Here is a 56231-nt window from a genome sequence, read left to right on the forward strand (position 1 = left end):
CCTGAACATCTCAATTTTATGGGAATGGTCTTGTTGGTCAAACCCTAGATCCCTCCACCCGCATAGCGGGTGGTTTTTTGTTTCGCACGCTTCGCGTACTCAACTGGCTAAAGCCACTAACAAAAAAGTCGCTAAATTAGCGACTTTCTATGGAACTATGTTCTTGTCCCTCGACAGTTGATAAATTGGATGCGTTGCATTAGTTGATGCTTGAATGTGTCCGTTAATCCCACTCAAAGGCACCTGTGTACAATTGATAATAAATCCCTTTAGCCGCCAGCAGCTGCTCGTGATCCCCGCGTTCCTTGATTTGGCCTTTTTCAAGAACCATAATGGCATCGGAATTTCGTACGGTAGATAACCGGTGGGCGATCACAAACACGGTTCGGCCCTCCATCAGGTTATCCATCCCCTTCTGGACCAGCGCTTCTGTTCGTGTATCGATGGATGATGTTGCTTCATCCAGAATCATGACAGGCGGATTGGCAATCGCCGCTCTGGCAATCGCCAGCAATTGACTCTGTCCCTGTGACAGTCCATTGCCGTTGCCGTCAAGCCGGGTCTCATACCCGTCAGGCAAACGTTCAATAAAACTCGCCGCATATGACAGCTTCGCAGCCTGGATCACCTCATCGTCACTGGCCTCCAGCCTTCCGTATCGAATGTTCTCAGCTACCGTACCCGAGAACAGGTGGGTATCCTGCAGTACAATTCCCAGAGAACGCCGCAAATCTGCTTTTCGAATACGCTGAATATTAATGCCATCATAGATGATCTCGCCTTCTGTAATATCGTAAAAACGATTGAGCAGATTGGCTACGGTAGTCTTGCCCGCACCCGTTGCGCCTACGAACGCGAGTTTCTGTCCAGGCATGGCATATAACGTCATATTCTGAAGTACCTGTTTCTTTCCGTCATACGTAAAGCTGACGTCCTTAAACTCCACTTTGCCTTTCAGTACAACGCTTGTTCCGTCCTCCAGTTTCCAGACCCAACCGTCCTGATTCTGTTTTTTCTCCAAGGTCACACGGCCCTCATCTGCTTCAGGCTGTTCATCCATCAGGTTAAAGATCCGCTGAGCCCCTGCAAGTGCTACGACAAACATGCTGACTTGCGAGGAAATTTCGGCAATGGGCATTGTGAAATTACGGGATAAACTCAGAAAAGCAGCGATAATTCCCAGACTCAGACCGGCATTCCAGCCCGATAACGCCATAGCTCCGCCTGCAATGGCCACAAGCACGTAGATTAGTGTGGCCAGATTCGCATTGATTGGCATGAGGATATTCGAATATTTGTTAGCTGTCGCCGAGTCGTCAAATAATCTATCATTCAGGCGGGCGAATTGTTCCATCACTTTTTGCTCGCGACCGAACACCTGCACCACTTTTTGCCCATGAATAATCTCCTCGATATATCCATCCACCACACCGATCGATTCCTGCTGCCGGAAAAAGTGCTGGGTTGCCTTAGTACCCACGGTTTTTGTAATCCAGAGCATGGCAAGCGCACCAAGCACAACCACGATCGTTAACGGCACATCCAGATACAACATCGTACCGAGAACGACCAACACGGTCACCGCAGTGGACAACAGCTGGGACAATCCATCCGTCAGCATCATGTTCAGCGTGTCCACATCGTTCGTGTAATGACTCATAATATCCCCGTGGGCTTTACGGTCAAAATATTTAATCGGCAGCTTCTGCATGTGATCGAATAAGCGGTCACGAATCCTCTTCATAATCTGCTGCGAGATCGTAATCATCAGCCGTTTCGAGACAAACGTACTAATGACCCCAGCAGCGTAGATTACAGCCAGAATGATTAAAGCCTGTAACAAGGCGTCAAACACTGGATTCTGATTTCCGAGCAACGGTGTAATATAGTCGTCGATCAGCAATCGCAGAAAGGTCGCAGAAGCGACAGAGACGGCGGAACTAACCAGAACTAGGAACAGCGCCAATGCCGTTTTGAATTTGTAATATTTAAAGTAGGCCAGCAGACGTTTTATTGTCCGGCCGTAATTGATGTTATCCATCCAGTGCTTCACCGCCTTTCGTCTGTGTAAAATAAGCTTCTTGATAAATGGTATTTCTGCCCAGCAGTTCCTGGTGGGTTCCGATATCCACCATCTTGCCTTCATCCAGCACGACAATTTGATCCGCATCTTCAACCGATGCAATACGCTGGGCAATAATAATTTTGGTTGTATCCGGGATGCTTTCCTTGAAAACGCTGCGGATTAACGCGTCGGTCCGTGTATCTACAGCGCTGGTGGAATCATCCAGAATCAGAATCTTCGGTTTTTTGAGCAAAGCTCTGGCAATACACAGTCTCTGCTTCTGACCTCCCGAAACGTTCGTACCGCCTTGTGCCAAATGAGTGTCATATCCATCCGGAAACGTGGAAATAAACTCATGTGCCTGCGCCGCTTTGCACGCTTCAATCAACTCATCATCGGTGGCATTTTCATTGCCCCAACGCAGGTTCTCCTTAATCGTGCCTTCAAACAGGACGTTCTTTTGCAATACCATCGCGACCTGGCTGCGAAGCACATTTAAATCGTATTCCTTCACATTGACTCCACTGACAAGGACTTCACCCTCACTGGCATCATATAGACGTGGAATCAGTTGCACCAAGGTGGACTTTGCACTGCCCGCAGCTCCTATAATACCGATCGTCTGTCCCGAAGCAATTCGCAGATTGATACCTGAAAGAGCATCATTCTCGGCTTTATCGGAGTAACGGAAGGACACATTACGGAATTCAATCTCTCCACTGTGCAGCTCTGTAACTGGCGATTCCGGACTGGTAATGTCCGGCTGTTCACTTAACAGATCATGAATCCGGCCTGCCGAAGCGCGAGCAATGGCAACCATAACAACGACAATGCCCAGGGTCATCAAACTCATTAGAATTTGCATGGAATACGTGAATACACTCGTAAGCTCACCGGTAGTCATGCTTCCACCCACAACCAGTTTGGCTCCAATCCAGGAGATGATCAGCATCACGGCATACAGCACAATTTGCATCAGTGGAAGTTCGTACGACATAATGCGTTCTGCCTTAACCATCTGTGCAAATATCCGCTGAGATACGGCTTGAAACTTGGATACCTCACGCTCTTCTCGTACATAGGATTTCACGACCCGAATGCCGCGTACATTTTCCTGAACAACTTTATTCAGATCATCGTAACTGCCAAATGCACGCTCAAAAATCGGAAAAGAATACTTCATGATGATGATCATGCCAATAGCCAGGACAGGGATAACAACCATGAACCAAGCAGCAATGGACGGGCTGATGCGATACGTCATAATCGTCGCAAAAATCATCATCACCGGACTGTGAAAGGCAATCCTGATAATCATTAGAAATGCATTTTGCACATGCGTAATATCCGTAGTCAGCCTGGTGACGATACCTGAGGTTGAGAATTTATCCATATTGGAATACGACAGCCGCTGCACATGACGGAACAGGTCGTAACGCAAATTTTTTCCGAACCCCGACATGGCAATCGCAGAATGCTTACCCGCCAGCGCCCCAAAGACCAGAGACACAAGGGCAAACAACACCAGAATCAAGCCGTACTTCATCACCTGATTCATCTGCCCCCCCGTGATCCCCTGATCAATTAATTCGGCCATAAACAGCGGGATTATGGCTTCCATGGCCACTTCACCAAGTAAAAACAAAGGGGTCAGCCACGTATCTTTTTTATATTCCCGTACACTTTGCAGTAATTTCCTTACCATAAGCATTCTCCTCATCTAAAATAAACACACTGATCTGCGATCAAAAGTAGACTCACGATCAGAACAGATGCTATTATAAACTGTATAGTAACTATACAGTCAATCCGCTTTTATTTGACCGGGGGGTACTTATGCATCCAAATGAAATGCTGTCCATTAGTGCTTTTTCCAAGCTGTCCGAGGTTTCGCGCAAAACCCTCATTTACTACGACCGCATCGGTCTGTTCAAACCTGCCTTTGTGGCGGATAACGGTTATCGCTATTACAGCCACAGCCAGTTTGAAACGATCGGCGTTATTCATATTTTCAAAGAGCTGGGCATGTCCCTGGAGGAAATTCAGCAGCATCTCGGTGAGCGTTCTCCGAAAACCACCCTTCGATTGCTGCGTAAACAGGAGGAAAATCTGCAACTGCAGATCGCCAAGTTGACTCGGGCGAAACAAATGATTATACAGCGTGCGGAAAATATAGAGCAATCCATGCATCTGGACACCAGCCAAATGTATGTCATCTGGCAACCTAAAACCCCCTTGCTGCTGAGCCGCCGCATCTACTCATCCAAAAAGGAGTTCCCTGATGAGCTCTGGGAGGATTTTCGGGTCCGGCTGAACAAAGAGCATGCGCCACTAGGATACCCCAGTGGGGTCATCATTCCCAAAGAAGATCTGCTGAAGTCGGACGGCGACATGATCTCCCATATGTACAGCTTCATGACGACAAAGCATCACAAACAGGCCTATAGGCCGGAGGGATTCTATCTCGTGTCTTATGCCAGAGCAGATTATGGGGATACCGATAAGATCTATGCGCAAATCTTTAAATATATCAAGGAGAAACAGTACGTCATTATGGGCGATGCTTACGAGGATTACATGCAGGATGAGATTGTATTGCAACATGCAGAGGATTATCTGGTTCGGGTTATGGTGCACATTGAGGAACCGGCAGATGGTTATCATTTTGGAGAATAAGACGGATGCGCAGCGTCTGGATACCTTTGGAGGTGACCGGTACGGCGCTCTCGACGTACAACCACGCTTCCTGTCCAAATTTCGGAGTCTCAGCACAGGATAAGGCGCGAACACGAAAGTCGCTTGCGGATCTCCATCCTTAAGAGCAGCGTCCCATTCCTATAATTGCAAAATGATTAGGTATTTATCTAATCGGTAATCGGACTTTGTTCTTGACCCTTACGGCAATCGGTACAAGTTCTTGTCCTTGGCTCGGGACAAGAACTTGTACCGATAAAACAAAAAAGCCGCTATTTTAGCGACTTTCTATGGGAACATGATCTTGTCCCCCGACATTAGTGACATACAATTATATAGCTCTTTTTTTCGTTGATGAAATAATAAGTTCTACATAAAATTAAAAAACCACCATGGCTTGGCGGCTTCATCCTTCTAAAGTTATTGGTTACTCATATGTTCAATAAATGCATCTACCAGACAATGTGGACTTTCTTGAGTTGAATTCAATTGAGGAACAAACAACGTTCCGATAAAAAATTTATGTCCAGTTAATTCAACAATTCTTGGCCTTCCTTCAGCATCTGTTCCTACAATTTCTAATCCTGTTTCATTAATTGGTGCTTCAAATTCCGGGTTTAGGCCGTAACTACATCGGAATTGTTCGATTATAGTTGTTTCTCGGTAAATGTTGGAAACCAATGAAGGGCTCTTTATAAACACCTCACCTTTTTGACCGACCAATGAACAAGTAAGTTTACTGATAACTAGTTTAGAAGCATCGGGGTTTAATTCTTCGTGATCAGCTTCTTCAAGCATTAATTTATTTTTGGCATACTCCAGAATTATATTTTGAAATCCACCGCAAGTGCCTATTAATGGGACATTATGTTCGCGGGCATACCTAATAATTTGTAATACTCCACCTACAGAATCGGGAATACCTGGGGCTATCCAAAACCCTTTATAAGACTTTTTGATGGTTTCTAGTTGTTCAGGAATTGACGCTGTTGGAATCCATTCATAGACAATCTGAACCCCCAATTTTTTAATGGAATGGTTTATTGCATCATTCGTGGCTTGCTGCGAAAGGTAAATCGGATTAAAATCACCAATAACGCCAATCTTCAAATATATCCCCCCCTTAAACTAAAATAACCAAATGATAATAGCACGGCCAAAAATTTTTTCCAAGATATCCATACAAATTATTTGCTGCATAAATCAGTAACAAACTCATTATTTCCTGGATACCTACAAAGGAAACGAAATTAAAACTAACATAATTGTTGAACTGATCGGCAACTTGTGTGGAGAATTTCCCCATTTCGGGAGGTTACGCCATTTCAAAAGCAGTCTTAAAATCAAAATAACCCAAGCCCCTTACCAAACGTGAAACCGCCCTCAGGAAACCGGGCGGGGTCGATCATGAATAGATGCAAGATCCTCGGGATGTTCCAAGATGTATTCCTGATACAGCACGGGATCCAGTATTTTTCGCATAAGATGCATTACGCCGTCGCCGTTTTTGGGGTCGAAGTCCAGTATCGAAGCATAACCGTTGCGCCGATACATGTCAGCCAGCCAGGGATGCCGCGCGGCTGTCGCTAAAGTAACCGCAGGTGCTCGATGTTGTTCGAGAAGGACGGAGCGTTCGACCCAATCCATTAACTTCGACCCAAGTCCCCTCGCTTGGAGCAAGGGATCCACAGCAAACCATTTTATAAAAGGCAGGGCCGTCACGTCCCGGACCTCTCCTTCCAGCGAATAGGTGAGCGTCGCCGCGATTTCACCGTCCTGCTCCAAGACATAGCATTCATTGCGCTGGATATTGGACGCAACGAGTTCCGCCGTGGGGTTGGCGGCTGGCCATTTCAGTTCCAACTTCCGAATCGGTTCATAGGCACGGAAAAGGATATCCCTTACCGTCGCGGCATCTTCCGCAGCTGCCAACCGTATGGTACCGCTCATCGAATATGCCCCCTCTCCATTCTTTCATGATAAGATTTCGACAGGAGCGGCTTCCGGGCTTGCGTATTTGCCCTCCCACAAATGGCATCGTACGGCGTGACCTTCCCCTACGCCGGACCACCCCGGCATTTCAGACTCGCAGCGTTCGAAAGCATGCAGGCACCTTGACCGGAACGGGCACCCGCTGATATGAGCCGTTGGATCCGGCAAGTCTCCGCTAAGAATGATCTGCTCCCGCTTGGCACCGCCCCGTTCCGCCGGGATTGACGATACCAGCGCTTGCGCGTAAGGATGGAGCGGCCTGTCATACAGATCGTGCACATCCGCAATCTCGACAATGTACCCCAGATACATCACGGCGACCCGGTCACTAACATAATGAACCACATTCAGATCATGGGAAATAAACAGGTAGGTTAAGGACAGCTCATGCTGCAGGGATTTCAGCAGATTCAAAATTTGAGCCTGCACGGAAACGTCCAGGGCGGACACCGGCTCATCCAGCACAACAAATTCCGGATTCATCATGAGGGCTCGCGCAATGCCAACCCTCTGACGCTGGCCTCCGCTTAGTTCATGGGGATACCGGTTCCTATATGAGGCGTTCAGGCCAATCCGGTCCAGCATCTCCAGCACATCGCTCTTACGCTTCAAGCGGCTGCCCAGCCGATTGTATTTCAGCGGCTCCTCCAATAAGCGCCCAACGGTAAATCTCGGATTCAGCGAAGTGTACGGATCCTGAAACACATACTGGATTTCCTGACGCAGCTGTCGTAGTGTCCTTCCCCCCGCATCTGTGATATCACTTCCTTTATAGTGAAGCTCTCCGGCACTCGGCTCAAGAAGGCGTGCAGTCATCCGTCCAACGGTGGACTTGCCGCAGCCGCTCTCGCCGACAAGTCCAAGCGTCTCTCCCTTCCTGATGGACAGCGAGACTCCGCGAACCGCCCGGAACTTCTTGCTACCGGGCCAGGACTGCTGCGAGTAGGACTTCTCTATGTTTCTAAGCTCTAACAGCGGAGCTTCATACGACGGCATTAGCGTTCACCTCCTCGAGCAGGAAACAAGCAGCCGTATGCTGCTTCCCGACTTGGATAAGCGGAGGCTGCCCCTGCCGGCAGCGGTCGGCTGCGTATTCGCACCGGGAAGCGAACCGACAGCCGGCTCCCCTTTCATGGAGGGCCGGGACGGTGCCGGGTATGGAGTACAGTCGATTGCCCTTTTTCGCGGGAGTCGGAATGGAATTGAGCAGCCCGATCGTATACGGATGGCGGGGGTAATCAAAGATCTCCGATGCCGTTCCATGCTCCACCACTTTGCCGGCGTACATGACGATAATGCGATCGCACATATCGGCGATCATGCCGAGATCATGGGAAATGAGCAGAATCGCCGTACCGTCATCCTCGCGAATGCTGCGCATCAAGTCCAGAATCTGGGCCTGGATGGTAACATCCAGCGCTGTCGTCGGCTCATCCGCAATCAAGAGACCCGGGTTGCAGGAAATGGCGATCGCGATCATGACACGCTGCCGCATGCCACCCGACAGCTGATACGGATATTCGTGCAGCAGTTTCTCCGGCCGGGGAAGTCCCACCTTGCGAAACAGCATAACTGCGCGCTCCTGTGCCTCGCTCTTGGAACAGCCCAGATGGAGTCTCAAGCTCTCCGTCACCTGATAACCGACCGTCAAGCCATGGTTCAAGGAGCTCATCGGGTCCTGGAATACCATCGATATTTCCTTCCCTCGAACCCTTTGCAGCCTGCGGTTGTCATAAGCGTGAAGCGGCAGCTTATCCTTGTACCACAGTTCACCCCCGCTGATCCGCATAGCCGGAGGAAGTAAACCCAGCACGGAAAGCGACAGTATGCTTTTGCCGCAGCCCGATTCACCGACAACGCCCACGATCTCTCCTTTTCCGATCTGAAGGGACACGTCCTCCAGCACATTCACGGCCGTCCTGCGGGACGTTTGCAATTCGATCCTCAAATTGCGGATATCAAGAACCTGTTCGTCCTGTTTGGTTCCCAGTTCCATGCCAATCACCTCTATCCTCTCTTATCCCGGACATCGCGGACCCCGTCGCTTAGGAGATTAAATCCGAGCACGGTCAGCGTGATTACCAGCCCCGGTGCAAGGGTAAACCATGGGGCCTTGCCCAGAAAGCTCTGCGATTCGTTCAGCATTCTTCCCCAACTTGGGTCCGGCGGCTGCACGCCTAGTCCCAAATAACTGAGCGCGGCCTCCACCAGAATCGCGGTCGAGAAGCTTAAAGCTGCCGTAGTGACGATAGAGGACACTATATTGGGAAGAATCTGAATGAAAATAATGTTCATGTGACCTGCGCCGATGCCTCTTGCGGCTTTCACATATTCCGCCTCGCGATGCTGCAGCACTCCGCTGCGAATGACCCGCGCAAACGACGGAATGGATAATATTCCGATGGCCAGCATCGTCTGGAACAGGCTGGGCTCGTAAATCGTGACGAGTAGCAAAGCGATGAGTATGCCGGGGAATGCAAGCAATGCATCGGTCCCCCTCATGAGGAGCTCATCCAGCCATTTGCCCTCGTAGCCGGCCAAGGTTCCGATGATCAATCCTCCGGTCAACCCGATTCCGACGGATACGGCTCCAACCATAAACGCGGTCTGGGCTCCGACCATGACGCGGCTAAGCACGTCTCTTCCGAAGTTGTCGGTTCCCAGCCAATGATTCCAGCTCGGCCCTTGCAGCCGGTCCGCAATCTTCATGACGTTGACGGCGTGCGGGGTATAGAATAGGCTGATCAGCATGATCGCAAGCAGCAACGATACAAACGTCATCCCCAGCACCAAACTTAAGCTGTATTTTCTATTCATCATAGCTTAGCTCCTACTTTAATCGGATTTGCGGATCCAGCCAGCGGTAGGACAGATCAACCAAGAAATTAATCGTAATGACGGTAAAGGCAATGATCAGTACCAACCCTTGCACCAGCGGATAGTCGCGGTTTCCAATGGCCGTTATGAGCAGGCTGCCGAAGCCCGGGAGCGTAAATACCTGTTCAATGACCAGGCTGCCGGCGAGCAGCTCGCCAAAATGAATGCCGATAATCGTAATGACGGGCAGCAGCGAATTCTTCAGCACATGCCGGTAATGAACGTCTTTCTCAGGCAGCCCTTTGCTTCGAGCAGTCCTTACATAATCCAGGTTCAACTGCTCCAGCATCGTCGTCCGCAAGTACCGCACCACGATAGCAATCTGCGGAATCGCGAGCGCGATGGCGGGAAGCAGCAAGGATCGCAGGGCGAATAGCGGACTCTCCGACCATCCGACGTACGTGCTGACCGACACCCATTTGAGGGTAAGGCCGAAGACCAGTATGAGTATGATCCCCATCCAGAACGAAGGAACGGCTAGGCCGATCTGGGTACCTATCGATACAACCATATCCACGAGTTTGCCCTTGGTCCGGGCTGCCAGTATGCCCAGCGGTATGGCGACGCATACCGTGATAGCCATAGCCAGCACGGCCAGAGAGAAGGTAACCGGCAGACGGGTTGCGATCAAATCCAGGACCGGTTCGGAGAACCTTAAGGATTCCCCGAAGTCCAGAATCGCGATGCCCCGAATCCAATCGATAAACTGCTCGCCAAGCGGACGATCGGTGCCTAGCTTCGCCTCCAGCATCGCAATTTGCTCATCCGTGGCCTCTACGCCAAGAATGGTGAGCGCCGGATTGCCGGGAATGATGCGGAATACGGAGAAGGTCAGCACCACAATAAACAGCATCGTCAGCAGCAGTGTCAACGTTCGCCTTGCATAGTAGTTCATTCGGGCACCTCCAGCCCCCTATTCCGTAAAGTAGACGCTCGACAAGTCCTGAACGTAGAGCGGATACTGCTTGTAACCCGCAAGTTTCTTATTGAGCGCCACATTGGAGTTCGGGTCCATGATGTAAATCGCAGCAGCATCTTCGGCTAGAATTTGTTGGGCTTTCTTATACAGCTCCACCCGTTTCGCATCATCCACTTCGGTTACCGCCGAACTGAGGACAATATCGAATTCAGGGTTGTTATAATTAAAGAAATTGTTGGAGGCATCGGAAATATATTTGTTCAGAATCTGATACGGATCCAGTTTGCCGTCAAGGCCAATGATCGTCAGCTCATAATCGCGGCCCTTATAGATCCGTTCGAGCCATACGGCCCACTCCACCGGTTCGATTTTGACTTTCACGCCGATCTGCTCCAGCTGCGCAGCGACGACTTGGGCTGTATCCACATGGAACTGGTAATTGGAAGGCACGGAGAGCGTCGTCTCAAACCCGTTCGGATAACCCGCTTCGGCAAGCAAAGCCTTGGCTTTCTCCAGATCGGTGGCATATTGTTCTTCGAGACCTTCCTGATAATATTTTGCAAGCACGGGGCTCAGGTTCGAACCGATCTTCGTACCGTAACCGAGCGCAACCCCTTGAATGATTTCATCCTTGTTGATGGCATAATTCAAAGCCTGGCGCACTTTAATGTCACTGAACGGTTTCTTGGCGTTATTGAAGGCAACCAGCTGCACCAGATTTTGCGGCGCGCTCAGGGTGGTATAGTCGTTGGCTATCTCCTCCAGCCGCTCCGTCCCGATCCGCGGGAATACATCCACCTCTCCGGATTTCAAAGCCAGCAGTCCTGCTTCCGCATCCGTAATGATCCGGAATTCGACCTTGTCGAGGGAAGGCACATCCTTCACATAATAATCCGGAAACTTCTCGAGGACGAGACGCTGCCCTGGCAAGTATTCCTTAAACTTGAACGGTCCTGTGCCGATCGGGTTCTTATTGCTGTCCTCGTATCCCTTCGGAATGACCGCGGAGGTCAATGCCGTCAGAAAAGAGGAACTGTTCTGCTTCAATTGGATCTCGATCGTGGAAGCGTCTTTGGCTTCAACCGATTTAACGCCCTCAAAAGCAGACTGCAGCGGTTTTCCCGTATCCAATCCAGCAAGGCGGGAATAGGAATACGCCACATCCTCCGCGGTGACCGGGTTCCCATTATGGAATTTTACCCCGCTTCGCAGCTTGAACGTATAGACCAGACCGTCATCCGACACTTCGTAAGATTCCGCAATAGCCGGATTAAGCTCGCCTTCCTCGTTTGGCTTCAGCAGCCCCTCGAACACATTGAACAGCACTTCATTCGTACCGGCTGCCACCGCCAGGTGAGGGTCGAGGAAATCAAGATCCTGCAAAATAATAACGACAACATCGCCGCCCTGCACCTTGGCTCCGGCGGATTGCTCCGTCTTGATTTCCGGTGCCGGTCCAGAAGAAGTGTTGGCCACGCCGTCGCCGTCGCCGCCTCCATTGGTTCCCCCCTCTGGACTGCCGGTTGGAGCGGCAGCGTTGTTATTGCCGCAAGCGGCCGTAAACAGAATCAATAAAGCCATTGTTAAAATACCCATGCCATGAAGCAATCTGCGATTTTTTCTCATAGGTATGACCCCTCCCTTTCTGATTTAAGAGATGATTTTGGATGAAACGGATAATCGCTGTGGAAGCTCTTGTATCGATGAAATCAGCTGGACCGACTCCAGCTCCTCGATCCCCAGCGTACCGAACCGGTTGATCAGGTAACTCTGCATGCCCGCCCGCTCACTCCCGATGACGTCATCGTAATAGTTATCACCGACGTACAGGCTTTCCTCGGGGGATATCCCGGCGCGCTCCAGCGCTAACTGAAATATCGCCCGATCCGGCTTCTCGATTCCCACTTCCGAAGAGATCACGATCTCATCAAGGAGCGGCAGCAAGCCATTTCTCTCCAGTACATCCCTTGCGGTATGATCCCAATTGCTGATAAGGCCCACCCCGTAGGAGTGCTCTTTCAAGTTCTCCAGTACGGGGCGGGTAAATGGAAACGAACGCCAGCCGACGCACTCCAGCTCACGCTGAATCTCCAAAATCCGCCGGTATTGCTTCGTCAGATCAAAATGCAGGCCCAGCGAGTGATTGAGCACGCCCAAATACCATGGGAAAAAGGTATCGCGTTCCTTGGCCAGCACCCCCGGGTAATCCCTCATGAAATGTTTATCCGCCAGATGGTACGCCTCTTCGACCCGCTCCTGCGGAATATTCACCCCCTGCTCCGCCAGGTAACGGAGGTAAACCAGTTCCCTGTCCTGGTACACTAATGTGTATCCCAGATCAAACCAAATGAAGTTGATCGCCAAATTCCTTTACCTCCCTGTCTTATTCATGGATGATCGGCAGCCAAAGCTTCGATGGACGCAGCTCATCATGGTATATCATCTGAGTCGCCGTCACAAAGTCGGCCTCCGTCGCTTCCCCCGGATTCATCACCCGGTTCGGATTACGGTCAAAGGTCGGAAACAGCGAGCTTGTGACATGGAGGCGGATGCGGTGGCCTGGGTGGAACACGGCTGCCGTCGGCCCAAGCGATATTTCGTATCGGTGCACTTCACCCGGCACAACCGCCTCGGGAGCCGATAAACCATGGCGGTAGCTCGCTCTCACGATGCCCTCCGCGATATTATAGGAACGCCCGTCCGGGTACGCATCGACAAGCTTTGCGACAAAATCCGTATCCTCGGCCGAAGTGGATGCATACAGCTCAACCGTCACCTCCCCGCTAAGAACCAGCTCCTCCTGAAGAGGCTCCGTCGAATAGACCAGCACATCATTTCGAACTTCATTCGGTATCTGATTGCGAGGACCCATCGGCGTCAAATCGGGCACGGCGCCGGATCGGCCGCCGAGTGCGGGCACCGGGATCGAAGGATGGTACACATACGTGTCCGGATACTCCTCAACCGGCGCGCTCGTGGTCAGCGTTCCGTCACCATGGATCGAGTTCGCTCTCGACGCGCTGTGAAGATAATAAGCCGTATCCTGAGCTTCGGCTGGAGGCCACTGCTCCGCTTCGTGCCAGGTATTGCTTCCCATCCGAAAATAGGTGACCGGGGCCAGTTCATGAAGCGGCTCCTTCCCTTTCAGCCAACGGTCAAACCACCGGAGCTGCAGTTGATCTACCCGGTTGGCCGCTTCCGGTCCGAAATCCAGCTCCCCGACATATCTCGACCACGGCATGTGAAACCACGGCTCTATGTACAAATACTGATGTGCCTTTGCGTTCTCCGTGGCCCCCCGCTTACGGATCCCGGTGAAGTTCTCGATCGTCCCGTCAATAAAAATGTCGTACCACCCGCCGATATGAAGCGCAGGCACCTCGACCGATTCATACTTTTCCTTCAAGGAAGTAGCATGCCAATACTCGTCACGGGACGGATGCCTCAGCCATTCCAGATAGTAAGGCGCGAGCTCCTTAACCGACTCGGGCGGATCGTTCAGCGGCAATCGCTTGTAAAAGGAAAACACGTCCCCGTATAACGCCGACAGCTCGGCTGCCCAGTCCCCGCGTCCGCGGCGAAGCGCGGTGTCCTGGGCGGCGAACAACATCCACGATTGCTGCAAGGCCAGGCTCAGGGCACCGTTTCGGTAGGCTTTGCCCTGATAGGAGTCGGAGCCGATCATAGCAGGTGCGATGCAGGCCAGATGAGGCGGCCTGCTGGTGGCCGCCAGCCACTGCATGGCACCCGCGTACGAGAATCCGTACATGCCGACCTTCGGTATGGCGTACGGAAGCGAGGCTGCCCACTCAATAGTGTCATAGCCGTCCTCCGCCTCATGTAGGTATGGATGAAACGCTCCCTCCGAGGACCATCGGCCTCTGGCATCCTGCACGACCACTACATACCCGTGCCGGGCATACCAGCTCGGATGCGCGTAATTCATCGTCTGCGCATCCTCCCTGTTGTACGGAGTTCGCAGCAGCAGCACAGGATAAGACTTGTCATCATTGGGCCGGTAAACATCCGCATACAGCCGGACGCCGTCCCGCATCGGAACGGGAATGCCCCGTTCCGTTCGGATTGAATCTTGAATAAACATCGATATTTCACCTTTCCGACTGAAAATAAGGATAAAAAAAGAGATGCCGCGCTAATCTTCCGATTAGCAACAGACATCTCCAGTTGACTGGTAAATGACGTTATTCCGACAATTACAATTGGTTTTGTGTGATATCGTAACGCAGTTTGTACGTCTCGTCAATAACCTATTTTCGCTGGCGTATTTCCTCAAGTCAGCGATTCATATAATGAGCAAGTTACGGGTTGACAACGGCGGCATTGCTTATTAACATTCAGTTAAGCTTATATAGTCCATTATTCCGATCCTGATAATGCTATAATAAGTCTACCAGTCAACTGGAGACACTTTTCCCCGATCCTTTGGAGGAAAGTGTCTTTTTTTATTCATCCATAAGGAGTGAAGACCGTGACCCGGAAGAAAGAAATCAAATTATCGGCTTACCTTGTAGGCACCGGCATGCACGCCTCTTCTTGGCGGCGCGACGATGCTATGCCCGGGGCAAGCATCGACATCGATTATTACCGAACGCTTGCCCAAACTGCGGAACGTGGCAAATTCGACATGGTGTTTCTGGCCGACAGTCTGGCCATTAACGAAGAGTCCCATCCTAACATCCTGAACCGGTTCGAGCCTATCACACTAATCTCCGCCCTGGCGGGTGCGACCTCCCGCATCGGGCTGGTCGCCACGGCTTCCACCTCTTACGTGGAGCCCTTCAACCTGGCGCGCCAGCTGATGTCCGCTGACCATATCAGCAAGGGGCGGGTAGGCTGGAACATCGTCACGACCCGGGACTTATCCGGCAATACGGCACGGAACTTCGGCGCTGCCGAGCATTATGAGCTGGAGCATCGCTACCTTAGAGCTGCCGAGTTCGTTGATGTCGTTCGCGGCCTCTGGGATTCATGGGAGGATGATGCCTTTGTCTTCGACAAGTCTTCCGGACGCTTCTTCGAGCCGGATAAGCTTCATCGCCTTCAACATCGGGGCGAATTCTTCTCCGTGGAGGGGCCGCTTAACATCGCACGCTCCCCACAGGGGCAGCCGGTTCTGGTCCAAGCCGGCAATTCCGCTGCCGGTCAGCAGTTTGCCGCAAACGTGGGCGAAGTGATTTTTGCAATTAAATACAATTTCGAAGATGCGCGGGAATACTATCAAGCCTTCAAACAGAAGATTGCGGCTTCCGGCAGAAATCCGGACGACGTATCCATTATCCTCGGGATCTCGCCGGTCATCGGCGCGACAGAGGACGATGCGCTGCGCAAGCGCAAGCAGTTCGAGGAGCTGCTTACGGATGAGACGATTCTGGGTTTTCTGGAGGATTATTTTAAGGATGTCGATTTTACCGGCTTCACGCCTGAAACCACAGCAAAGGAAGCCGGCCTGGACATCCTGCAGGCGAGGAATCCGGACTATCCCAAACATCAGCCCGTCATCGCAAGGGAGAATCCTACGCTGCGCGAAGTCTATTCGCTCATCATCGGCTCCTTCAGCGGGGACCACTTGGTCGGTACGCCGGAGAAAATCGCGAATACCCTGGAACATTGGTTCAAGGAAGGCGCCGCGGATGGCTTCATGCTCATGGCTCCCGGCCTTCCCGATGGGCTCGAGGATTTTGTGGACGGGGTTGTCCCGCTCCTCCAGGAACGGGGACTGTTCCGGCGGGAATATACCGGAACCACGTTGCGGGAGCATTTCGGTCTGACGATCCCTCCCAACCGCTTCCGTTCAGCGTCTGAGGCGCAGGCTGCCACGCCTTAAGCACTAGAGTTGATTGATAGGACGATGGGACCGACAGATAACCTCCATGCCTCGATCGTTGGAGGATTCATCGCCCAGCACGCTAAAGCGCCCACCCGCAGTGAAACGGGGGGCGCTTCTTTATTACTCCATTAGAATAGCCGGACTACACCGGCCCCTCTAACGGTCCAATTTCATCTTCGTGAAAAAGAAGCCGGTCTGCTTATGGACTGGCTCGATCCGCTTCTTATGATTGCAGCGTTCCTGCCGGTTTCCCGGCTAAACTTCCGGCCTTCTGCAAGGCCTGCTCCAAATCGTCAATAAGATCCAGCGGATCCTCGATGCCGACGGACAACCGGATCAGATCCGGCGTTATGCCGCCGGAGAGCTGCTGCTCCGGCGACAGCTGGGCATGGGTCGTACTGGCAGGGTGAATGACCAACGACTTGGCATCCGCGACATTGGCCAGATGGGAGAACAGCTCCAGGCTGTCAATAAATCGATTGGCTGCCTCAAACCCGCCTTTTAAACCGAAGGTAAAGATAGAACCTGCGCCTTTCGGGAAGTAGGTTTGACCCAGTTCATAGTAAGGGCTTGAGGCAAGTCCCGGGTAATTGACCCAGGCCACTTCGGGATGCTCGTTCAGATACTGCACGATGCGAGTCGTATTGGACAAATGTTTCTCCAGCCGCAGCGACAGCGTCTCGAGTCCTTGCAGCAGCAAGAAGGAGTTGAACGGGCTGATGGCTGCCCCGATGTCACGCAAAAATTGAACGCGCAGCTTCGTAATATAAGCGGTCTCGCCGAATTTTTCCAGGTACCGGATACCGTTATAGCTTGGATCAGGCTCCGTAAGCCCCGGGAATTTGCCGCTCTCCCAATCAAACCTGCCGCCGTCCACAATCAGGCCGCCGATGGTGGTGCCATGGCCCCCGATATATTTGGTCGCCGAATGGACAACGATATCGGCGCCATGCTCAATCGGTCTGATCAGATACGGCGTTCCGAAGGTGTTGTCTACGATTAACGGGATTCCATGTTCATGGGCTATATCCGCAATGCGCCTGAGGTCCGGTACGTTGAGCCCCGGATTTCCAATCGATTCAATGAAAAGGGCTTTCGTATGCTCGTTGATGGCGCGCCGGAAATTCTCGGGATCATCTGGGCTGACAAACGTCGTCCGGATACCAAGCTTGGGGAGCGTGACGGCAAGCAAGTTGTAGGTTCCGCCATAAAGGGTGTTCGCGGCTACAATCTCATCGCCGGTCCCTGCAATATTAAATATGGAATACGTGACGGCCGTCGAGCCCGAGGCCACAGCGAGCGCGCCAGAGCCACCCTCCAAGGCAGCTATTCGCTGCTCCAGTACCTCATTCGTCGGATTGCTGATTCGGGTATAGGTGTTCCCCGGCTCTTCAAAATTCAGCACAGCACGAGCGTGCTCCGTATTCTTGAATACAAAGGAAGAGCTTTGGTAAATCGGTACCGCTCTTGCGCCCGTCACCGGATCCGCCTCTTGCCCGGCGTGCACTTGCAACGTATCGAATCTCCATTTTTTTGAACGGTTCTGCTGATCTGTCATTAAGTTTCATCTCCTTTTTCCCTATACAAATTAAAAGGAGACCGAAGGCATGGTCCCCTAGGGAACCCCTTCAGTCTCCAGTATTTCTGGTCAACTCCGTATGCAGCACTCATATCCAATTATTCCTACTTGTATAGTAGTTATATTGTACTCCCAACCGTACAACGTGTCAATGTGATGCGGTCAGCGGATCCTTAATCGATAATCATGACATTCTTAGTATGATCCTTATCCCTTGACCGCTCCTAAGAAAGCGCTCTTCACAAAATACTTCTGTCAAAGTACGCACTTTTGGGTATGTCAATTTCAATGAAGTGACTTAGTTTCATGAAGGAAACCTTAGTTAACATTAGGATAGAAGCTACCCATAAATCAGGTTGCACGGGTTTGTACCGATAAAACAAAAAAGCCGCTAAAATAGCGACTTTCATGTTCAAGTTCCGATTTAAACGATGCAAGAATAGCACCCGTTGCTTACTTACCAAGTGCCTTTATCTGAGCAGGACACGTTGCGGTATTATTTCTTCACTTTACGTTTGGGTTTCGTCAGGTCAAAACTATGTTTTACCATATCGTGAAGATCATCCTCCGGAAGGTTTCCATCTAAGATAATTGTATTCCAATGTTCTTTACTCATATGATATCCGGGTTTAACTTCTTCGAATGCGTTTCGAAGGAAATCGGATCGATCGGGATCACACTTCAAGTTAACGCAAAGATGACCATCTTTTTCAAATATCAACGCAAAAATCTTCTCGTTTCCTTTGTGGCGTATGGCTGTCCAACCTTCTCCAAAGGGATGATCCTCATATGAGGCTGGATAAGATAAACAGTATTCCACGATATCTTCTAATTTCATTTTGGTATTCTCCTATCTGTAAAGCCTATTCATGATTGGTGTTTTTCTTGTGCCATGCTGCAATTTCTTCCATCCTTTGTTTAATTTTAGATTCAGATCCCTGTGTTGTCGGATGGTAATATTCGCGTCCGATCAGGGAATCTGGCATAGTCTGCATCGTTGTTAGCTTTTCTTCTGTGTCATGGGCGTACTGATACCCTTTACCATAGTTCAGCTCTTTCATAAGCTTCGTTGGAGCGTTCCGAAGTTGCAAGGGAACAGGTTCGCTCATGGAATGTAGAGCATCTTTTTTCGCATAGCGGTAAGCCAAGTAAGCGGAATTCGATTTCGGAGCCAGGGTCAGATAGATAACGGCTTGTGTTAGATGCACATCGCACTCTGGCATTCCAATGAATTGACATGCTTGAAACACCGAAACAGCGATTTCCAAAGCCCTATTGTCCGCCAGACCCACGTCCTCACTCGCAAACCTAACGAGCCTACGGGCAATAAATAAAGGATCTTCACCAGATTCCAACATTCGAGACAACCAATAAATAGATGCATTTACATCGCTATTTCGCATCGATTTATGCAGTGCGGAAATGATATTATAGTGTTCTTCCCCATCTTTATCATACAAAAGTGATTTTCGATGAATAATTTTTAGCAGCCCTTCTTTGCTGATTTCAATAGATTCCCCTTGTTTCTCTCCGTTAAGCACAGCCATTTCTAAGGTGTTTAATGCCACCCTGGCATCTCCATTTGAATATTCTGCGATCGCAGAAAGTACACCCTCTTCTAAATCTATCTTTTGATCTCCAAATCCTTTAGGATTCAAAATCGCTTTTTTTAATAATTCAACAATATCTTCACTGCTTAGTTGGTGGAGGACAAAAACTTTGCTGCGAGATAACAAGGCTGAGTTGACTTCAAACGATGGATTTTCGGTTGTCGCACCGATGAGAATAATGCTCCCTTTTTCCACATACGGAAGAAAAGCATCCTGTTGTGCCTTATTAAAGCGATGAATTTCATCGATGAATAGAAGGGTTTTCTCCCCTAATTGCCTGTTTCCCTCAGCTTCCTTCATTACATTCCGGATATCTTTAATACCGCTGGTTACAGCACTAAAATCAATAAATTTAGACTTGGTTTGATTGGCAATGATTTTAGCTAGTGTTGTTTTGCCAACCCCTGGAGGACCCCAAAATATCATAGATGACACTTGATCATTTTTGATCATATCATGCAGAACTTTTCCAGGCCCAAGTAAATGTTTTTGGCCTATAAAGTCTTCCAACGATTGAGGACGCACACGGCTAGCCAAAGGTCGATCATGTTCATTATCAAATAATGTTCCTTGTATCACAGTATCACTCCCTTTAAAGGTTCTGCTTTCGGAATTCGACAGGCGTATAGCCAGTTTCACGTTTAAAAAATTTACTAAAGTGAGTAGTTTCTTGAAAGTTAAGCATTTCCGCAATGTCGCTAATCAAGTAATCTGTATGCATTAATAAACGTTTAGCTTCGAGACAAATTCGAGCGGATATGAAAGCTTTAGCACTTATTCCAACAGCTGCGACCGTAACCCTTGTTAATGTTTTTTCTGTGCAATTTAAAAGGGCGGCATAGTCACTAACATGATTTAACTTGGCATAATTTTTCTCCACTAATTCTTGAAATTTTAAAAACTTTGGTGAGACCTGAGAAGTAGTAGGGATATTTTTTTGTTTATGGATAATGTTGAGCCAAGCTACGAATGCATAAAGCTGATAGCGTAACAACATATGAACATCCTCTTTGGCTACTTGAATTAAAGAATCTTGAACCATTTGCTCGATTAAAGTGATTGCCCGATGCAGCTCTGTATTATTCAAAGTCAAACTATTAGGCGCTCTTCCAATATCAAACGTTAAATTCAGTTCACTCAACGAAAGTGAAGCAGGAAGAAGGAATTCTTTACGGAATAGAATGACCCACCCGTCCCAGTTTTCATCGTGTCCAAAATTATGGACTTGTCCTGGTGTTACTACTATCAGTGTTCCTTCCTTACAAGGGATGAGTTCAAAATCGACCCATTGAGTACACCTTCCTTCCGTGACACAAATGAGCATATAAAATTCATAACGATAAGTAATTTTCATACGTTCCTCTGGTGTTCGCTCTTTGAGAGAAGATACACTGAAAATCTCCAGATCGTATGGGTAAGAAAGGACGGGTTTATATTTAAGAGGTCTTATATTATTTTCCTGATTGAATGAATGAATGATTACACGAACCTCCTTTAAGAGTATTTGATGAATCGAAATGTCCGTAAAATATCATTAAATTTCCCGTTTTCGCCTTCATCAAAGCTGACAAATGACCTAAAATGATCATACCATAATATTGGAACGAAACAAAACAAGTAGTGGTTAGAAGTAACATAAAATCCTAATGCGAGATCAGTGCCCAAAATAAGGAAGGATAACATGCAGGTTAATAGCATAACAGCAAAAAAAATCTTAACTGAAATGCAAGGAGATTCAAGTGTTGGTTTCACACATTCATTAAATCCTTATAGTGGTTGTGCTTTTGGATGCAGGTATTGCTACGTTAGAGAAATGCCTATTCAAAGGTACAGTGATACTCCATGGGGAGAATGGGTAAGCATCAAAACAAATGCGGCCGACAAATATCGGAATGAGATGGTCAATCTCCGCCGGAGAAATAAGTCCATTCATCTTTTTATGTCTACTGCAACAGATCCCTATCAACCACTGGAACGGAAGACAGAGCTAACACGCTCTATTTTAGAGGAAATGGTCAAATACCCTCCAGATTTCCTTCAGATCCAAACACGAAGTCCTCTTGTCGTAAGGGATCTTAATTTATTACTTGAACTAAATCAAAAATGCGAGGTCCTTGTCTCTATGACTATAGAAACGGATCGGGAAGATATGAAACGATTGTTCGCTCCCCATGCTCCAGGTATTAAGTTACGCTTGAAGGCATTAAAAGAAGTGAATAACGTAGGAATCGCTACCCAAGCTTCCATTTCGCCTGTACTTCCATTCACACCCGATTTTCCTAAAACACTGGAGTCCATCGTTGATCGCATCTACATCGACACACTTAACATTGGAGATGGAACAAGGGGGAAACGTTCCGAGCGCTTAGGCATGCCATTTTTGTTTAAAGAGAACGAGTTGTCCGGATGGTATCAAATGGATATTCATCTTAGAGTGGAAAAGTATTTTAAAAAGTTTTTTTCGGAGGAAATGATATTCATTTCTTCCGATAAGGTTTATCCCTTAAAAGGAAAAGCATTTTAATAGGCGGGTTTTATCTTACTTTTAAGGTATTAGGAAGATAAAGGAGAATGAACTTTTGAATTTTACAGCAATTGATTTTGAAACCGCAAACTTAAACCGATCGAGTGCGTGCTCTCTGGGTTTAGTTCAAGTTAGGGATGGGATTGTAACTGGGGAATATGAATGGCTAATTGATCCACAACAGCCCTTTAATCGAATGAATATGGCCATCCATGAGCTATCCTCCCATAAATTAAACATGATCTCCAACCATTTCGGAATTCGTCCAAATCACCATAACGCGCTCGATGATGCCCGGGCATGTGCCCAAATTATGTTGAAATTAATGGAACAACAAAAGGTATGCGATCCGCTGCTTTTTGCAAAATCCCTGGGATTTCAGGCGGGTTCACTGTATTCAGGTGGATATACGTCTTTCAGGAAATATAAAATCAATCAAAAATAGGTAGCTGGCAATGCCAACGCGAACACCCAGACCACCTCGAACGCCTCAAGTCTCGCCGCGACCGGCCGCGCCATTGGGGTGTCCCTGAACTACCGGCTCGGCCCCTTCGGTTGGCTCTCGCTCTCCCAATACGGTGGCGTGTTCGCGGACGCCACTAACCTCGGCCTGCAGGACATCATCACCGCGCTCAGATGGGTGCAGGAGAACATCGCTCGATTCGGTGGCGACTCTGGCAGACTGGTGGGTTATCAACGCGACCGAGCAATTCGACCCGGGCAGCATCGACAACCTTGTTGACGAGCTGGTAACGAAGTCGCGGATCCCTCGAAGCCGTGCTCGGGGAATCGTCGCCGCCTACGACGTCAACGGACGTACTCCGGTCGAAGTACGCGGGGCGCTCTTGACCGACTACATCTATACCCTACCCGCCACCCATGCGGCACTCGCCCACGCCGCTGCAGGCGGCAACGCCCACCTGCTCTCCGTTGGCCCTGTCGAGGGTGCGCCAGCCGTACACGGCACGGAGATGTACGGCATCGTCGGCCAGCAACGCCCCCGACATAGCGACGAGCAAGCGATCCGGGACACCTTCGTCCGCGACGCCCTCCTCGACTTTGCCGCAGGCAAGCACGATCGGCTTTGGAACTCCGTGACCACGGAACCTATCACACTTGGGATTGGCAACCCACCATTCGACCCCACCGCCCATGCGGCCGAAGTCCTGCGCATCTTTGCGGGCATTGAACGGCCCTGAACTGTCCCTAACGCGCACGGGGGCGCACCGGTCCAACTCTCACGTGCTGCGGGGCGGGGCCGCTTGACCGGTTAAAGATGTTTGTTCTTGTCCATTTCGGTAAAGGATATATATTCTTGTCCTTCGATTTGGACAGGAATATATCTATAAATAAAAAAAACCGCGATTTACGCGGATTCTAATGACTACATATTCTTGTCTTTTGACAATTCCCCCCACCCCCTTCTCACATTATAATTTAATTAGTCAAAAACAAACCATCATTGTATTTCTTGAATGATGGTTTGTTTACTTTAAAATGAAAATCTGTCTACTTCTTTGAATTGAATTACTCAGTCCAAAAGCGTGTTTATGCGGATACGGTCAATCTTTGCATCTTTGATATGGAACGTCATTACATCCACATAGTTGGCCGGCGTATACCGGTATTCATCCTCCGCGCTGGTCGCTCCATTGCCCATTAGATTCCCTTCGGGATATGCTTTTTTAAGCTGCTCTAAACTGTCGCCGACTTTAATATTTCGGACCGTGGGATATTCAGGGGCTGTAATTTCAATCGAGGTTATATAGAAATCAGTACCTTCTCCTGTATTGAAGGTTTCGATTTCAAGCCCTGGAAAGGTGTATACATTTTGTGTACGGCCAATCAGTTGGTCCATATTGGTCTTATCGTCTGCCGTATAGGTGTGGGATTTTTTCTCATCCGCTTTTCCCAGCATGCTTTCAAGCTTTGCATCGTCAACGATATCGGAAAGGGCAATGGTATTGTCCTTGTAGACGAAAGCCAGCTCTTTTAAAATTACATTCCCGTCCTTGGGAATCGTTCCTTCCTTGATTACGCCGGAATCGGCGCTGCCGCCTCCCGGGTTCCTGCCTGATGAAGGTACGGGAGCCTCCGGCGTACTCTCCCTGGTTCCCTGACATCCCGCCAATAAAGTCCCAAGAAGGACAATGGACATCATTAGGGCTGCTGGTTTGCTTAATGCTTTCATACGGGTCCCCTCCCAAACTGATTTCTTAATCTTATGAAGTCATCATATGAAAACAAATGATTAGTCTGATCACAATCTTGTATCATTCTTGTAACTTCATGCTAAAGGAAGAAGGATGGATACGGTGGTCCCGACGCCGACTTCGCTCTCAATCTCCAATTTACCGTCAAATTTCTCAACGATTTCTTTGCACATGGAGAGTCCCAATCCTGAACCTTTGGCCACGTGAGCATTTTCCGCCCGATAAAATCTTTCCTGCACCCGGGCAATTTCATCTTCACGGATCCCGACGCCTTCGTCCCTTATTTGGATGACCGCCGTCTCCTGCCTGATAAACGTCTCGATTCTAACCTGTGTGCCGCCTTGGGAATACTTTAAGGCGTTATCTACAATATTAGCGGCAGCATGCGACATCAGGGTTGGATTGACGCAGGCGAAGACCGGTTTCCCCGGCTTGAAGTCAAGCAGAATGTCTTGGTCTTCCGCTTTTGCTCTCATTTCTGCGGCCACACGTTCGGTTAACACGGTTAAATCCGTCTTTTCCTTACCCATTTCATCCGAACCTGCCTTGTCAAACCGGGATAACAGCAGCAACTCATTGATAAGAAGGGTCAGCCTGTCCGATTCATTTACAAGATGAGCATAGATCTTTTGTAATTCCTTGTCCTCATTCTCTTCCTCATATAAATATTGGGAAAATCCTCGGATGGCCGCAAGCGGTGTTTTCAGTTCATGAGAAACATTCGAAACAAACTGCTTCTGGTGCTGGATATACTCATTTAATTGAATGCCCATCCGGTTTAGTCCGGCGGCAAGCATCCCGAGCTCATCTTTTCTGTTCAAATTTACCTGCTGAAACTGCTGTTTGGAGAATTTCTCCGTGGCCCCAAGCAGATATTTGATCGGTTTTGTTGTATTACGGGCGATAAATAAGCTTGCTAATGTAATCAGAAATAGAAATCCTACTGCCCCGGCAAGCAAGATATACCGGATTTGATCCATCATCACGTAGAAATACGAAAGGTCCTCCACAAATTCGAATACAAAGCTGTTTTGATAATATTTATCTTGAATAGGCACTGTAAAGTAGAGCAATTTGGCATCGGTGATGGTGTACGCATAATTCCCTTTGATGGCATTTTGAATGTTTCCCTGAAAAACTAGAGGAGTTCCATCATTGATGACAATGCCATCGACGGCCCATCCCAATAGCTTCTCACTGCTGTCGTAGATCCGCACTTCCTGGCCTGCAGATTTCAGCCTTTCCAAAGCGATTCTCGCCACCTCTTCAGCCGGTTCCTCGGCCGCCGTTCTATCCTGCATGGCGAGGGTTTCTCTAAAGGACAGCTCATACAAGTCGGCCTGCTTCATCATTTTCTTCTCTATAGTCACAAAACTAAAGTAGTCGATAGCTTTGTTCACGGAAATAATAATAATGGCAAAGGATAACACGGAGAAAAATAAATAATTCAACAGCAGCCGAGTTGCATATTTCAGTTGGAGCCACCTCCAAGCTGGTAGCCGAAGCCGTAGACGGTTTTCACATATTTGGGGTTTTCCGTGTCGTCCTCCAGCTTCTTTCTTAACCGCATGATGGTCATATCCACGCTGCGGCTGTCCCCCAAATAATCAAAGCCCCAAACGAGCTCCAGAAGTTCATCCCTTGTAAAGACTTTTCCCGGCCTTTTAAGCAGCGTCTCCAGAATTTTAAATTCTTTAGCGGTCAGGGAAACCGGCGCCCCGTTCTTCAGCACCACTTTTCTGTCCAGATCAAATGCCAATTCCCCATAATACATCGGTTTGTCTTCCCCTAATGTATTCGGATCGTTGTTTTCATATCTCCTAAGGACCACTTTAATTCTTGCAATAAGCTCCCGGTTATCAAAAGGTTTAGTCAGATAATCTTCCGCCCCGAGCTCTAGTCCTAACACTTTATCTATAATCTCATTCTTCGCCGATAACATAATGACAGGAATAGCTTGTTTATTGGTGATCTCTTTACATAAGTCATACCCCGAGTAGTCCGGCAGCATTAAATCCAGTAAAACCAGGTTCGGTTTGAAGGAGTCCAGCTCCTTGAGTCCCGTACCTCCGTCTTCCGCTGTCCGCACCAGAAAATTTTCCCTTTTGAGCACAAGCTCAATTAAATCTCTGAGGGCTGCTTCATCATCAATGACAAGAATCTTTTTCACGCGATCCCTCCTCTTCTTACAAAGTTATTCACTTTACGATCACACTATTGGCTTCAAAGCGGAAAGTAAAACCCGTCAGACCGCGCACGTCTTCGATGAAATGACTGAATAGCACGGGGGCGGGCTGAAATGCCATATGGTCGACGAACCCCTCCAGAGACTGGTTCAACGCAAAAGCAATCTTTGCCATACGACTGATTACCCTCCCTGGTTATCTCTCACATTCATCATCAGGATTACACGTTCCATATGCATCCTCCTCTATATATAATTTATCATCCAACAGCATGCCCGGTTTATTATGTTTAATTTAATACCAATACTTATTTACAACTTTATTTTTTCGGTCTAACATCATGCTTCGGCAGCGTTGTCGAATAGCCCTTTTGAGTCATATTCAGAAAAGGTCCGGTCAGCTATTATGATAATGTAACGACATGCGTTATCCGGGTATAAACTCTGCCTGGACCTAAGTCGGGGAAGATAACCGTCTTCGGATGGTTTTTCAATTTTTCTTTTCTTAGTACCCTTTAATTAGGAAAGTTAATAACAAATATTTACTTACTGATTAAAGGAGAGAGGAAATGAAAAAAGTATGGCGTTTCATTGTATATGCATGCGTTACGATTCTCGTAGTAGGAGGAACCGGAGCGGTCGGTTACATGCGTACGATGCAGGAGTCTATGTCGGTCTACGATAAGCCGGTTCCTGCTTCTTTACAAAGCGTCCAAGCTCCTGCCTATGATTCGAATAAGCCGACAGTAGCCGTTATATTGGCGAATGAAGTGACCGAGGTGTTCGATTTTCTCGTACCTTACGAAATGTTCTCTATGACAGGCTCATACAATGTGTTTGCGGTTGCACCCGACAAAAACGTCAAATCGTTGACAGGCGGTCTTGATATCGTGCCCCATTATACTTTTGATGAATTAGATCAATTGACGAATAAAGGTCCGGATATTATCGTCATCCCTTTCATGCCGATTTTGGATGAAGCGAAATACAAGCCTGTCCGCGATTGGATAAGACAGCACTCGGGCAAGGAAATGATATTACTGTCCATCTGCAATGGTGCCGAGAATTTGGCCGATACCGGCCTGCTGGATGGAAAATCTGCAGCAACACACTGGGGAGATATCGGCAGGTTGGAAAAGAAATATACCGAGGTTACTTGGAAGAGAGACCAGCGTTACGTGGCTGACGGCAATTTGGTCTCGTCTGCCGGCCTTACTTCGGGGATCGATGCAACCCTGTACGTCATCTCCCGGCAAATGGGCGAGCCGACTGCTGAGAAAGTGGCAAAGGAAATGAATTACCCTTCCTACCATTTTGTTCAGCATCCGCAAATGGAGCCATTCACTGCCGGATTGAGCGATGTCGTCTATATTCTGAACAACGCGTTCCAATGGAACAAGAAGAAAGACGGGGTCCTACTGTATGACGGTGCCGACGAACTCATGTTATCCTCTGCTTTTGACACTTATGGAGCTTCCGGAACGACGACAACAATAACAGTATCAAGTAAACGCGATCCGGTCGTGACCCGGCATGGTCTGAATCTCGTCGCCCGATATCAAATTGCGGATGCTCCGAAACTCGACAGAATGATTTTCGTAGGCCCGGATGTGGAGACGGTCGCTGCGGGCGATATACGAAACTGGAACGAAAACGGTGGAGAGGCTGAACAGCTTTACCTGCACACCGATTCGCCCGAGCGATTCGCGATGGAACCAGCGTTTGAAGATCTGGCAAGGCAGGAAGATGTCCGGACGGCCAAATTTGCCGCCAAGCGGCTCGAGTACCGTGCCACGAGCCACTTTAAACTTGAAGGAGCTCCTTTTTCATATGAAGCATTCGGCATTCCAATCGGTGTCGGCATGGTGTCTCTGTTCGTTCTTTATTTAGCAGACAGACGTTTCGTAAGAAGAAAGAAACTTTCCGCATAAATCGGGATGCAAAAGAAGCATTTTAAGACGTCAGGTCTGGATGCTTCTTTTGCGTTGAGAGATTTGTTATAATTAAACTACTATCCCGCCCGTTAGCTTAATGATATACTCATCATCTGGTTTGCTCATGACGAGCATTGCAATCTTCTGAGTCAGTATTCGAAAAGTTAGCTCTAGCCTCGCTGATCGTCTGTTTATCATGATTCATTCATAGACCAAAACCCAATATCTCGCCCCAGGCTCTCCTTCCTCCACAACGGCTTTCCAGCCCCGCTTCTTATAGAAGCTGAGCGCTTTATGATTCTCGGAGACACATTTTAATGTGACTGGCGTTCCCAATTCGGCCACAGCGCGTTTGAGTAGCAAATCGCCAACACCTTTGCCGACAGCAGTCGGGTGTACAAACAAATTATGAATAAAGCGGTCAGGTACATACAATGAGGCGAATCCGAGAACTTGGGCATTCTCCTCTGCCAGAAGAATTTGTTCTTCCAATGTATCCTGGTCAAAATCATCAAGCGTCATCTCATCAGCATTGGCCCAATGAAAACTTTCACGACGGGAATCTAGATAAACTTGTCTCAATTGTGGATAGTCCTTCATACTCGCTTCTCTGATTATCATCAGATCAATCCCCCTATTCTCAATGCATAGATTTAGCTTTAGCCTATAGAAGCCTCTATGATTTGCTTTGCTTGGTTTTTGCCTGCCAGTAATAAATCATCACTGAGTCTTCGGATCATTGACTGCACGCGCCAAAGCAACTATACCGACCATACTGCTTACTACATCTATTAAATATTATGTTCATCATATTATTCGAAGTCAATTCGGCGGCATCTGACGATGCTGCCTTTTTGCCTTTAAAATCATGGAATTTCTATAAAAATAAAAGAATTTTCCTCTTAGTTCGCTTCATCCTCCTTTAATCATCCATGTAAAAAATGTTCTATTTATATATGCTTATACGAAAGCCAAAGCTTTTTAAGCGGCAAAAAATAAATAAAGGAGATTTTTTCGTGAACTCAAACACTGCTCTTATAAGAAAAGGCGGAGCAAAAGTGCCGTCTTTCCAACGCCTTCCGTGGGTCGGGCTGCTGGTCTTAGCCATGGCGGGATTCATCTGCATTCTTACGGAAGGCCTGCCTGCTGGATTACTGCCGCAGATTGCACAGGATCTTGGGGTGACAAAAGCTCTTGCCGGACAATTGGTCACTCTCTATGCGGTTGGATCTCTTCTGGCCGCCATTCCTTTGACAACGGCTACCCGCGGAAGGAAACTTTATTGTATTTTAGCTCCTATAAATCATTGGAGTCATTTCTCTGCTTACCAAAGCATGTCGTGTCTATACACCTTTTTAGGTTAATGACATGAAACTGTATGATATAACCAAGGCTCATGTTAATAAAATCGTTTTTTAGTTATTGTTCATCATTCTCCTTTTTTCTTATCTTTGAGAATTTATACAAACAAAAAACCGCGTTACCACGTTTTTTTGAGATATGTTCAGTTATCCAGTTATTACAATTAGAATGATACAGGGAACGCCTTGACTCCTCTAATAATCATGCCAGGTCTCCATTCTAGCTGCTCTTCTTCGACTTCCAACCGGATATCCGGCATTCTTCGGAGCAGTGCGCTTATTCTGAAAAAGATGTTTTTAAGTCATATTAAAGCTTAAGAATAAAAGTACGGGTAAGTTCGGTAGACTTTCTCTACTGCATCATGTTTGGCTCTGAGGATACCATCTTCCAAGAGAATCTGCGAAAAGGAGCCTGACCCAGGGGGAAGGCTCCTTTTGTGAGTTTACTGTTCCAGCGGGAGCGTAATAGTGAAACTCCCCCATATGGAAATCTCAGTTGATGTCAGACACCAGCTCACGTGTAGAGATAAAATTAGACGTCCAGCTCAGATACTACTTTTTTATATTCCCGACCGTCTTCCTTACCGTGAAGAGGATACCACACCTGGGCAAAAAACGGTTCACGTTTAGCCCTTTCTTTGTAATTCCAGCTCTTACGCTCACACTCTGGGCAGAAATGGCCACCTTCCAAGACCAGCTTTGGACTAGCATGAAATGTATGGCCGAAGGCGCATTTAAAAGTAAGCTTGCCAGCCCAGTTCCCGGTAACCATGCTGGTTGATAAACATTCGCCGCCACGGAACTTGGCGGCTCCCTTTATATCTTCAAGGTTCAGCTCTGATGCAGGCTTACTCTCATCATAGCCATGATCCAGATTAATCACCTTGTTCCAATCAGTGAATTTCTTCATGTCTGACAGCTTGTCTGGTATCGCTTCATAGTTGGCTTTGCTGCCCCAATAAGCGTCAATTTTTTCGGCATCATTGTCTTCTATAAAGCGAATGGTTCCGCGTTCCTTTACAGCCTCTTTCTTTGTCTTGTTTTTGATAATCGTTCCCATTAATTTCTGCCCGCCAGGCACCTTTGTGATGACCTTGGCCAGCGGCACCAGCGGCACCAGGTTATCAAGATAACTTTGATAGAAATATTCCATGGAATCGCTCCGGAACTCCAGATAACTCTCCAGCTTATCCGAATCGGTATAATATTGTCCATGGAAATTGCGAGTTGCATACCATTTCGGATCAATAGCGTGGTCCAGATTCGTGAAGCCAAGTTTGCCATACATGACTTTGTACATATCCAGCGTGCTGACGCGGCAGCTCTCACCTCCTCCGATATTATAAATATGCTGCCAGAAATCTACATCCAGTGTTCCATCTATATCCTTAATGCACAGGTTTCGCATCAACCGTCCGGAATCCCGATCGGATACGTATTCAAGCACATTCTCCAGACAGTTGTGAAACATAATGGGGTCTTCAATTTTGCTCATTTTTGGCCCCATAATCCCGGTTTGACGCAGGCTCACCCAATTCTTCAGCTCTGATTCGATGACCATACGCTCTGCGGCAATTTTGGATACGGCGTAATAGTCGTATACACTCGGCTTGATAGGATCGCCTACACGCCCCCAATGAATAGGCGGCATACGGTCACCGGTTTCGGCAATTGTACCGATAAATACGAAGCGTATTTCATCTGCACGGCCGCTTTTTTTGATACTGTCCACAAGATTTCTGGTAGATCCGTAGTTAACCTTCATTGCCCTTTCAGGAAATTCATCAGCCGCAGGGGAAACAAAAGCAGCGATATGCAAGATGATGTCGGATTCCTTCACACAATCGTAAACCAGACTGGAGTTAAGCAGATCACCATAAACAACTTTCACACCGGCCATGGATTCATATTCTTTAAGCTGGTTCCGGCTGTGTTCATTATCTAAGTCAAAGAGCAGTAGCTCGCATTTCGTTAATTCATTCTTCATGAGCTTTACTGTTTCCATCCCCATATTGCCTGCGGCTCCTGTTATCATGACGCGCTTTTTCATCACCGTATCTCCCTGCATTTTAAGGTTATTGACAAATACTATGTCTACCTTTAGAATACTGACACAGTGTCTATTTTACAACCAACAGTTGTTTTTGTTATGTTTTGTGTTAGACAAATACCAATAATGTGTCTATTTAACCAAAACTTTTTTTATGAGTGGAGGAAAGTAAGGGTGAATCAACGGGAACGGTTAACCAAGTTACTCCTAAACCAGGCCTTGATTAGCTTGCTTAAGGATAAGAGCATAGGTCAAATAAGTGTCAAGGAGATATGCAGTACGGCCGGAATTAATCGCTCTACATTTTATCTGCATTATGCGAGCTCATTTGAATTGCTTGAAAAGTTAGAGCAAGAAATTATACACAATACAAGTGAATACTTAAAAAAAATCGAACCTAGCAATAACGACGGTATTCGATATATCATGTCATTTCTGGATTACATCAAGAAAAATGATGCTCTATTTAAAGTGATGTTATTGAAATCAAATGATACGATGTTGTTCCCCCAACGGTTAATTAATGGAGTTCTGAAAAATATCGACAGTTATCTTCAGCTCAACGTACCGGATAAGTTGAAACAATATACTTACGCCTATTTAGTCAATGGAAGCTTAGCCATCATTCAAGAATGGATTAAAGACGGGTTTAGTGTTTCAAGCCTCGAATTGGCTCAATTAATATTCTCACTGGCAAATCACTCTTTAGTGGGCTTTGATAGATAATTGATGTGATCAACAATTAAATTCATCGCATCTGGAAAAGACCGACTGCATTTTGCAATCGGTCCAAGTAAAGTGTACTATAAGCCGCGCAATAGGGTTATCTGCTTCAATTTCGACGGCTGCCGGAGAAAGAAATATTAGGCGCGCTGGCTCCCTTTTGCATCCCGTGGGAGCCCAATTGACCATGAATCCTGACGAGAATGGCTTTTCATTCAAATCGAGTTAAATTTGGGACCCCAACTGGGTCAACAGCTCGGCATGTTCTTGAGCTAATCCCTTACCACTCTTGGCCTGCACTTGATGGATAAATCCGTTTAATGCGCCTTTTTTCTCCCCCTCATTGCCCGATTCATCGGCTCTTTGTACTTTGAATAATTGTTCCTTCAGTCTCTCTGCCAGCTCAGGATCGTTAGATAGGAACTTGTCAATAAGTCCTGCCATGCCTTTATAGGTAAGGATCACTTCATAGGAAAAAGAGGACTTTGCAACGTTCCCGGCGATATCATACACGGATGCATCGACCAGATGCTCCCCGATACCCGTCAAATAGGCGGGGCGATCTGCAAGCACAGCATCGCAATCACTTTTGGCTATACCAGATAATGCATCCTGAGCGGAGCATTCGATCCGGATGACATCATCGACTTCATAGACGGGTTTTCCTAAAAATTCAATTGTAGGGGCCGTTTTGTCGATCTTGACCTCGATAGTAGAGGGCACCCCGGACACGCCATAAGCCGATTCTGCCCAATACGTTACTGACGTTACGCCTTCTGCGCTGACTGTAAACTCTGTGGTACTGCCTGGGGTCTCACGCTGATCCATTCTTTCGGCCCCTGCGGTTTCGTAGAAGAGGGAGGCTGCTCCTTCCGAGTTCAACGTTATGGAAACATCTTCATGATGCCACCCCTGCTCATTTGCCTGCGGATTAAAGGTAACCTCAGTCAAGGGTGCCATATGATCCTTAGCCGTTACGGAAAAATCGTCGTAGTACGCTATTGAGATATTATAGCGGCTGGTTACTGCGATCAGTCTGGCATAAGCCGTTCCTTCCGGTGCCGTACCGCGCAGGGTTACTTTTTGCCATTGGCGAAGTCGAGATTCATCCAGATGCGTTTCCAGCGTGGACAAACTTTGCCCTTCCGCATTATAAAATCGGAACATGAACCCAGGCTGGCCTGATTCAATATAAATTTGAGTGCTCGCGGTATACTCTCCCCCAGGCGATAATGCGATTGGATCGCTTTGCACCGCGACGGAGGCGGTACGTATAAGATCCGTTGTTTTCAGGCTGTAATCCCCCGTATAACTCTTGTTGCCGCTTCGCTCAAAATAAGCATCCCCGCTAGTCGCAAACATCGAAGTCCAGCCCGGCAGCTTTCCGCTCTCTTCCGGCTGCTCCAGTCCGGCATTGTTTACTGGCAAAGGAAGTCCCGGCGGTTCGGGTACAATCTCTCCATCAATTTTGATTCTATACAGAACAGTATTCGTGGCGAGATCGGTGAAATAAAGATCCCCATCCATCCCGAGATCAAATCTCGATGCATCCGTTATTGTTCTGAAATCCAGCGTTTCCGGATCGATGACCGTCAGCTTGTTGTTAAACAGAACATACAAAAGTCCGTCTTCCGACCAACGCATCGGATGATGGTGCCACTGGGTGTAATAAAGCTTCGGATATATTTTTTTATATTTTACAAGTTTGTACGTGTTCGGATCGATCGCAAAAATATATTCATAGGATGCTCCCCAGATGAGTCCATCCGGCCCGAGAGACAGGTCTCCAATGAAAAGAGGATCGATAAGTTCGGGAATATCCAGCGTAAACTCCGTTATTTTTTGCTCTTTCTGAACATCCCACACAAAAATTTTGGCTTCCTGCTCGCTTGGCGTGGAGCCCAGTCCTCCCCTAATGGTCGTTGATCCAAAAATCTTTCCGTCTACGTAAGCGGTGCTAAGCACACTCTGATTCTGAACCACGTTGCGATGCACTTTGGTTTCGCCTGTTGCTGTATCATGGACCGTCAGCGATCCTCCCAACGTTCCGTATCCGGAGATGGTCGAAATAAACAGCTTACCGTCCCCTTCAGTCATATGCACAAGCCGTTCCTGATCGTTCCCGAGTACAGCGAGGCGCTGCGGATTCGTGCTCCCCGGTTCTTGATTCAGATCATAAACGTACAAGCCACCTTCCGGGTAGACTCCCATATAGACTTTGTTTCCCATCGGGTATACACTATCCGCTTGACCGATACTAAAAGGTTTTGCCGTCATGGTCTCTAAGTCAACCAAGGAAGACCTTGCTTGAGAACCCGTTGTTATCAGCTGTGTCTCTGATACGCTTTGAAGCCGATTGACGACTCCCGGCAAACCCGGAATAATCGGCGGCTTTACAATTACTTTTTTGGTATCGATATTTAGCATGGCTACCCCGCCGTCATATCGGACCGTAACGAGTGTTTTTCCCGGAAGCTCGGGGTTGTTTTTGAACTCTACCCAATCCGCGCCTCTAAATCCACTCTCATAAGTCATGCCGGTTTCCGCTACCTGATGTGTCGCCAGGTCAAAGGTTTTCAGTTTTTTCTCTGACATATAATACAGCTTTCCATCGACCGAATCGGTCGCGTGAAGGCCGGTTACCTGCTGGAGCTCCACATCAAGCCATGATCCTGTAGTTGTATCGTAGATATAACCCTCACCCGGTATCCCACTTCCATCCGTATAACGGGCGAACAAATAACGGTTATCGATCGTACTCAAATCGTATACTGTATCGTTTTTTACGGTAAGCGAAGCGGCGATATTCGTTTTTTCACCTGTAGCCAAATCCACACGCACGATCTGTTCATGGGCCGTACCGGCATAAATATATCCTCCCTGGTAAGCAATGGAGCGGACATACTCCTGATCAAGCGCGCCAATAACGCGGCCGTAATCCCTCACTTGCTTGGTAGCAGGGTCATACTGCCAAACTTTGCCGCCCGGATAAGTCCCAACGTACACTCTCCCCTGTTCATCCGTCGTGATGCTATTGGAGACCGACTGTCCCTCAAATTGGGCCACTTGAACGGCCTCATGAGTGACGGGCGAATACTCCCATAACCGTGCGCCCGATCCTTCGGCCGCCACATAAAGCGTACCGTTCGGCGCAACGGTATGCGCCCAGGAGCTTTCCGACGGCGCAAGAGAAACGGTCCGAAGCAGTTTGTACTCTTCGAGGTCGATCACATTCAGGAAGCCGGGCTTTCCTTTGCTTGTGGCATACATCACGGGTTTTCCATCCTCGTAGCCTACGGTTCCGTTAAAGACAGCTACCGTGTAGTTGTTGGGAACAAGCAATTCTTCGGGTTCGCTGAAGTTTTTTTGAGAAAGTTTGGATTCCTCCGTTTGGGCAGGAGCAGGCTGCACGGGAAACATCGCAAATACAAGTAAACAACTCATGAACATGGTGATCAGGTTGAAAAAAGGCTTTTTCATCACTTATCTCCCCTTCTTGATGTCATTATAAATACTTGATCAACGTGGCCAGGGCCCCTCGAGCCGAGTCGGATTGATAATTTCCATAGGCTTCAAACGCTTCGTCCAACGCAAACATATGCGTGATAGCAGGACTTACCGTAATTCGCTGATCAGCAAGCAACCTGACGTACTCATCCATATTTCTTCCTTCCGTCCAACGCACGAAACCGATGGGATAATCCTGATTGTTCTTCTCGTACTGCATATCGTACCTTCCCGGCCCGCCCGCTCTCGAGATCAGGACCTGGGCTTCTTTGCGAAACATCAAATCTCTTGAAAACTTCATGGACAAATCACCGACGATCACGACTTTTCCCCGGTCACGAAGCCATTCAAGCGACTTGTTGATCAGCATTTCTCCAGGTCCGCCGGCACATAAGAGAATGGAATCGAATCCGTATCCGCCCGTTTCGTTCACCACAAAACGATCCACTTCCTCTTCACTTGAAAAGCTCGCTTGAATGCCCATCTGCTCCTGAAGCAGCTGAACCCGAGCTTCGCTCAGATCATATGCAGCAGTGTGGCATGCAGCAGCAGCGGCAATTTGGGCCACAAGATTTCCGAGAATACCCAGTCCAACGACAAGCACCTTGTCACCGAACCTCACGTTGGCTGTACGCAGGGCATGTATGGCAATGGCCCCGAGCCCTGTAAATGCGGCCTCCTCAGGTTTGACATGATGAGGCACTTTGGTTACCAGATTGGTCGGTACCGAAATCACCTCTGCGTGTCTTACGTAGGGCACACCGTAACAAGCCACTCGGTCTCCCGGAAGAATATCCCTGACTTCACTTCCCGTTTTTTCCACAATCCCAACAGCGCTATAGCCAAGATATACGGGAGATACGCCTGATCTCTTAATCGCACTCATCTCCGTACCGGGACTAATCGCCGAATATTCGGTTCTCACTTGGACATGTCGTTTGTTCAGTTCGGGGATATCCGCTTGCAGTATCGTAACTTTTCCTTCCTTCGCAGCAACGATTTTCATTAGATAGAGCTCCTCCTTATGTCTGTTTAGCCTTTTTCCGAACCGAGCATCACACCTTTGGCAAAATACTTCTGGGCAAACGGATAGATGAGCAGAACAGGGATCATGGAAAGCACGATGGTCGCATTTTTGATGGACTGAGGGGCAAGAGCCGAACGGTCGACAAGTCCCGCGTCGTTTTCCGCGCTGTAGATGAGCATATCCCGCAGCACGACCTGCAAAGGATATTTATCCGGATCGTTCAAGTAAATCAACGGCAGGAAGAAGCTGTTCCAATGACCCATGAAATAAAAAAGTCCGATGGAAGCAAGCGCAGGCTTGGATAAGGGAATGACAATGTTGAACAGAATCCGGTATTCGGAAGCTCCGTCGATCAGGGCCGCTTCACGTATCTGGGAAGACATGTTTTCGTAAAAGCTTTTTAGAATAATCAGTTCCATGGTCCAGATGGCATTGGGAAGTACGAGTGCCCAAACCGAATCCGTTAACCCCAGCTGCTGCACGACTACATAAGTGGGTATAATGCCGGGATTCAGGAACATGGTTAGAACGATGGCCAGCATAAAAAACTTGCGTCCGAAAAATCCTTTTTGGGACAAGGGATACGCGGCAACAGCCGTGATAAGTAAATTCACAAACGTGCCGAATGCCGTATAAAAAACAGAATTCAGATAGGCTCTTGGAATCGTGTCATTTTTAAGCACCTCGGCATAAGCTTCAAGGTTCAGACCTTTCGGGAAAAGAAACACTCTACCTTGAACGACTGCTGCTGTATCGCTCAAAGAAACGGCCGTAATGTACACAATGGGATAGAGTGTCGCTACAGCAACAAGACAGAGTATCAGCGTGTTAAAAACACCAAAAACAGATATTTTGCGTTCTCCTACCATAAGCCGTTTCCTCCCAGCCGTTTGCTGATCGCATTGGCGGACAGCAGCATCACCATGGCCACGAGCGCCTCGAACAGCCCTACTGCGGCCGCATAACTGTAATTCGATTCAAGCAGTCCTTTACGGTACACATAAGTTGAAAATACATCGGCAACATTATAGGTCATCGGATTGTAGAGCAGCAGTACTTTCTCGTAACCGACGCGAATCAAGGAGCCGGTTTTCAATATAAACATGATGAGCATCGTGGGAAACAATCCGGGAAGCGTGATATGGCGGATCATATGGAAACGGCTGGCGCCGTCCACCTTGGCGGCTTCATAGAGCGTGGGACTGATTCCCGCAATCGCCGCCAGATAAATGATCGATTCGTATCCTGCGTTCGCCCATATTTCCGAAATAACATAAATCGGACGGAACCAACCCGGATCAACGAGAAAATACTTTTTCTCGAAACCGAACGCAGCCAGTACTTGATTCAAAATACCATGGTTCGGAGAAAGGAAATCGATAATCATGCTGCTGATAATGACCACGGACAAAAATGCCGGCAAATAACTGAAGGTTTGAACGGACTTTTTAAACCATTTGTTTCTGACTTCGTTCAGCAGAAGGGCAAGCATGATTGGAAAAGGAAAGCCAAAAATGAGCGTATACAACCCAAGGAGCAGCGTGTTCCGGAACAGCATCCAGAAGTCTTGGTTCGTAAAAAACTTGATGAAATGCTCAAATCCCACCCATTCGCTGCCAAGCACTCCTGTAAACACGCTGTAGTCTTTGAAGGCAATAATCAGTCCATATAGCGGCCCGTAACGAAAGATGACGTAGAATAGGATGCAAGGTAGAAACAGCAGAAGCAGTTGCCTGTCGCGTTTCATATGATTCCACGTTTTTCCAAGCCGGCTTCTGAATCTCTTCTTTGGCACTCCTTTATGGTAAACTGCCGAATGTTCCGTGCCCATGTCTGCCATAAGATTTTCGCCTCCAATCCTTTTTCCCACAAGGAGGGAAACGTCCCATCCATCGTCCCTCCAGTGGAATCACGGCCTTAAGGCCGTTTATTTGGACTCATCGTATCTTTTTTGAGCTTCATTATAGATCGTCATCAGTTCCTCCACGCCGCCTTTGCTGATTTGGCCTTTGAAATTCTCCCACTCGGCATCTCCGTAGCTGGCGTCAAGGATATATTTCGCGTTAAATTCTTCAGCCGATTTTTGCAGCGATGTCTGCAGCTCGGCGATCTTGGAGGTTTCTTCGTCCGTAAAATTAAGAATCGGATCAAGTGGTTCGAAACGATCCTCGTTCACGATTTTATCCTGCGCCTCCTGCTCTTTTTCCGAGAAACGATAGTAGATGCTTCGATGGTCCGGTCTTAGGTAAGCTCCTTCCAGCCACATGGCATACCGATCCTCCAGCACGGTAATATCGACAAGTGGAAGATCTTTCAGTTCCGGGTAGACCGGATATCCGTCCTCGCCCCATTCGAAGTTAACCCCTTCCACCCCGATGGTCATCAGTTCACTCCCGGATGGGCTGGTTAGATAGTCGAGCAGTTTGAGTGAGGTTTCTGTATTTTTGTTCTTGGCTACGGCAACGCTGAAATCCGAAACTTCTGGCAGGGTTCTGACATTGCCGGTCGGTCCCACGGGGTTTGCATACCTGAGGTCATAGTCCGGATTTTGCCCTTTGATCTGGTTGTAAAAGAGATCCAGGCGTCCAATCCAGTCAAACGTGACAAACGATTTGTCCGTCGTCATCTTGGTCGTCCAGGAATCCTGCGTGTCCGTCAAAAATTCCGGATCGAGCAGTTTTTCATTGTACAGCTTTTTCATGAAATCGAGCATGTCTCTATGCTCTTGCTGTACTGCGGCGTACTTCCAGGTGCCATCTTTTTCATCGTAGTACGCCGGGTACTGATCCGTATTGCCGAGCCCCCAACCGAAGGCCCAATCTCTGAAGATATTGGCCATGCTTTTGGATGCATAGGGGTAAGAATCGGGGTAAGCTTCTTTTACTTTTTTCAAAGCTTCGTAAAACTCGTTCGTGTTCGTCCATTCCTTGATACCTAGCTCATCAAAGATATCTTTCCTGTACATGAATCCGTGATTTACTTTGCGATTGAGGTTATATATAGGCCAGGTATATATGTTGCCGGCTTCATCGCCGAAGGATTTGATGACCCAGTCGTTTTCTTCCATATATAGCTTTTTGAAGTTAGGGAGCTGATCCGCGTATTCATTGATGGCAGCTACACCTTTTTGTTTGCCGATTTTTTTGAGTTCGGCCGGTTTTAGCCCTGTAAAAATGTCCGGCAGCTTACCGGATGCCACAATGACTTTTAATTTATCCTGGTAGGTTTGTGGGGAATAGGTTTGGAAGTTGACTTTAATACCGGTCCGTTTTTCAAGCTCCTGGACAACCAGTTTGCTCGGACCGAGATCTTTCGCATTGCTTGGCAGCATGTACGTGATGGTCGTCGGCTCATCCACAAGAGGCAAAGTCAAGCCGCCTGTATCACCGTACTTTCCGGGCTCCTGGGGTGGCAAGGCGGCAGAACCGCCTTTGTCCGTACCGCTGCTGCATGCGGCAAGGATCGAGGTTAACAGCGTGGTCGCAAGCAGCATGGAAATCCTCTTTTTCAGCTTCATCAAACATTCCTCCTTCAGATAGGTGGATCTGATTCACTAGAGCAAGGGGTCAATCCGTATAAGGCCTTATCACATTTCCATGAGGACGGTGCGTTTTTGTAGACGGCTTTGCTCCGCACACTCCAAAAACCGGATGACTTCCAGCGTTTCGGAGGGATGCACCGTGTACACGCCGTTTTTGAACAAATTTATGACAGACTTTAAAAGCTCTCTGTAACTCGGTTCAAGCGGGACATGTCGGGTAGCGTTTCTGGTGTGCAGGCTTATTCCAAAAGACTCTGGGCCACTTCGGATTCCGCGAATCGTTCCCATTCGCCCCTCTTTCCAGGTTCCGGTAATGAGATCGTCGTGATCTGTGGAAAAGGCGGTCACTTCCCTGCACCCGGGGCCCATGATTCGAAACAACAGTTCTGCCGAATGGATGCCGTACCAAAAATAATGCCCCTGCGTCGATTCGACGTGCATCGGACCGTAAACGTCCGCCCCCAAGATGTCTCCTCTTGTGCATTCAGGCAGGGCTTCGGCATAACGTAAGCTTGAAGCACTCATTAATGGGATTTGAAACTCTTCTGCGAGTTTGATGATTTCACTTGCGTCTGCTGTCGACAAAGTAAAAGGCTTATCGATAAATACCGGTTTCCGGTAAGGACAGATGGCCTTGAATTGATTCAGATGTGTTCTTCCGTCGGCACTCAAGATAAGGATGGCATCGGTGCTTTCTGTAACCTGCTGCATCGTGGGCATCAATCTCACTCCGTATTCTTTCGTCATCCGGCCGGCAAAAGTGTTAACACGGCTGATGCTGAGCGGAAAATCCGGTGATCCGCCCGCATATGCGGCCGTCACGGTCACATCCGAAAAAAGAGTCTCCTGGGTTTCCTGAAGAGTACGGGTGAATGCCAGGGCATGCGAGCTGTCAAGCCCAATGATTCCGATATTCATGGCTGGGAAAGAGAAGCAAGCCTAGACGATTTTGTGAAGCAGCATCTGGATGAATGGCTTTGACCCAGCAGTCCGCCTGCGCCTAATATTAGAAGCTCCCCGTCTACTTTATATAAGTCGCTGATTAGCCGGTCGGATGCCTCCGAAAGCTTTGCTTCCAATTCAGCCACGGTCTTCATCCGAATAAGGTCACCTCTCTTTGTTAAGTTCTGTAATTGGATCATATGTGGTATTTATTTTCACTAAGAAATTAGCATATGCCAAGTTGTCTGTCAACTGGTTCTTTTGTAGTTCATATAAAATAAAAAAAGCACTTCCTCATGGCAGTGCTTTTTAGGCTTCTTTTCGTTTTTTAAAGATTGAGACTCTTAGACGGAAGCAACACTTCAGCAAGTCCCTCTTCATCCGTTAAATAAGACATGTACTGCTTCAGACTTTCTCCGAAACGAATCTGGGTTTCCATAGAAATCGACAGATCGCGATACGTCATGTATTTCGAACTATAGTCTCGATGAAGCTCCAACCTGGACGGTTTGTTTTTAAGCTCCACTGAAAATGTTTCCGTAATATATCTGCTTGCAGGTAAACTGTATGTGTACTGTCTGATATAGGTCTGTGCCTCATCTGAAGTGAGATAATTCACAAAGCAGGCCGCCGTGTCCTTTCGGCTCGATTCGGCACTGAGAGCAATGGCTGTAGAGAGAAGGAGTGTTCTATCATTCTTAAAATGTGGCAGCGGAGCGATATCAAAGGAAAAATTCGCATTCTTCAGCTCATTCAGCATGTAATATGTGGTTAGCATGACGGAGATCTTCTGCTCCTTAAACAATTTCTCGGCTTCGAATTCACCTTGTGCCAAGGCAAGCGGAAATATTCCTTCCTCTGTCACAAGATCCCTGAGCCATCGTAATCCTTCTGTGGGCAAGCTGGTTCCGTTCTGAGCTGGACTGGAATCGATCGAAGATGGATCGTCCTCATTTTGCAACCAGAAAATGGGCCACCGATTCATGGAAAATAATTGAAAAGCGATGCTGTAGCGATGAGGCGCCTTGAGCTCCCTGAGCAGTGCCGCCAGTTCATCCCAACTCCAGCTGCTGTTTGGTTCACCCAGTCTTTTCTCCCTCAGATGCTCCTTGTTGTAACACAAAATAACAGGTGAGTAAACGAAAGGCTGTGCTGCCAGAACACCCGATTCCTTCTCAAAATAAGGTGTAAGAAAAGGGTATATCGTATCGTCTCGATCCTGGTCGGCAAACAAATCAAGGTAGTTCTTCTCTTGGAATTGGTACATATCCTGCAAGTTGATGGTTAACGCATCGATAATCCCCAGTTTGATCAGATTGGCGATATTGTCTGAATTCATATAAGGAAGCTCAATCGTTTCCACATGAATATGTGGATGTTTCTCGTGGAATCGCTTAATTAGTTCCTCCATCCCCGCTTCTTTATACAATGAGGGATATACGCCAAAACGAATGGTTTCCTTGGAAGCAGGCTTTGTTACCTGCGTGCCTACCCTGGGAATTTTAATGATCAATCCCTCTTGTACGAGCTCATCCAGTACGTATCTCACGGAGTTTTTGCTTAGTTTGTACTGTTCTGTCAGTGCCATCTCGGAAGGAAGAAATTCTCCCGGACTGTAAGCTCCGGAGTTAATTTTTTGCTTCAGATCGGCAGACATATGTCTGGTTCTGGTCTGAAAAGTATGACGATCTATTTTCGCCATTGGCCGTTCCACCTATCCTCTTCATCTTTTTATGTTCTAACTATATTTCATTGCACTTCCTGATTATTATTTTATTATACCAGATATGAACCAGTTGCACACGCTGTGAGTAAATTAATTCACTTAAAATTAAAAACTGAAATTTATATGCCTTTTTGGATATTGTGGATGAAGCAAGACTATTATTCCATTTAGGATTTATCGGATTCAAAAAAACCGCCACAGGATAGGTTCCTTTGGCGGTTAAAGATTACTTGTCGCGTTATGGGATAGGTATCACAAAGCTTTTGTGGCCAATGACCGAACACCTCGACATTTGTGTTTTGAAGGCGGGGACATTATGAGTACATGACTACGAGAATTGATCTTTGATCCTCATTAACGGGTCCCTACTACATTTTATTATGGCTTGGTGGTTGCGTTTATCTTCTCGAAGTACGGAGCAAGCTTAGTTCACAACAAAACGCCCTGGTCATTTTACGACCAGGGCGTTACATTTCCATTCAAGCCGGGCTGCAAGGTTGGCGTCAAACTTGAATTCCGGGCCTTGGCGTTTCCAAGAACCGTAACTATTCAAAATCAAATTTCTCAGCACTGAATGGTGATAACCGCTTGGGCAGGATCGCTCTGACTTGCAGCTACCTCCACCTGCTTCACACATTCCTGACCATTCGGTACAATGACAGGCGTTATTATAGGATAGCCCGCTTGCTCAATCAGGGCGATGTCGAACTCCAGCAGCAGTTCTCCCCGGGTTATCACATCCCCCGTTTTGACATGTGCCGTAAACCCCTCACCCTTCAGAGATACGGTATTCATTCCGACATGAATCAGGATTTGCGCGCCAGAAGCGTGCTCCAGCATAATCGCATGCTTGCTCTTCTCCATCAAGTGAACAACCTTGCCGTCAAACGGAGCGATGACTCTCCCCTCTGTGGGCTGGATGGCGATGCCTTCCCCCATCATTTTAGCGGCAAAAGCTTCGTCAGGCACTTGCTCCAAGGCTACCAACGTTCCGGGTACTGGAGACGGAATCTCGACCACCACCGGACCGGCTTGTTCCTTCTTCCAACCAAACACCGTTGTTTCCCCCTACCCTACAGATTTTTAGCGATGAAGTAACCTTCTCGGGTGGCATCCATCACATTTCTTGGTTTATTAGCATCGCCGATAACAAAGGTGTCCGGAACAATGCCATAGAACGAATCGATGAGCGCCGGAGTGGTTCTCATCCCCGTGGAGAGAATCACGGTATCCGCCGAAATTTGCTTCCGCTCGCCAGCTTCCTCATAAATAACCCCATCCGCGCTGATCTCTACAATTTTCACATTTAACTTGGTGTGCAGCGTTTCTTGCTTGTCCATGGCCTGCCGTAAACCAACACGATAGAGGATGTTCCCGTTCTTGGCCAGCAGATCTCCCGCTTCCATGATGATAACCTGCTTCCCATGCCGCGCCAATTCGATACCCAGCTCGCATCCCGTGGAGCCGCCGCCAACCAGCACGACCTCATTCCCGACTTCATCCATACGGGTGTAGACGTCCAATGCCCCCATCACATGGCTTTGCTCCACGCCTTTGATCGGAGGTGTAAACGGAACCGCACCCGTAGCCACAATAATGGCATCCGGGGACAACTGCTTAATCTGCTCCGGCGTTGCTTCTACGCCCAACTTCACCGTAACTCCTGATTTGCCGATCTGGGTAATTAAATAGTTCATATAGTTGTACAAATCAATCTTTAGCTCTTCATATGCCGAGTAACGCAAGGCCCCACCTAATGATTCGTGCTTCTCCAGCAAAATCACTTCATGGCCCCGCTCATCAGCAACCAAAGCAGCCTTCATCCCCGCAGGGCCGCCCCCAACGATAACAACCTTCTTCCTTTGCTTCGCCTTTGGCAACTCCAAAGGAACCATATCATAGCGGGTATAACGCGGGTTGACCGAACAGCCGACATTTTTGCGCTCCGTGGAAATATGGTAGCAGTATTGGCAGCGCAAGCAAGGGACGATATCTTCATCCCGGCCTTCCTTGGCCTTCTGCGGCCAGAACGGGTCGGCAATCAATGGGCGCCCCAGGGCAACAAAGTCCGCCTTGCCTTCCGCAATAATCGATTCGGCTTCCGCCGGACTCATGATCGCGCCCACCACAGATACGGGGATTTTAACGTTGCGCTTGACCTCGGCAGCCCACTCAACGTTAGGCATATGCTCTTTAAAGATCGTTGGAGCCATATGCACATTGCCCTCATAGTTGATATCCAGCCCCGCCGAAATATGCACCATATCCAGCTTGTCCTCAACGATTTTGATAAACTCCAGCACGTCTCTGAACTCAATGGAGCCGTCCACAACTTCGGAGGCGCTGATTCTCATGTCCACGATAAAATCATGACCCACCGCTTCGCGCACCCGATCAATAATCATTTTCGGGAATTTAATCCGGTTCTCAAAGGAACCCCCGTATTCGTCCGTCCGTTTGTTAAACAGCGGCGACAGGAATTCGGCGGGGAGCCAGCCATGGGCAAAATGCAGCATAACGAGATCAAATCCGGTCTCCTTGGCCCGCTTGGCCGTCTCTGCCCAGTCGTTCGCGACCTCGTCCATCATTTGCTCGTCCATCGCTTTGACGATAGTGCCGTCTTCCCGCACCAGATCAACAGGGCCAATGGCATAATCGTCTACACGGGCATATTGACCCGAATGAATCAGTTCCAGCGAGGCCTTTGCTCCCGCCTGATGGGCGACAATTACTCGATTTCTCGTGGCTTCCATTTGATATTTGTCGAAGGCATAGGGCTCGTCCGGCCGGGAATAGCTTGCTCTCTTGCGGCTGACGTTAACGCTGCCCGTAATAATGACCCCGGCTCCGCCGATCGCTTTATCATGATAAGGTCCTGCAGGCGTGGCAATAATCCGGTTATTGAATACGGTATTTTTGATGCGAATCGGCTTGAATAGATTTGGAAATTTCATCCTTATCCCTCCTCTGTCTGCTCTTCTTGAGGCTCGTCCAACATCGCGCCGTTTGATGCAATCACGTTTTTGTACCAGTAAAAAGATTTCTTGCGCTCCCGGTTCAGCGTTCCCTGTCCTTGATCGTCACGATCCACGTAAATCAGGCCGTAGCGTTTCTTCATTTCTCCGGTCGAGGCGCTGACCAAATCGATGCAGCCCCAGACGGTGTAGCCCATGACATCTACTCCATCCAACACAACCGCGTCTATCATATGAGCAATATGCTTCCTCAAGTAATCGATTCGATAATCATCCTGGACCATTTCGCCTTCGCGCTTCTCATCGACGGCCCCTAGGCCGTTCTCAACAACAAAAATCGGCAACTGATAACGATCATACAAATCATTCAAAGCGATTCGCAGCCCCAGGCCATCGATCTGCCAATCCCAAGCACTCTTCTCCAGATACGGATTGGCAATGCCGTCCAGCATGTTGCCCTTGACCCGAATTTTCCGGTTGGGGTTGGCGCTGGTAACCAGGGACATATAATAGCTGATGCCTATATAATCAACGGTCCCTTGCATTAAGTCTTGTTTGTCCTGTGGTGTAATATCCAGCGAGATTTGACGTCGTTCCAGAAATTTTATAGCTTTCGGGGTGTAATACCCCCGGACTTGGATATCGGAGAAATAATAATGGAGATCCATATTATGCATGTTCTCCAGGTTGTCTTCCGGGGAGCAAGTCTCCGCATAGGATAACGGATACAGCATCATCATGCCGATCTTGAAGTCAGGATTAATCTCGCGACCCAACCGAACAGCTCTTGCACTGGCAACCATCTGATAATGTGCCGCTTGATACATCAACTGCTCGGGGTGCTCCGCCTGCTCGATACGAATTCCCGCAGCAATGACTGGATTTAGGGTAATCACATTAATCTCGTTAAAGGTCATCCAGTATTTCACCTTCGTACGATATCTCCGGAACAGCACCTCACACAAACGTACATAAAAATCGATCATGTTGCGGGATGTCCAGGAGCCGTATTTCTCGACCAAATAAAGCGGGGTTTCATAATGAGAAATCGTAACGACCGGCTCAATACCATATTTCAAGCATTCATCAAACAGGCGGTCATAGAAGGCTAGTCCTTCCTCGTTCGGCTCCATCTCGTCCCCTTGCGGGAAGATTCTCGTCCAATGAATGCTGGTCCGGAAGCATTTGAAGCCCATTTCGGCAAACAAGGCAATATCCTCCGGATAACGATGATAAAAATCAATAGCTTCGTGATTGGGATAATACACGTCTTCCAGGACGCCGTCCGTATATACTCTCTTCTGCCCGTGCTTACCTGCAGTAGCGACATCTGCGGTGCTAATCCCTTTGCCTCCTACATTCCATGCTCCTTCGGATTGGTTAGCCGATACGGCCCCTCCCCATAAGAAATCCTCAGGCAACTTCTCTGTCGACATACGGTTCCTCTCCTTACTCTCTACTTTTCACCGAGCTTCTTTCTATAATTTCCGAATGGAAAATAGCGCTCTGCTGCAGCTTCTGGACCAAATCGGCCTTAACTTTATTCCCCTCCATCATGGCGATTAAGGATTTGGCCACCCTACGCATAATTTGCTGCTGATGCAGGTCCACCGTCGTAATCGGCGGGGTGACCATTCTGGAGATTGGATAGTTATTGTAGCCTACGATTGATACGTCATCCGGCACAGAGATCCCTCTCTCAAGCAGCTTCTGCAAGCCTCCTACAGCAAGATCATCCGTAGCGTAAAATATTCCGTCAACCCGACCGGATTCAATGTGTTCCACAATGCTCTCCGTAATGCCGTAGCCGTGGTCATAATCGCTGCCGCGCGCTTCGAATACAAGCTCTTTATCCAGCTCTAATTGATATTTCTTCAACGTTCTCAAGTACCCTTTATACCGATAATTCGAGCCAATGGATGTCCGGCTTCCCCTGACGAAAGCAATCTTGCGATGTCCCTTGGCAATAAGATACTCGGTGATATCTTCCCCGACACGCTTATAATCGAGGGGGACATTGATCACATGTTCATTTGTAATCAGCTTGGCGGCCCGGCCCAGCACAAACACCGGCATATTCTTATTGGCATAAAGATTAATAAATTCCTCAGAGATAAATTTGGACATACAGATGACCGCGTCCGCCCGATTCTCGGAAATAAACCGCTCAGCCGTTCCTTTATGCTTGTCATTCGCTGTAATAATGACCAAATCGATTTGCTTCGCAATCAACTCCTGCTGGATGACCTGCAAGGAGTCGGTAAAATAGGAACGGGTCGGGTTATCCGTAATCAGCAGCACGATATTGGTCTTCTGCCGCTGCAAATCAATCGCCGAGCCGTTCTTGATATAGTTAAGCTGCTTGGCAGCTTCTCTCACTTTGATCTTGGTCTTCTCGCCAATTTCCGGACTGTCGTTCAAAGCCATAGAAACCGCCGAAACTGAAATATCGAGTAATTTTGCAATATCCTTAATCGTTGCCATGTTGTCTCACACCTCGCGCCTATTGTTCTGTTTTTCTTTATATTATAGAGTACGCTCAAGGGATTTGCAGTTTCGGTTGCTCTATGGCTTCTGCTTGGCTAGTAGCGTGGCGAACGGTTGGAAGCCTACGACTTCTGCTTCTTGAACTGAATGTTTTGTTTGCTTAATAGAATCGTAGCAAAGAAGGAAACAGCCAAAGTTATCCCCACTGCGATGAAATAGGTCGTTGCCGTTGGCGAAGACAGAAAGGCCGGCAGGCCGAACAGACCCGTGAACGCAAAGTTCGTAATATAGGACTTGGTCACACCGCAGACGATACCGCCCACCAAACCGCCCAGTGTGAGCGAGATGAAATATTTCTTGTTCTTCATGACAACCCCGTACAATCCCGGTTCAGTCACACCTGACAAGAAGTTGACGAAGGCGGAGGAACTGGCAATAGTTCTCTCTTCCTTGCTCTTGGAGATGACCATCACCGCGAGACACACTCCAAGCAGCGCGTAGTTCCCCATTCCGCCTGAACCCAGACTGTATTCCATGCCGTGTTCAGCCAGATAGGACAGTTGCAGGGGCAGCACAACCCAATGAATCCCCAGCATGATGACGTAAATGAACAGAGCGCCAAATACGGCGTTAAAAAGAATAACGTTGGAGTTCAGGAAGAACTCGTACCCATCAGCTACCAGATTCGCCAGCAGTCCGCCGACAGGGCCAAATACCATCAAAGTCAAAGGAACCATAATCAGCATGGACAAGAGCGGCACAAAGACGAATTGCAGCATCTTGGGCAGAAATCTTTTCAGCAGCTTATCCAGATGGGAGTAGGCCCAGATAGCCAAAATAATCGGAATAACCGTACTGGAAAAGTTCATCGCCGTAAACCGGATCCCCAGGAAGTCGATCACATTCCCCGTCGTCGTGATGCCCGTAATGTTCGGTTCCATCAATGCTGCGCCAATCGCTGCCCCGATGTAAGGGTTAGCCCCGAACTTCTGAGCTGCTGTGAAGGCAAGCAAGATCGGGAAAAAATAGATCAAGGCATTCCCTGCGCCAGCCAGGATTAAATAAGTGTTGCTGGTAGCCGGAAGAACACCCGATTGAGCCAAAATATCAATAAGCCCTTTAATAATCCCCGATGTCGCCAAAATAGGAATATACGGCGTAAAAATCGCGGAAATCGTTGCCAGCAGCTTATCAAACCAGGACTTCTTGCTCCCCTTGGCATTAGTAGCCGGACTTGCCGAGCTCGCCGCCGCGGCTCCTTCAGCCCCTGCGCCGCTCTCCAATTGCTGCATGATTTCAGCGTGCATCTCATTGACTGTAGGGCCGATGATGACCATCGTTTGCCCTTGAGCATCCATCACCCCAAGCACCTTCGGCAGTGCTTTGAGGGCCTCGCGATCGGCCTTGGAACTATCATGCAGTTCAAAGCGCAGTCTTGTCGCGCAATGAACCAGGCTCGAAATGTTTTGGCTCCCTCCCACGAGTTTAATGATGCTTGTTGCCGTCTCTTTGTTACTCATTTGCGTCACCCCAGTAACTTTATCATGTGCTAAAACCCGTTTACTGAAACGTTACAGTAGAAGTTCAAAAAATATTTTGAACAAACTGAAACGTTTCAGTCGTGCTCAAAAAAATAAATCCCTGCAGGTATGTGCCTAGTATAAGTGACAAAATTCGACTTGTCAATAAACCGTTTTCAAAAAAATAATGGAACTCCAGAACAAAACCATGAGCTCCTTCACTGGCATTAAGCCGGGGAAAGAACTCATGGTCTTATGAGTTAAAGAGGCTGCTCGCTTTATCCCGAAATCAGAAAAGGGTGGGTACCATTCCCCCATCCATGCGGATCGGGGATCCTTTAAAAGCAGAGGCCATCGGGCTGCAAATGAAAGCAGTTAATCGACCGATCTCCGCAGGTCTGATAAACCGCCCGATTTCGGATTGAGGCAGGTTCTTCGTCATGAAGTCCTTCTCTTTCGCTTCAAAGGTCATCTCTTCGTTTGCATACACGCTCTCAATAATCTGGCGCACGTTCTCAGAGAGGGTCGGTCCCGGCAGGATCGTGTTCACTGTAACTTCGGTGCCGCGCGTCAACTTGGACAAGCTCTTGGACAAGGACAGCAGCATCGATTTGGTTACGCCGTATTGAGGCATCTGTCCGGAAGGCATGACGGCCTCCTCACTTGCGATGAAGATAATACGGCCGTATTCGCGGCTCATCATGGAAGGCAAGTAAAACTTGCTTAAGGCGTTGGCGGCGAGAAAGTTCGTACGGAAGTACTTCTCCCATACAGCATCGTCTACGTCGTCATAGGACATGATCTCATAGATCCCCATGCTGTTGACGAGGATATCGACGTGGGAGAATTTCGCGAATAAAGCCTCCCTCTGCTGCGAATCGACGAGATCGGCGGCTGCATTTCGAGGTTCCGTTCCCGGGAATGCCGCTTGGATCTCAGCGACCGTACGCTCTACGTCATCGTTGTTACGACCATTTATGAGAACATGAACACCTTCCCTGGCAAGTTCAAAGGCAATCGCTTTTCCTATACCTCGGGTTGATCCCGTTACTAAAGCTGTCTTATTCTTTAATCCCATATCCATCTGCCTACACTCCTTGTGTCTAGGATAGGGATTATGATACCTCGTTTCGTCTCTTCGGTAACTAGCACGGAACGTCAATTCTCTTGCGCAACGCGCCAATTGGCAGGCGTCTCCCCTGTCCATAAGCGAAACGCGCGATAAAACGAATTTTGATCCTCATAGCCGACGAGAAAAGCGACCCCTTTGATCTCCAGCGCAGGGTCCGCCAAGTAAGCGACGGCCATCTCCCGCCTCGTTTTTGCCAGCAACTGCTTAAAGCTTTCGCCTTCTTCCGTCAGCCTGCGCTGCAAGGTGCGCTCGCTCATCCCGAGCTCGGCGGCTACGGTTTGGATGTTGATTTTCCCTTGAGTCAGGCATCGAGACAGGATCCACTGCACCTTAGCGCTCATGGTGAGCTGGCCCTGCCGTTCTTCCAGCGTACGATCCAAGGAAGGAGTCAGAATCTCGAGAAGTTCTTCGTTATACGACGTGAAGGGGCGGTCCAGATCTTCGCGCTTCAGCGTTAGCCGATTGCGATCCGTCCCCGTCCTTACGCGACAGCCGAAATAACTTGCGCAATCAGTTTCGTATAAAAATGCAGCACCTCAAATCCTATGCTGCCCATTTTTCCGGAAGGGAACCTTGTTCTCCGGCAAGATGCGCTGTTTAGACATTTAGTTTTATTCCACGATATCACTAAAAGACGGCTTACTGTCTTTGGAATGCGACCTTTAGGCCAAGTCCGATATAGATTGCTCCGACGAATTTGCTGCTTAGCCGGCTTACCCGGCTTAGCCATGTCTTCCGTTTAACCAGTTTTCCAAGCGCAGAAATACTTAGTACAATTGAGGTTGTATACAATGCACTTAAGATCACAAAGACGACACCAAGGATCAAAAACTGCGTGGTGACTTGACCTCGTTCGTGATGAACAAATTGAGGCAAAAACGCCAGAAAAAACAGAGCCGTCTTTGGATTAAGAACTTCTGCAACAATTGCCGAAAAGAAGGACCTTAAAGCTCCTGCCGTTTTAACCTTTGGGAGTTGCGGATCTGCTGGCTTACTCATCAATGCCCGAACTCCTAAATATAGTAAGTATACCGCTCCTACATATTTAACCATATTGAAAGCTAGAGCAGAGGTCATCAGTATAGTGGAAAGCCCGAAAGTAGCAAATAAGGTGTGAAGAAAATCCCCGATTGCGATGCCAAGCCCTGCCATAATGCCCCCTTTTCTCCCGTTTTGAACGGTACGAGTAATGGTAAGAAGAACGGCGGGTCCTGGAACTAAAAATAGAAGAATGACAACGATAACATATGCTAATAACGTTGAAAAATCCGGCATCGGGCCTCCTCCCTTCAAAAGCACTCAAAGTGAGATATTGTTGCGGCCTTGCAACCATTGTTCGAATTCTTCGGGTGTGCTCACTTTATGGTCTAATACAGCCGTATAGATATCAAAGCTTTTCACCTGTTTCCCATACTCGGCTCTCGATGCCCAGACGGTTTTGATCCGCAGGATAGAGAGAATCGCCTCTTCATGAAGACGACCGGGCAACGTCCGAATATGCCGCAGATCAGGTTGTTTCTCAGGATCATCAACGAACCATATATCCAGTGACCATTGGTTCTCGCTTTTAGATAAATAATCCAATCCAATAAAATACCCGTCCGGGTAAGCCGGATCGGTGTTCCAGCTACCGGTATCGTTCATAAATTTCATCTGCCGAATCTGGGGATTCAACATCAATTGCGAAGCAATTCGAGAGATTACAGCCATGTCCAACTTGGAACAAACGACCGTCATATCAAGGTCTCTCCAAGTCATTAAACCGAGTGCCGCACTTCCAACTTTGACCGGCATGCCGGCTGCTTTTAACAATTGGATAAGGTTCAATTCTTCCGCCACTGCAGCGGCCTCCGCTTGCAGCTGTAATTGACGAACAAGCAGATCTTCACGTTCCACCATTGGTTCACTCCCTCTTGACGCGCTCATGCCATTTGTTCCTATCGTTTTTGGCTATATGAGCATTCACGGTTTCGAAAAATGTAAAATGGCCGGCAGCACCACATGATCAACAATCTCTTCCAATTTCTGATGCGACACCCGTCCATTTTCAAGCATAAACGTATAGCGAATTTGCTCAAAAAGAATGAGTTTGGTCGCTTTAGGTGGGAGCTTTGTGATTTCTCCCCGTTGTACGGCCTGTTGAAGAACGTAATCCATAATCTTAATATTGGAATCCGTGGCTTCGGCCAACATCTGGCTTGTCCGTTCTCGCTCCTGCTGGCTAATCATCTCGGAAAACAGCATTTTAAATAATCTAAACGGTCCATTGTCGGACTCCAAAATAAAATGCTGACCCACAGATACTAAATGATCACGGAGACTGCCCCTGTCGGGAAACGAGCGGCTTTCTCTTGACCTTACAAAAGTGATTTACTTTAATTAAATTCCTTCTTAACAAAATCTATAAGCTTGGACTTCAAGGCATCACCGTGCTCTCCCCTATGATACATATCTGTTCCGTGATAACCACTCTCATCCACAATTAGCTCTTTATCCGTTGCTCCAGATGCTTGATATAATTTGCGCACTTCTTGTTCAATGGAACCTCCATAATCGCCAGGTGAAAAAACAAATAGGGATGGTGCTTTAATCTTCTCCACGCTCGGAATGGCATCAAGGGGCCCACATTGTGCAGGAGAAGAAAGAATAATCAGCCCCTCAATAGGCAGCGCCTGACGAACGCCTGCAATGATTGCTGTACTACCGCCACATGATGCTCCCGCCAAAAACACTCTTTTTGCACCCCATCGTTCGAGTTCGCTTAAGGCAGCATCTGCATCACGATCTATATTCTGATTATCCTCCGGAAAATCCTCTGAGGCACCATGATTACGATATTCAGGAATAACTACCAGATACCCGCTGTCAGCCAGTTCAGTTCCCATGTCAAGAAAAGAGCAGATGTTATAGCCTTGCTCGTGTGCAAGCAGGACTCCTTTATCTCCGCTGCCAAGCACAAGTGCAGACAGATGCACCCCATCACTGGTTGTTAAGGTAGTTGCTTTATCGCGCAGCTCCTCCGGAACACAGCTATTCACAAGATACCCGTTAGAAGACTTCACCGACTGATCCGGCCAGGCAGGATCATATTCAACCGGTTTGTTCGGGGGGATGTTCTTCACCTCGACAACTGGTGTTTCAGGTACAGCATTTTCTACAGGTTTCGTATCTTGAGGTTGATGAGATAGGGATTGATTTTCATTTGAAGATATCGGCATTGGGGTGGTGCATCCTGTAATCGTGACTACGAAGAGGAGCAACCCAAATACCATTTTTGTTCCTTTAGAAAATACGTTCATTGATTGTTCTACACCTCCAACTATTACTGAAATTATAAGTGATGATGGAGCTCACCTACAAATCGGTTTCGTGCTGAACCTATCCCAAACACAAATAGGAATACAGAAGCACTCAGTAATATCAGGAGTGGCAAGGTCCAGTTCTCCGTTATGTCATGCAAAAAACCAATGAGGGCCGGCCCGCTAGCCGCAAAGAGATATCCGATCGATTGAGCCATGCCGGATAGTTCAGCAGCCTGATGAGCATTCTCAGTACGTAAGCAAAAGAACATCATGGCCAAACCAAAGGCGAATCCTCCGCCAACTCCGAGCATGATGACCCATAACAAAAGAAGGGAAGAACTTCCGTAAAGCAGCCCGAGTATCCCCGTTATCAGCAAAGTCGCCGTGATGATCACTAACGATCGTTGGTTAGACATGCGACCAGCAATTACGGGCACAATAAAGGAAAATGGAAGAGGAGATAATTGCATGATCGAGAGATACCATCCAGATCGACTGGAGTCAATCCCCTGCCCATGTAAAATTTCAGGCAACCACGCGATAAGCACATAGAATATCATGGACTGAATGCCCATAAACATCGTTACTTGCCAAGCAAGAGAGGAACGCCAAACATTCACCTCTCTCTTCACCGTGTGCCCGCCGGAAACCGTTGTTGGCTTGGTTTGATTTCTTAACTGCGGTAACCAGCAGAGGATGGACAGAACACAGAGGATTCCCCAAATTCCCAACGCACCTTGCCATTTCAAACCTGCTCCAACTGCTAAGGGCACACTGATTCCTGAAGCGATGGCTCCGCATAAGCTCATGGAAATCGAATATACGCCTGTGATGGCGCCGATTTGATGGGGGAAATCACGTTTGATGATGCTGGGTAGTAATACATTACAAACTGCAATTGCAGCTCCAAGTATGGCTGTCCCAAGATATAAGTCTGCGGCCCCTGATAAAGAACGTATGACAATGCCAACGATTAAGAATAGAAGGGCAATCAATATGAGGAGCTCAGCTCCCAATTTCCGTCCCAATTTAGGAACTAGAGGCGATAATAAGGCAAAAGCAAGTAAGGGTACCGTCGTAATCAAACCTGCCAGAGTATTTGAAATCTGAATGTCGTCCCGTATAAAGCTCACTAAAGAACCGACTGAGGTTAACGGTGCGCGTAAATTAGCTGCAATAACAATAATCCCCAGAACCATCAGCCAGGTCGTAGCGGCTTGATTTTTTCTAACTTTCTTGATTGGATTCGGCATTTTTCCTCCTGAATGTCATCTCATGATGAAGACGTTCTCTTTCGACGATACCTTCTTATCGTTCATTGAAATTTAGTAGACTTGTACAACCTCTTTAATATCATCGATTTCCTCAAGGATTGCGCGTTCAATAGCGGCTTTTAACGTAATCGTAGCACTTGGGCAACCGTTGCAGGCTCCCAAAAATCTTAATTTGGCTACACCGTTCTCAACCTCGACCAATTCTGCGTCTCCACCGTCACGCA

General features: G+C 48.0%; 48 protein-coding genes and 2 pseudogenes. 9 read left to right on the forward strand and 41 right to left on the reverse strand.

Annotated features, from left to right (window positions below; translation table 11 throughout):
- Positions 1-223: 223 nt before the first annotated feature.
- Positions 224-2041, reverse strand: a complete 1818-nt coding sequence (locus LBW89_RS25415; protein WP_225040751.1) for an ABC transporter ATP-binding protein — start codon at positions 2039-2041, stop codon at positions 224-226.
- Positions 2034-3770, reverse strand: coding sequence for an ABC transporter ATP-binding protein (locus LBW89_RS25420; RefSeq protein WP_148457611.1), 1737 nt, complete (start codon positions 3768-3770; stop codon positions 2034-2036). Before LBW89_RS25420 ends, LBW89_RS25415 begins: the two co-directional genes overlap by 8 nt.
- A gap of 131 nt (positions 3771-3901) precedes the next feature.
- On the opposite strand from LBW89_RS25420, the gene LBW89_RS25425 reads away from it, so the two are divergent.
- Positions 3902-4741, forward strand: coding sequence for a MerR family transcriptional regulator (locus LBW89_RS25425; RefSeq protein WP_225040752.1), 840 nt, complete (start codon positions 3902-3904; stop codon positions 4739-4741).
- Positions 4742-5179: 438 nt separating this feature from the next.
- Here LBW89_RS25425 and LBW89_RS25430 read toward each other — a convergent pair whose 3' ends face one another.
- From LBW89_RS25430 to LBW89_RS25470, 9 genes are all read right to left on the reverse strand, one after another.
- Entirely contained in the window at positions 5180-5869 is a 690-nt protein-coding gene (locus tag LBW89_RS25430) for a glutamine amidotransferase-related protein (RefSeq protein ID WP_225040753.1), read from the reverse strand.
- Between the two features lie 273 nt (positions 5870-6142).
- Entirely contained in the window at positions 6143-6709 is a 567-nt protein-coding gene (locus LBW89_RS25435; RefSeq protein ID WP_225040754.1) for a GNAT family N-acetyltransferase, read from the reverse strand.
- A 24-nt stretch (positions 6710-6733) separates the two neighbouring features.
- The gene (locus LBW89_RS25440; RefSeq protein WP_225040755.1) at positions 6734-7747 is read right to left on the reverse strand and encodes an ABC transporter ATP-binding protein; all 1014 of its coding nucleotides are present in this window, start codon (positions 7745-7747) and stop codon (positions 6734-6736) included.
- Positions 7734-8747, reverse strand: coding sequence for an ABC transporter ATP-binding protein (locus LBW89_RS25445; protein WP_225040756.1), 1014 nt, complete (start codon positions 8745-8747; stop codon positions 7734-7736). The genes LBW89_RS25440 and LBW89_RS25445 overlap by 14 nt, the downstream gene beginning before the upstream one ends.
- Before the next feature lie 11 nt (positions 8748-8758).
- The gene (locus LBW89_RS25450; RefSeq protein WP_225040792.1) at positions 8759-9568 is read right to left on the reverse strand and encodes an ABC transporter permease; all 810 of its coding nucleotides are present in this window, start codon (positions 9566-9568) and stop codon (positions 8759-8761) included.
- Positions 9569-9581: 13 nt separating this feature from the next.
- Positions 9582-10523, reverse strand: a complete 942-nt coding sequence (locus tag LBW89_RS25455; RefSeq protein ID WP_225040757.1) for an ABC transporter permease — start codon at positions 10521-10523, stop codon at positions 9582-9584.
- Between the two features lie 18 nt (positions 10524-10541).
- Positions 10542-12173, reverse strand: coding sequence for an ABC transporter substrate-binding protein (locus tag LBW89_RS25460; protein WP_225040758.1), 1632 nt, complete (start codon positions 12171-12173; stop codon positions 10542-10544).
- Between the two features lie 24 nt (positions 12174-12197).
- The gene (locus LBW89_RS25465) at positions 12198-12911 is read right to left on the reverse strand and encodes an HAD family hydrolase (protein ID WP_213505814.1); all 714 of its coding nucleotides are present in this window, start codon (positions 12909-12911) and stop codon (positions 12198-12200) included.
- A gap of 19 nt (positions 12912-12930) precedes the next feature.
- Positions 12931-14649: a CocE/NonD family hydrolase gene (locus LBW89_RS25470; protein WP_225040759.1), complete on the reverse strand. Its 1719-nt coding sequence runs from the start codon at positions 14647-14649 to the stop codon at positions 12931-12933.
- Between the two features lie 387 nt (positions 14650-15036).
- Here LBW89_RS25470 and LBW89_RS25475 point away from each other — a divergent pair, with 387 nt between their 5' ends.
- Complete coding sequence (locus tag LBW89_RS25475; RefSeq protein WP_225040760.1) at positions 15037-16392, forward strand: LLM class flavin-dependent oxidoreductase; 1356 nt, start codon at positions 15037-15039, stop codon at positions 16390-16392.
- A gap of 226 nt (positions 16393-16618) precedes the next feature.
- On the opposite strand, the gene LBW89_RS25480 is transcribed toward LBW89_RS25475, so the two are convergent.
- From LBW89_RS25480 to LBW89_RS25495, 4 genes are all read right to left on the reverse strand, one after another.
- The gene (locus LBW89_RS25480) at positions 16619-17953 is read right to left on the reverse strand and encodes an O-acetylhomoserine aminocarboxypropyltransferase/cysteine synthase family protein (protein ID WP_225040761.1); all 1335 of its coding nucleotides are present in this window, start codon (positions 17951-17953) and stop codon (positions 16619-16621) included.
- A gap of 517 nt (positions 17954-18470) precedes the next feature.
- Positions 18471-18812: an MmcQ/YjbR family DNA-binding protein gene (locus LBW89_RS25485; protein WP_225040762.1), complete on the reverse strand. Its 342-nt coding sequence runs from the start codon at positions 18810-18812 to the stop codon at positions 18471-18473.
- Between the two features lie 25 nt (positions 18813-18837).
- On the reverse strand, positions 18838-20163 hold the full coding sequence (locus LBW89_RS25490) for a replication-associated recombination protein A (RefSeq protein WP_225040763.1): 1326 nt from the start codon (positions 20161-20163) through the stop codon (positions 18838-18840).
- Positions 20164-20176: 13 nt separating this feature from the next.
- Entirely contained in the window at positions 20177-20938 is a 762-nt protein-coding gene (locus tag LBW89_RS25495) for an AraC family transcriptional regulator (protein WP_225040764.1), read from the reverse strand.
- 327 nt (positions 20939-21265) lie between these two features.
- Between LBW89_RS25495 and LBW89_RS25500 the strand changes: the two genes are divergently transcribed.
- From LBW89_RS25500 to LBW89_RS25515, 4 genes are all read left to right on the forward strand, one after another.
- Entirely contained in the window at positions 21266-22108 is an 843-nt protein-coding gene (locus tag LBW89_RS25500; RefSeq protein ID WP_225040765.1) for an SPL family radical SAM protein, read from the forward strand.
- A gap of 55 nt (positions 22109-22163) precedes the next feature.
- On the forward strand, positions 22164-22553 hold the full coding sequence (locus LBW89_RS25505; RefSeq protein WP_225040766.1) for a hypothetical protein: 390 nt from the start codon (positions 22164-22166) through the stop codon (positions 22551-22553).
- Between the two features lie 78 nt (positions 22554-22631).
- The gene (locus LBW89_RS27980) at positions 22632-22850 is read left to right on the forward strand and encodes a carboxylesterase family protein (protein WP_412067028.1); all 219 of its coding nucleotides are present in this window, start codon (positions 22632-22634) and stop codon (positions 22848-22850) included.
- A complete protein-coding gene (locus tag LBW89_RS25515; protein WP_225040796.1) occupies positions 22774-23307 on the forward strand; it encodes a hypothetical protein in 534 nt (177 codons plus the stop codon). The genes LBW89_RS27980 and LBW89_RS25515 overlap by 77 nt, the downstream gene beginning before the upstream one ends.
- 332 nt (positions 23308-23639) lie before the next feature.
- On the opposite strand, the gene LBW89_RS25520 is transcribed toward LBW89_RS25515, so the two are convergent.
- The 4 genes from LBW89_RS25520 to LBW89_RS25535 form a co-directional block, all read right to left on the reverse strand.
- Positions 23640-24299, reverse strand: a complete 660-nt coding sequence (locus tag LBW89_RS25520) for a hypothetical protein (RefSeq protein ID WP_225040767.1) — start codon at positions 24297-24299, stop codon at positions 23640-23642.
- Between the two features lie 96 nt (positions 24300-24395).
- Positions 24396-25673, reverse strand: a complete 1278-nt coding sequence (locus LBW89_RS25525) for a sensor histidine kinase (protein WP_225040768.1) — start codon at positions 25671-25673, stop codon at positions 24396-24398.
- A 119-nt stretch (positions 25674-25792) separates the two neighbouring features.
- Positions 25793-26491, reverse strand: a complete 699-nt coding sequence (locus LBW89_RS27790; RefSeq protein WP_225040769.1) for a response regulator transcription factor — start codon at positions 26489-26491, stop codon at positions 25793-25795.
- Between the two features lie 28 nt (positions 26492-26519).
- Positions 26520-26681: a hypothetical protein gene (locus tag LBW89_RS25535; protein WP_225040770.1), complete on the reverse strand. Its 162-nt coding sequence runs from the start codon at positions 26679-26681 to the stop codon at positions 26520-26522.
- A 394-nt stretch (positions 26682-27075) separates the two neighbouring features.
- Between LBW89_RS25535 and LBW89_RS25540 the strand changes: the two genes are divergently transcribed.
- Entirely contained in the window at positions 27076-28437 is a 1362-nt protein-coding gene (locus tag LBW89_RS25540) for a DJ-1/PfpI family protein (protein WP_225040771.1), read from the forward strand.
- Between the two features lie 204 nt (positions 28438-28641).
- Here LBW89_RS25540 and LBW89_RS25545 read toward each other — a convergent pair whose 3' ends face one another.
- Entirely contained in the window at positions 28642-29061 is a 420-nt protein-coding gene (locus LBW89_RS25545; RefSeq protein WP_225040772.1) for a GNAT family N-acetyltransferase, read from the reverse strand.
- Positions 29062-29456: 395 nt separating this feature from the next.
- On the opposite strand from LBW89_RS25545, the pseudogene LBW89_RS25550 reads away from it, so the two are divergent.
- A pseudogene (locus LBW89_RS25550) lies at positions 29457-29715 on the forward strand (MFS transporter); the annotation flags it as partial.
- A gap of 618 nt (positions 29716-30333) precedes the next feature.
- Here LBW89_RS25550 and LBW89_RS25555 read toward each other — a convergent pair.
- Positions 30334-31851 carry an NAD-dependent epimerase/dehydratase family protein gene (locus LBW89_RS25555; RefSeq protein WP_225040773.1) on the reverse strand — a complete coding sequence of 506 codons (1518 nt, stop codon included), beginning with the start codon at positions 31849-31851 and terminating at the stop codon, positions 30334-30336.
- Between the two features lie 174 nt (positions 31852-32025).
- Between LBW89_RS25555 and LBW89_RS27795 the strand changes: the two genes are divergently transcribed.
- Positions 32026-32577, forward strand: a complete 552-nt coding sequence (locus LBW89_RS27795; protein ID WP_225040774.1) for a TetR/AcrR family transcriptional regulator — start codon at positions 32026-32028, stop codon at positions 32575-32577.
- A gap of 222 nt (positions 32578-32799) precedes the next feature.
- Here the strand turns inward: LBW89_RS27795 and LBW89_RS25565 are convergent, their stop codons facing one another.
- From LBW89_RS25565 to LBW89_RS25660, 20 genes and pseudogenes are all read right to left on the reverse strand, one after another.
- On the reverse strand, positions 32800-36054 hold the full coding sequence (locus LBW89_RS25565; protein WP_225040775.1) for a PQQ-binding-like beta-propeller repeat protein: 3255 nt from the start codon (positions 36052-36054) through the stop codon (positions 32800-32802).
- A gap of 25 nt (positions 36055-36079) precedes the next feature.
- A complete protein-coding gene (locus LBW89_RS25570; RefSeq protein ID WP_225040776.1) occupies positions 36080-37087 on the reverse strand; it encodes a zinc-dependent alcohol dehydrogenase in 1008 nt (335 codons plus the stop codon).
- A 26-nt stretch (positions 37088-37113) separates the two neighbouring features.
- Positions 37114-37977, reverse strand: a complete 864-nt coding sequence (locus LBW89_RS25575; RefSeq protein ID WP_225040777.1) for a carbohydrate ABC transporter permease — start codon at positions 37975-37977, stop codon at positions 37114-37116.
- Positions 37971-38948, reverse strand: a complete 978-nt coding sequence (locus tag LBW89_RS25580; RefSeq protein WP_412067029.1) for an ABC transporter permease — start codon at positions 38946-38948, stop codon at positions 37971-37973. The genes LBW89_RS25575 and LBW89_RS25580 overlap by 7 nt, the downstream gene beginning before the upstream one ends.
- 87 nt (positions 38949-39035) lie before the next feature.
- Positions 39036-40625 (reverse strand): extracellular solute-binding protein, encoded by a 1590-nt coding sequence (locus LBW89_RS25585; protein ID WP_225040779.1) that lies wholly within the window; start codon positions 40623-40625, stop codon positions 39036-39038.
- Positions 40626-40694: 69 nt separating this feature from the next.
- Entirely contained in the window at positions 40695-41567 is an 873-nt protein-coding gene (locus LBW89_RS25590; RefSeq protein WP_225040780.1) for a Gfo/Idh/MocA family protein, read from the reverse strand.
- Between the two features lie 352 nt (positions 41568-41919).
- Positions 41920-43293, reverse strand: a complete 1374-nt coding sequence (locus tag LBW89_RS25595; protein WP_225040781.1) for an extracellular solute-binding protein — start codon at positions 43291-43293, stop codon at positions 41920-41922.
- Between the two features lie 588 nt (positions 43294-43881).
- Positions 43882-44373 carry a PTS glucose transporter subunit IIA gene (locus tag LBW89_RS25600; protein ID WP_225040782.1) on the reverse strand — a complete coding sequence of 164 codons (492 nt, stop codon included), beginning with the start codon at positions 44371-44373 and terminating at the stop codon, positions 43882-43884.
- A 17-nt stretch (positions 44374-44390) separates the two neighbouring features.
- A complete protein-coding gene (locus LBW89_RS25605; RefSeq protein ID WP_225040783.1) occupies positions 44391-46271 on the reverse strand; it encodes an FAD-dependent oxidoreductase in 1881 nt (626 codons plus the stop codon).
- Between the two features lie 2 nt (positions 46272-46273).
- Positions 46274-47728, reverse strand: coding sequence for a 6-phospho-beta-glucosidase (locus LBW89_RS25610; RefSeq protein WP_225040784.1), 1455 nt, complete (start codon positions 47726-47728; stop codon positions 46274-46276).
- A 13-nt stretch (positions 47729-47741) separates the two neighbouring features.
- Positions 47742-48776: a LacI family DNA-binding transcriptional regulator gene (locus LBW89_RS25615; protein WP_225040785.1), complete on the reverse strand. Its 1035-nt coding sequence runs from the start codon at positions 48774-48776 to the stop codon at positions 47742-47744.
- Between the two features lie 125 nt (positions 48777-48901).
- The gene (locus tag LBW89_RS25620; RefSeq protein ID WP_225040786.1) at positions 48902-50299 is read right to left on the reverse strand and encodes a PTS transporter subunit EIIC; all 1398 of its coding nucleotides are present in this window, start codon (positions 50297-50299) and stop codon (positions 48902-48904) included.
- A 289-nt stretch (positions 50300-50588) separates the two neighbouring features.
- Positions 50589-51383, reverse strand: coding sequence for an SDR family NAD(P)-dependent oxidoreductase (locus LBW89_RS25625; protein WP_225040787.1), 795 nt, complete (start codon positions 51381-51383; stop codon positions 50589-50591).
- A gap of 74 nt (positions 51384-51457) precedes the next feature.
- Positions 51458-51934 (reverse strand): annotated as a pseudogene (locus LBW89_RS25630) (helix-turn-helix domain-containing protein); the annotation flags it as partial.
- Between the two features lie 136 nt (positions 51935-52070).
- Positions 52071-52706, reverse strand: coding sequence for a LysE family translocator (locus LBW89_RS25635; protein WP_225040788.1), 636 nt, complete (start codon positions 52704-52706; stop codon positions 52071-52073).
- Positions 52707-52730: 24 nt separating this feature from the next.
- A complete protein-coding gene (locus tag LBW89_RS25640) occupies positions 52731-53330 on the reverse strand; it encodes a hypothetical protein (RefSeq protein WP_225040789.1) in 600 nt (199 codons plus the stop codon).
- A 63-nt stretch (positions 53331-53393) separates the two neighbouring features.
- A complete protein-coding gene (locus LBW89_RS25645; RefSeq protein WP_225040794.1) occupies positions 53394-53801 on the reverse strand; it encodes a TetR/AcrR family transcriptional regulator C-terminal ligand-binding domain-containing protein in 408 nt (135 codons plus the stop codon).
- Positions 53802-53806: 5 nt separating this feature from the next.
- Complete coding sequence (locus LBW89_RS25650; RefSeq protein WP_225040790.1) at positions 53807-54730, reverse strand: alpha/beta hydrolase; 924 nt, start codon at positions 54728-54730, stop codon at positions 53807-53809.
- A 32-nt stretch (positions 54731-54762) separates the two neighbouring features.
- Positions 54763-55986 carry a CynX/NimT family MFS transporter gene (locus LBW89_RS25655; RefSeq protein ID WP_225040791.1) on the reverse strand — a complete coding sequence of 408 codons (1224 nt, stop codon included), beginning with the start codon at positions 55984-55986 and terminating at the stop codon, positions 54763-54765.
- A gap of 72 nt (positions 55987-56058) precedes the next feature.
- The coding region (locus LBW89_RS25660; protein WP_225040795.1) for a NifU family protein at positions 56059-56231 on the reverse strand (173 nt) is incomplete at its 5' end.

Source organism: Paenibacillus sp. alder61 (assembly GCF_020179875.1).
Taxonomy (GTDB): domain Bacteria; phylum Bacillota; class Bacilli; order Paenibacillales; family Paenibacillaceae; genus Fontibacillus; species Fontibacillus faecis.

Bases quoted from the DNA above. Each gene is read 5' to 3' on its own strand.
- LBW89_RS25570 (WP_225040776.1), bottom strand. From the start codon at position 37,087: ATGAAAATCGTTGCTGCGAAGGAAGGAAAAGTTACGATACTGCAAGCG.
- LBW89_RS25520 (WP_225040767.1), bottom strand. From the start codon at position 24,299: ATGAAAGCATTAAGCAAACCAGCAGCCCTAATGATGTCCATTGTCCTT.
- LBW89_RS25575 (WP_225040777.1), bottom strand. From the start codon at position 37,977: ATGGTAGGAGAACGCAAAATATCTGTTTTTGGTGTTTTTAACACGCTG.
- LBW89_RS25640 (WP_225040789.1), bottom strand. From the start codon at position 53,330: ATGGTGGAACGTGAAGATCTGCTTGTTCGTCAATTACAGCTGCAAGCG.
- LBW89_RS25525 (WP_225040768.1), bottom strand. From the start codon at position 25,673: ATGATGAAGCAGGCCGACTTGTATGAGCTGTCCTTTAGAGAAACCCTC.
- LBW89_RS25535 (WP_225040770.1), bottom strand. From the start codon at position 26,681: ATGGCAAAGATTGCTTTTGCGTTGAACCAGTCTCTGGAGGGGTTCGTC.
- LBW89_RS25445 (WP_225040756.1), bottom strand. From the start codon at position 8,747: ATGGAACTGGGAACCAAACAGGACGAACAGGTTCTTGATATCCGCAAT.
- LBW89_RS25655 (WP_225040791.1), bottom strand. From the start codon at position 55,986: ATGCCGAATCCAATCAAGAAAGTTAGAAAAAATCAAGCCGCTACGACC.
- LBW89_RS25615 (WP_225040785.1), bottom strand. From the start codon at position 48,776: ATGGCAACGATTAAGGATATTGCAAAATTACTCGATATTTCAGTTTCG.
- LBW89_RS25590 (WP_225040780.1), bottom strand. From the start codon at position 41,567: ATGAATATCGGAATCATTGGGCTTGACAGCTCGCATGCCCTGGCATTC.
- LBW89_RS25440 (WP_225040755.1), bottom strand. From the start codon at position 7,747: ATGCCGTCGTATGAAGCTCCGCTGTTAGAGCTTAGAAACATAGAGAAG.
- LBW89_RS25620 (WP_225040786.1), bottom strand. From the start codon at position 50,299: ATGAGTAACAAAGAGACGGCAACAAGCATCATTAAACTCGTGGGAGGG.
- LBW89_RS25635 (WP_225040788.1), bottom strand. From the start codon at position 52,706: ATGCCGGATTTTTCAACGTTATTAGCATATGTTATCGTTGTCATTCTT.
- LBW89_RS25485 (WP_225040762.1), bottom strand. From the start codon at position 18,812: ATGAAATTAGAAGATATCGTGGAATACTGTTTATCTTATCCAGCCTCA.
- LBW89_RS25545 (WP_225040772.1), bottom strand. From the start codon at position 29,061: ATGATAATCAGAGAAGCGAGTATGAAGGACTATCCACAATTGAGACAA.
- LBW89_RS25470 (WP_225040759.1), bottom strand. From the start codon at position 14,649: ATGTTTATTCAAGATTCAATCCGAACGGAACGGGGCATTCCCGTTCCG.
- LBW89_RS25420 (WP_148457611.1), bottom strand. From the start codon at position 3,770: ATGGTAAGGAAATTACTGCAAAGTGTACGGGAATATAAAAAAGATACG.
- LBW89_RS25500 (WP_225040765.1), top strand. From the start codon at position 21,266: ATGCAGGTTAATAGCATAACAGCAAAAAAAATCTTAACTGAAATGCAA.
- LBW89_RS25555 (WP_225040773.1), bottom strand. From the start codon at position 31,851: ATGAAAAAGCGCGTCATGATAACAGGAGCCGCAGGCAATATGGGGATG.
- LBW89_RS25495 (WP_225040764.1), bottom strand. From the start codon at position 20,938: ATGAAAATTACTTATCGTTATGAATTTTATATGCTCATTTGTGTCACG.
- LBW89_RS25455 (WP_225040757.1), bottom strand. From the start codon at position 10,523: ATGAACTACTATGCAAGGCGAACGTTGACACTGCTGCTGACGATGCTG.
- LBW89_RS25480 (WP_225040761.1), bottom strand. From the start codon at position 17,953: ATGACAGATCAGCAGAACCGTTCAAAAAAATGGAGATTCGATACGTTG.
- LBW89_RS25540 (WP_225040771.1), top strand. From the start codon at position 27,076: ATGAAAAAAGTATGGCGTTTCATTGTATATGCATGCGTTACGATTCTC.
- LBW89_RS25460 (WP_225040758.1), bottom strand. From the start codon at position 12,173: ATGAGAAAAAATCGCAGATTGCTTCATGGCATGGGTATTTTAACAATG.
- LBW89_RS25585 (WP_225040779.1), bottom strand. From the start codon at position 40,625: ATGAAGCTGAAAAAGAGGATTTCCATGCTGCTTGCGACCACGCTGTTA.
- LBW89_RS25605 (WP_225040783.1), bottom strand. From the start codon at position 46,271: ATGAAATTTCCAAATCTATTCAAGCCGATTCGCATCAAAAATACCGTA.
- LBW89_RS25610 (WP_225040784.1), bottom strand. From the start codon at position 47,728: ATGTCGACAGAGAAGTTGCCTGAGGATTTCTTATGGGGAGGGGCCGTA.
- LBW89_RS25565 (WP_225040775.1), bottom strand. From the start codon at position 36,054: ATGAAAAAGCCTTTTTTCAACCTGATCACCATGTTCATGAGTTGTTTA.
- LBW89_RS25595 (WP_225040781.1), bottom strand. From the start codon at position 43,293: ATGGCGAAAATAGATCGTCATACTTTTCAGACCAGAACCAGACATATG.
- LBW89_RS25580 (WP_412067029.1), bottom strand. From the start codon at position 38,948: ATGGCAGACATGGGCACGGAACATTCGGCAGTTTACCATAAAGGAGTG.
- LBW89_RS25435 (WP_225040754.1), bottom strand. From the start codon at position 6,709: ATGAGCGGTACCATACGGTTGGCAGCTGCGGAAGATGCCGCGACGGTA.
- LBW89_RS25415 (WP_225040751.1), bottom strand. From the start codon at position 2,041: ATGGATAACATCAATTACGGCCGGACAATAAAACGTCTGCTGGCCTAC.
- LBW89_RS25450 (WP_225040792.1), bottom strand. From the start codon at position 9,568: ATGAATAGAAAATACAGCTTAAGTTTGGTGCTGGGGATGACGTTTGTA.
- LBW89_RS25425 (WP_225040752.1), top strand. From the start codon at position 3,902: ATGCATCCAAATGAAATGCTGTCCATTAGTGCTTTTTCCAAGCTGTCC.
- LBW89_RS25650 (WP_225040790.1), bottom strand. From the start codon at position 54,730: ATGAACGTATTTTCTAAAGGAACAAAAATGGTATTTGGGTTGCTCCTC.
- LBW89_RS25625 (WP_225040787.1), bottom strand. From the start codon at position 51,383: ATGGATATGGGATTAAAGAATAAGACAGCTTTAGTAACGGGATCAACC.